This window comes from Tessaracoccus lapidicaptus, from assembly GCF_001693815.1.
Classification (GTDB): domain Bacteria; phylum Actinomycetota; class Actinomycetes; order Propionibacteriales; family Propionibacteriaceae; genus Arachnia; species Arachnia lapidicapta.
Window position 1 is genome coordinate 1 of the sequence record NZ_MBQD01000005.1, and the last position, 57,509, is coordinate 57,509.

Consider the following 57,509-nt stretch of genomic DNA (forward strand, 5'->3'; position numbering starts at 1 on the left):
GGTCATCGTGGCGATGTCCTTTCGAGAGAGCTTTGCAAGGGTGAACTCGAAGGATCCCACGGTGACCGCGCTGACGTCCCTGACGGTCACGGCCACCGAGGGCTACACCACTATGAGGGACTTAACTCGCCGGCGATCGCCACCGAGTGCTAGCGAGCCTCCGAGAAGTAGGTCGGGGTTCACAACACACCACCGACCAAGGCGGTCACGCTCACCGTCGGCCATATGGAACCTGGCCCGGATCGGCGTGCCCAACAACAGCACCCACATCTGCCAATCCACCCCCGCCGGCTACACCGACTATTGGTTCGGCGTGCCGATCACGCAGACGAGCCCCCACGCAATGACGCTCGAGTCCGTGAACCCCTACTCGACGATCAGCACGAACCTGCGCCTGAGCCCAGTCCACGGACCCCCGGACCGGACCCAACAGTGGCACCCAGAGGTGACCAAGTCTCGGCCGAGTGTCTGACCCGACCGGCAGACTCCCCCTCATGTCGAGTCGCACACGGTCAGGGTTTGGAAACCTCGGCGAGCGACTGCGTAAACCCACGACCCCGTTCTGCCTTGTCGACAATCAACATCCCGGTCTGATCATCGAATGGGTCCTCCGCGAGGAGTGGCATGCGCGCGTCGCCTGGCTCGACCGATCCGAACTACGGGTCGGCGAACTCCCCGCCAGCCGGCTCACCCCCCAGACCGTCGCCGGAAAGTAGCCCCGTTCAGCCGCAGCGGCCGCCTCAACGGCAACCTCGAGATGTTCCACTTCTGGCAACGACGAGCACAGGGATCGGCAGACCCCGTGAGGCACTCAACTCGTGACATCAGACCGCAATGTGGCAGTAACGCCGTCAGTAGGCGCCGGCAATAGCGTGGCGGCTGTCAGCGAACCAAGAGTGAAGGGGAAGGATCATGAACACCATTGGGCAAGAGGCGGCAGGGGTTCTGGAGCGTGGGCTGGGTCGTCGCGGACTCTTCACGGCCGCAGCCGCGATGTCGGCGACAGCTGGTTTGTCTGCGCTCCCCGCGCAGGCGGCCCCCTCGTCCGGCGGCGGGGAGGCGTTCTACCGCGGGGTTCTGCAGCCGGGCCAAGGCCGGATTCTCGGAGACCACTACCTCTCGTCACGCACCGAGGAGATCCTGTGGGGCTACGTGCCCACCGTCCACGCCGCACCGGTCCTGACTGTTAAGTCAGGCCGGACGGTCACGATCGATTCCCTGTCGCACGAGGGCATCCTCGAGGACCAGGGCCGTGACCCGGTGGCTTGGCTAGGCGAGCAGGGCGTGCGCAGGGACAAGGTCCTCGACGACGCGATCGACGTGGCCGCCTCATACGACCGTACTACCCGGAACTTCGACGTGGACGGTCCGCATGTCGTGACCGGCCCCGTGGCCGTCGAAGGCGCCGAGCCAGGTGACGTCCTGAAGATCGAGACTTTGGACTTGCGCGCCCGCGTCCCCTACGGCGTCGTGTCCAGCCGCCACGGCAAGGGCGCGCTGGGGATCACGCCCGCCGGGGCCGCCCCCGCCGGCATCACCATGGACGAGGTCATGCCCCCTCACAGCACCGACGGGCGCAGCACCGGCAACCCGACCCAGTACGGCAACGTGTCGGTGTTCGCTTCGGTGTCGGGATCCTTCGGCGTGATGCGCGCCGGCAAGCACACGCTGAACTTCCCGCTGCGGCCGTTCTTCGGCATGATGGGCGTCGCCCACAGCGAAGCCCAGGGCCTGACCGATCCTTCGGCGAACTCGGTGCCGCCCACCCTCGGCGGCGGAAACATCGACATCCGCCACCTCGGGGAGGGCTCCACGTTCTACCTCCCCGTCAAGGCCGACGGGGCACTGTTCTACGTGGGCGACCCACACATGGCGATGGGAGACGGCGAAGCCGCCCTGACCGCCATGGAAGGATCCATCCGCGGCACCTTCCGCCTCACGGTCTGCAAGGCCGGATCCGGCGACGCCCCCAGCGTCGCCTACACCTACCCCTTCGCGGAGACGAAGGAGAACTGGATCGCGATCGGCCTATCCGACCCCAACGGCTCCGTCGACGGCCAGATCAGTGACCTCAACGTGGCAATGAGACGCGCCGTGGTCAATGCCCTCGACTTCCTCGAACACGACAAGGGCCTCGACCGGGCCGTGGCCTACGCCTACCTGTCCGCCGCCGCGGACTTCTGCGTCTCCCAGTTCGTCGACAAGACGCTCGGCGTCCACGGACTAATCCGCAAGAGCGACCTACTCAAATGACGCGCTGAACCGACAAGTCGACACAGAGCAGAAGCGCCTCCTGCCAGGCTCTCTCGGAGCCTGACAGGAGGCGCAGACCCCCCATCCCGACTTCAAACATATGGGGAGCTCTGACCCCCCAAGGCGGCTTGGCCGCACGGTGGCGGGTGAGTCACCCGGTCCGGGAGGCTGACAGCGGCATGTCCGGATATCCCCCCGCTGGGTACGGTCTATCGCATGGGACGCGGGAACAGTGACGAGGTCACGTCCTGGCACTGGTCGAACTGTGCTAGACGAGATCAGGTGGCGCCAGCATCGTTTGATTGACTGCCCGGTGACCCGGAAAGACCGGTCGGCAAGTGAGCTGCAGGTCGACGGCTACTGGCCCAGAGCGAACCTGGTTGTGAAGTACCGAGTGCAGCACTTTCGACCCCTGCCACTTCTCGATGAACCGGAATCCCTCACTGTGAGTGGAGTACATTCGGGTATCCAGCGTGTGCATTTGCACGATGCCCTCACCCAAGGGCGCTTCGCGTTTTTCCGCCCAGCCGAACATCATCGGAGAGGGACGTGCCCGGCTGCTGGCTCACCGCCCACCCTGCGACTTTGATTTCGAGTAGCGCCGTGAGCGCCGCCACGAGAGCCAGCCACGAGCGAAGCCCACCACGGTCGCGGCAACCTGCAGCACCAGCGACAGAGCCCCCAGGGCAGCGATCCCAAACGCGAACAGCGTCGCCCAATTGACAGCGGTCCGCCAGCCGGCCGTCCAATCCCCCGACGGTCCGAAAGTTGCTATCGCGACTGCTTGTAGAACGCCCAGCGCCAGGATGCCTCCGAAGAGCATCATACTGGCTTGCGAGAAGAGCTTGTCCCTGTCGCGCGCCTCCCATCGCTCCAGTCGTCTCTTGAGCGCTTCCGTCGCCAAGACGAACTCCTCGCTCACGCCAGTAAGCGAATACAACCGTTCAATGATCTCCAATTCCCTTAAGGCGTCTGTACGCTCGTCGCGCCGAGTGACATACGTCGCTGCAGCGCCAATGACGGCGACGAGGACGGTCGCGAGAGGCGCTGCGTATGCGAGATCCACATTCCGCACCCTACCGTCCGTCAAGATCGCTTCCGGCGCTATTAACGCATGTGAGCCAGGTTCCACGCACCGAGGGTTGCGCGATTCGTGAGGCCGCCATGGAGGGCCGCGAGCTGGGAGAGTCTCCGCGGGCCACGGCGCAAGAGGTCTTGTCGTGCGTAGCTTGGACGGACCGCCTCAGTTCCCATGCGCCGGGACTGCTGCACGAGTAGGTGACATCTCATCTGTGACGCCGTGGGGCGTCGCTGGGAGGATGTGTACCGTCCCTAAGCCCTACCCCCAGGAGTTCCGCGACGATGTCGTCAACGTCGCTCGCCGACGTGAGGCCGGTCAGACGATCAAGCAGATCGCGGCCGACTTCGGGATCGCCGAGTCATGTCTGCGCAACTGGATGCGCGCCGCTGACGTCGACGACGGGTTCAAGCCCGGCACCACGGCGACGGAGAACGCCGAGCTGCGAGACGCGAAGAAACGGATCCGGCTGCTGGAGCAGGAGAACGAGGTCTTGCGCTGGGCAGCGGCGTATCTGTCGCAGGCGAACCTGCCGGGAAAATGATGTACCCGCTCGTGCGTGAGCTCGCCGCCGACGGGATCCCCGTCGCGGTGACGTGCCGGGTCCTCAAGCTCGCCCGCCAGCCCTACTACCGCTGGCTCACCCATCCGATCGGCGAGCGAGAACTCGTCGCCGCGTATCGGGCCAACGCATTGTTCGACGCTCACCGTGACGACCCGGAGTTCGGGCACCGTCTGCTGGCCGACGAGGCCCACGACGCCGGTCAGGCGATGGCGGACCGCACCGCCTGGCGGATCACCTCTGCCAATCGCTGCTGGAGCGCGTTCGGGAAGAAACGAGGCGCCAACGGGAAGAAGCCGGGACCACCCGCCCACGACGACCTCGTCGAACGCGACTTCACCGCCAAGGGACCGAACCAGGTGTGGCTGACCGACATCACCGAACACCCCACCGGCGAGGGCAAGCTCTACCTGTGCGCGGTCAAGGACCTCTGGTCCGGCCGGATCGTCGGCTACTCCATCGATGCCCGCATGAAGTCCCGCCTGGCCGTGCAGGCGCTGAACAACGCGGTCACCGCCCGCGCAGCGCTAGGCGTCGACGTCGCCGGCTGCATCGTGCATTCCGACCGCGGGTCGCAGGGCGGATTCAACTGGTCGTCGCAACGCGTTGTTGTGTGAGTGATTCTAGATGTTGGTTCCAGACTTCGGCGGGTGTGCGCCAGCCGAGTCTCTTGCGGGGGCGTGTGTTGAGAGCGTGGGCGACGGCGGTGAGGTCCTCTGGTCCCCACCTAGCCAGGTCGGTTCCTTTGGGGAAGTACTGGCGCAAGAGCCCGTTGGTGTTCTCGTTCGTGCCTCGTTGCCAGGGGCTTCGGGGGTCGGCGAAGTAGACCTTGAGGCCGGTGTCGATGGTGAACTGGGCATGGGCCGACATCTCCTTGCCGCGGTCCCAGGTCAGCGACCGTTTGAGCTCGTCGGGCATGGATGCCAGCGCCGCCGCGAGCGCCTTGTTCATCGAGGTGGCCCCGTAGCCTGACAGAGCGGCCCCGTTCTTGACGATTGGCTGTTCGCGCCATCCGTCTTCTCGCGGGAGATGGACCAGGGTCGTGAAGCCCGTGGTGCGCTCGACGACGGTGCCGATCGCTGACCTGTTGGTCCCGATGATCAGATCCCCCTCATGGTGGCCTGGGATCGCCCGGTCCTCGGCCTCTGCAGGGCGCTCGCTGATCAAGACTTCCTGGGTTACGTGGGCCCAGGCCACACGTTTCGATCTGGCCCGGGGCATCCGCAGGGCCCGCCCGGTGCGCAGGCAGAGGATGAGTTCCCGGTTCAGCGCGCCCCTGGCCTGGATGAACAAGGCCTGGTAGATCGCCTCGTGGCTGATCCGCATGGACTCATCATCGGGGAAGTCGACCTTGAGCCGGTTGGAGATCTGCTCGGGGCTCCACGCTCTGACCCATCGACGATCTTCACGGTGTGGCTTGTTCAAGCCCTTCCATTCCCGCTCCGTGGGGCCAGCGACGGTCACGCCGCTCGGCAAGCGGATCTGACCGGAGAGCCGATCTTCGACGTAGCGAAGCAGCCGCTGATTGCTCACGAGTTTCGCGGTCTTGGGCCGGCGGGCGTACAGCTCCGCCTTCCACTGAGCCACCGAGGCCCGGTACTCGAGCTTCCCGCTTCTGGTCGCCGCGTTCCGGCGCAACTCCCTTGAGATCGTCGACGGACTCCTCCTGAGCGTGGCGGCGATCTCGCGGACGCCTTTGCCGAGCGCTCTCAGGATCGCGATCTCCTCTCGCTCCGCGAACGACAGGTACCTGCCTGACGGGGCAGGCCAGGAGTACGGCGTCATCCCGCCAGCATGACGGAACCACCGCTGCCCCACGGCCTGAGCCACGCCCACCGCCTCGGCGGCCTCCCGCGGCAACTTCCCCGTGGCCACCTCGTCCCAGAACTCACGCTCCTTCGCGCGGTGGTGACCCGGATGCCCCGGTGACCGCATCGGCCCACGCTTGGCAACCTCCGTCTCCCACATCGACGGTCGACCCACGACACCCTCCTGACCTCAGGTGTTGCGACGACCGGTTGAACCTGCGCAGTTTCGGGCACGTAAGTACCTCGCCGCGCTACGGCACCACAGGCTCGTCGGCTCCATGGGGCAGGTCGGGACCAGCGCCGACAACGCGGCCATGGAGTCCTTCTTCGCCCTCCTACAGAAGAATGTCCTGGACCGCCGTCGCTGGGCCACCCGACAGGACCTGCGGATCCAGATCGTGACCTGGATCGAACGCACCTACCACCGCCGACGACGACAGACCCGACTCGGCCGCTTGACCCCCATCGAATACGAGACGATCATGACCACACCGGCCCTCCAGGCCGCCTAACCCAACCTGTCACCAAGACGTGCAGCAGTCCCCTTGCCGAACCCGCTGAACCCGATGCAACGACCCCACTGCCCATCGCGTCATAACCCAGCCACCAAGGTATTGACACAGAGGGGCGCCATGAGCGGACGTCGCTCGCTTCGTCGCAACCCTCGGACGCCCTACTCCATCGGGGGCCTGTCGGCTTCCGTGGCGTCGTCATGCGACGCGATTCGGTCAAGAACCGCGCGCCATTCGTCAATATCAGTGCCTCCTTCCATGAGTCCGTAGCCGCCGCTGTGGCGATCAGCGCGGGTCAGGTAGAAGGCCCAGCCGCGGAGTAGGTCGACGCCGCACCATTCCGGAACCTGGTGGGTGCGGCGGTACTCCCGTACGGCTGGCCCCAGGAGCGCAAGGCGTTCCGGCGTGCGTCCCAGCCTCGCGTAGCCGTGGTAGCGGTGGGTCCACTCGATCTGCTTGCCCATCAACCGCTCAAAGTCATGAACCATGCGCCTGCCCCCTGCACCACACGAGCTGGCTCTGATCATGTGGCAACATTCGCATGGTGTCGAGCCGCCTTGCCGCCGTGGAATTCTGGGACAGAGAGATCGGTCGCTGGGTGACGGGCGACCACCGCCTCCACCCGGACCTGGAACGGTGGCGTGCCACCTACTCCGGCCGTGGAGCTGGCGCCGTCGACATGACCATGATGCCCGAGCCGTACATCGGGCCATTGGGCGGCAACAACACTCCAGCCCTCGTCATGCTAGGGCTCAACCCCGGGGCCCCCGCCCCAGCGTTCCAGAGCATGGAAGGGATCTACACCGAGCGGGTCCGTGAAACCTCCTACGGCGACTGGGCCAGCAGCGGCCCCTACACCGACGACGCCTGGGAGACGGCGCATGGGCGCAACCGCTACCACCAGAACCGGCTCTCTTTCGCTCGCCGACTACATGGCGACGACTCCATCCAGAACCACGACCTGCTCTACATCGAGCTCTATCCCTTCCACTCCAAAGCCGTCACCGCCGCGATAGCTCCGCCCTCCGACCTCCTCTCCCGGTTCGTTCTCGATCCCATCAGTGAACTCGAGACCCCATTCGTCTTCGCCTTCGGAAAGCCCTGGCTGAAGGCCGCCACACGGCTCGGGCTCGGCGACGGGCACCAACTTCTAGTCAGTTGGGCCACTGCCAGCCGCTCGGCCCGGATCTTCCCGTTGACCCGCAACCAACGACTAGTGGTTGTCACCCAGCTCGGGTACGCCGGTCCGCCCGGCGCCAGCGATACCGACGCGCTCATCGGAGCGCTCCACAGCCGAGCCTGAACAGCCAAAGCACCCCAGCATCGAGACCACCCACGCGACGAATCGGGGCAGTCAGCCTCGGGGCCGGCAGCCCTGCCGCAGCGCCCCAGGCCGCAGCATGACCCCTTCCCGTACACGATGGTCGGCCGCTGTCGGCTGTGCGCCTACCTATCCAGTCACCCGGATCACACGGGCCTGGGGCTGAGCAGCCCAAGCTCCCCAAGGTTCCAAGATCACCCTCACCGGGCGTCGCAGCTGGCTAGAACGTAATGGTCGGTGGCCCACTGCCACGCAGGCGGGCTCCGAGGAGCGTGCGCAGAACAGCACCGATGAACGCGCTGCGGTAGCCCACCTCGCTCGGATGGATGACGACGGACCCGGTGGCTTGGAGCGTGTCGAGGGCTACTTGCACCATCTGGAGCGGGACAGACTTTCCCTCGGGGGACTTACTGGTCGCGACAAGGATGGATTCACTGTCGATGCTCAGAACGGTGTTGATCCGCCCCGAGGGAGTCCGCAGCTGCGTCCCGATGAGACTGCCCACAAGTGAGCGCGCGCTCGGAACTTGACGTGTCATGCCGGCCAACTCCTCCGCGACTGCCGAGCAAGGTCAAGAGTCCTCCTCGGCGAAACCGCGCCTGAGGAGGGTACGGCCTCGTTGCGGCAGATCCGGGTGCTGACCAGCCTGGAGGCCGGCGTCCCACTGGCTCCTCGGCAGCCGAGTAAGACAGCATGTCCCGGGGGTTGCTTAGCGGCCCCGGACCGAGTTGATCGCGAGCTCATCGTCTGGCCGCTAGGGTGCTGGAGCGCCAAGCACGGCGGCAGCCGCAACCAGTATCGGGAGTGTAATGGAACAGCACCTAGTGTCCGACTTGGCCGACGCGCCGGTACGTTCGCGACTCGTTGGCGTACGAAGCAGCGCTGGCCCGCTGAAGAATGTCTCGTTCAGACTGGGCGATGGCGTTACTGCACTGTATGGCAGGAACGGCGCGGGGAAGTCCTGGTGTCTACGGAGCCTTAGGGACGCGCTGGCGGGGAATGGAGATACTCGCGCGCAATTGATCGTCTCGGTTGACCCGACGTCAATGGATTGGCTCTTCCCGGAACTTGCTGAGTACTGGGAGGCGCCGACGAGTGCAGCGGTGAAGGAGTCACGCCTGCGTGAGTGGTTGACACAGCGCCCAGTGGCTCGGGGCGAGTCGGTGATGTCGTTCGAGCCGTCCACGGCACTCGTGGATGCCTTGGATCGCTCGCAGTACGTCGCCTTGACTCCCATCGGCACGAACGAAGGGCGCTGGGAGGTCTGGCTCTGCGTAAGTCCGCAGGAAAGCCCAGCACTGAGTGCTGAAGTCGAGCACGTGACGCGGATCATGGATGCTGTGGCTGCCTTGAGAGGGGCGAGCGCATCGGTAGCGGACGCCGTGGGCTTAGCCGAACTTCATCATGGCGCTGCTCTGAGACCGGAATCCGTGCGAGCACTCGATGAGTACCGCAGAGAGCTGCTCGACCTCATATCGATCGTCGAGACTGAGGAACTGCCATCCATGGTGCGGTATCTCTTGGAGAGATGGGAGGGCCTCGAACCCGACGGAAAGTACAACAGCATCGGGGCCCCGGGCGACCTTATCGAGACCTACGAGCTCTACCCGCTGTGGGCGCGGCATGCTGTCTGCGCCTGGTCGCGGGGGCAGGCCACTTTCGACGAGGACTGGGTTCCCCTCGAGCAGAACCTTCGCGCGTGGTTCCAGGATGGTCTGCCAGTCCCGGTGGCCCGCATCGGCGAGGTCTCCAAGATCCCTTGGGTCAGCCACGGTGAGGAGAGTGCGGCCGACGCCGAGCGTGTCACGCTCGATCAACTGGGGCACCAGATCTGGGGTCAGTGGAAGAGCTGGCACCCGACTGAGGCCGACATGGAGTCCTCACGCTCATGGGCCTCGCGGGCCGAAACCAGAGCGAATGCCATCTATCACGACCTGCTCCAGGACGCACCGAAGCTGCGTCTGGTTCTCTATGGCGTTCGCGATTGGCCCGCAGGCCCCCTGGACTGGGGAGCGGCATCCGACGAGTCGGAGGCCAAGATCATCCCAGTGAGCCAGCTTTCCACAGCTGAGGCACGCTGGGCGCAGCTGGCGATCACACTCGCTGTCGTGGACCCCGATATCTCAGACCCTGACGCTTTCTCTTCACGCGCTGAGTGGCCCGAGAATCTATCGGCTAGACAGTTGCTCAGCGCCCGCAACGCAGCGCTGGACGACTGTGGACGCCTTACTCGCTCGGGGCCATCGCATAGAAGTGAGTCGGCCGAGATGCAGGTCGTGATTTTGGACGAGCCCGAGTCGGCCTTGCACCGCTCGGCTGAACGCTACATGGCCCGTGGACTCGACGCTCTCACGATGAGTGGCCGTCAAGTAGTTGTTGCCACGCACTCCCCTGAGATTCTGAACCGCCCCGAGATAGCTCTTGTACATGTCAGCCGAGAGGGACGCGGCACGACGACAGTTCGCCAGATGGCCCACCGAGACCTCACTCGAGCCACCACTGAACTGGGCCTTGCGCCATCCGATCTGATCGGTCTCCATCGCGTGTTCTTGCTGGTAGAGGGCGAGCACGACGAGATCGTCGTGGAAACTCTGCTCGCCGACGTTCTCGACGGGGCCCGCGTGAAGATCGTCGCCATGAGGGGCGGGTCGAAGCTCCCCACCACCGTCGAAAGCCAATTGATGTTTGACATGTCGACCGCTCACGTAGTCGCACTCCTTGACAACGTCGACCGTAGGCATCTCGATGCGGTCTGGGATGAAGCTCAACAGCGCTTCCTCACCACCGGACCCGATGACGCAATTGCCTTCCTCACCGCAGCGACGCGCCACCTCAAGGGTGAGGAGTTCAAGTGGATCACTCAATGGCTGGCACGCGCCATTAAGAAGGGAACCAGCGGACGGCTCGTTCCCTTCGGGCTCTCAGCCGCTGACATCATCGAGTACCTCCCGGTTCAAGTGATCGCACCCATGGCCGGTAAGGAATGGCCGGCGTTGCGCGCGGAACACGAGGACGCCAAGGCAAGCCTCGACAAGGCCAAGGGCCTACACGACTTCAAAGCATGGCTGCAACGCACCTACGGAGCCGACCTATCACCAGTTAACATCCGCGCCGCCAGCCAAGCGCTCCATCACGTACCAGAAGAGCTAAGGACACTCGGCTACAGGCTACGGGAGATCGCGAGTCGATGACGGGAGTCGACCCCGGGGTCTTTGTGCCACGCGTTGCCGGTGTGTTCGCCAGATGAGGTTGCGGCGGTCAGCCGGAAGGCCCTCATCCCCGGCGCGGCAGATGAGTGTGTCCAGGGCAGGTACGTGCCTCCATGGAAGGTGGCACGACGGCAGCCGTCTTGGGCACTCGTCGACGAGTCACCCTGTCGAAGCGTGCCGGCCAGGGAGCTCCTCCATTTATAGTGCGCGGCGCGCCAGCGCCCACCGCATTGCTGGACGTCACTGTCCAAGCAGTAGATCGCGAACTCGTTTGTGCACGTTTGCCGTCCGCCCGACGCGCCATGGAAGGAACGGGCCCGGGTACCGGCGTCATTGAGGTACCGTTCCAGCCAGAAGCCCCACACGAGGGTTCGTCCCCATTTGCCCACGGACTGGACGCGCTTGCGTAGCATGCACATATGACGTCACGCTACCGGACCCGCCCCCAAGTGCACTTTGAGGCGTTTCGAATCCTCGAGCAGAGGCGAGTGGAAGCGGGGAATGCGATCTGGGCAATCTTGGCAGGATCGAGGATGGCGTCGAACACCCTGAATCTGACGGAGGGCTCCACAAGGACCCTCGCGGAGATTTTTCCAACGGTCGAGCATATTGACCGGTTCAACCTCCGCTCGGACACTGCAAGGGAACTGCTGGCCCAAGCGGAGGCTGAGCTTTGCACAATGGGTATGTCATACGCAATCGCGCTTCACGAAGATTTCGTGAAGACCTGCCTCTCATGGCTCCTGCCCTTAGGTTTGGTGACGCGGTCGCAAGTGAGAGAGGCCAAGACCTTCAACATCCATGAAAAGATTGAGACCGCCTCTGGGGTGTCCATGGATATCGACTCTCTTCAACTCTTTCACCTCACTCGATTGATGCGCAATTGCCACATTCATGCGGGAGGGCAGGGAAGCCGTGAGCTGGAGAGGCATGGAAATGGATTGACCTCTCGCCAAGTCGCCGTTTGGGAGAGCCTCACGAAGGAGCCGTTCACGCCGATACGACAAGGGGCATATGTCGCAGTCGGCGTCGGTGGCCTGATTGCGACACTAGCCATTGGTAAGCGACTTTCTTACGACGTGAATCTCTGCCTGCAGTCAGCTATTCCACGAGACAAGTGGGCAGATATGGCTGCCGCCGAGTATTTCTCCCTCGGCGCGAAGAAGCCGAGCCATCCTAAGGCGCTGAGATCAGTGCGCGGGTATGCCCGGGGCAGGTACGACGCTTTGAGCCTGACCGACCGCGAACTCACGGACGCCATAGACCGGATAATGGGTCAAAGCGCGATCTAGGTGCGAGACGATGTAAAAGATGGGATGCTCTTCCACTGAGCTACGGCTAGCCGCCAGGAATCGAACCTGGGTCTCCCATTTCTGTGCAATGCCCCGACTGTGAGCCGGCAGGCCGAACGCCCGCATCGCCACGAGCATCATAGCAGAGATCCAGGAGGGTGACGCCCACCGTCAGGCAACTTGCGATGCGGGTCGTCGGGAGACTCTCCCTGATGACCGGTCATCGGCATGAGCGACCCTCATCAACCGTGCGGCTTGTTGTCATGGCGCCGTCTTCATCCGGTTCGGAGCCAGCGCGGAGTCATTGGCCTTGCACACGTCGACACTGTCCCTCCGTCGCACGTTTGCCGCATGAAACGATCCAGATCGAAGCCGATTCAGCGTACTTCTTAGTCAAACGGATTTCGAAGGAGGTTCAAGTCCTCTCTCGGACACACTTTGAAGCCCCCAGTCATATCGGCAAAAGCCGCTGTGACTGGGGGCTTTGTTACTCGTCGGCCACGTCGAGGAGCTCAAGTCCCACCGGAAACGTCAGTCCCCGTTCGTCATCGCCATGGCGGCGGTCGTCGTGCATTTCGTCGCGGTCGCTGACCACTTGCTGGGCTGCCTTCGAGCCGAACCGCGATGACTGGATCCTCCATCGATCCACGGCAACGTGCAAGCACGTGCGGGTCAAGTGCCCGGGTGGGCCGGTCGCAGGCTGGATGGGCATGTGCTTCCCGATCGTGCAGACCGGGTCGCGCGACCGGCCGACGTCATGGGCTCCAGCGGATGGCTCCAGTTCCGCAGAAGCTGGTGCGGACTGCCGGGCCCTCGAGACAGGCGGCGTCGACCAGGGCGCGATCGCCGATGGGCTCGTGGAGGGAAACGGTCATCTGGACGCTGTCGTTGCCCTGGCAGTTCTGGGGCTCGTTGCCAGGGAGCGGTTCGGCGTCGACCCGGATGATGATGTCGTCGATACCGAGTGAGACAGCTGGCTGGGCGATCGCCCCGGTCACCCCGCTGGAGCACTCTGCGCGAGTGACCTCGATAGTGACGGTCGTCGACGTGGCGGTCACGCGCCCGGGGTCGGCGAGAGTCCAGGTCGCGGCCGCGCCCACCTGGGGCGGGATCGTGGCGGTGACATCGGGGATCGCCGGGTTCGAATCTGGCAGGGCGGTCCGGGTCGCCTCGTCAAGCAGCGGGCGGACGGCGTCGTACACCCGGTTGTAGAAGCCGCTGCCGGGGTCGTTGACGCGCCCGGGGGTGCCCGACTCGTCCAGATAGACGGCCGTCGGCAGGATCCGCAGCACCGGGAGGTTCGCGTCGGCGGGGGTGACGACGAAGCCGCGGAAGCCGAGCCCGGGATCCGGCGGGTCGGCAGGGATCACCTCCCCGGCAGCCGCACTATCGCTGATCATCAGGTACAACTCCTCGGCAACGTCAGGGTCGAGCGGGATCTGCGGGTTCTCCCGTCCCGAGTAAAGGTCGACCATCACGGTGGCCCGGCCGGGCGGGGCCGCGGGCGCGTCGGGTACTGGCGTGCTGCAGCCCGAGGCGGCCAGTCCGATGCCGGCCACCACGACGAGGCCAACGGCTGTCGCCAGCGAGCGCCGTACTGCATGGGCGGCAGGTTGGGGGCCCGGTCGGGCGGCGCGGCGGACCGGACCGAGCGGGACCGCTGAAACAGGCATGGGCGACGCTCGGCGGAGACTCTCCCAGATCCGGGAGCCGAAATGACTCATGTCAGAAGTACACACCCGCCCGTGCCGTGCCGAGTTATCTACACGGTCCGGTTTGCGCCGGAGGCGGCAGATCACCGCCCCGGATGCGGGTCGGCGGACGAGCGCAGAGTTCAGATCTGGTCAAGGTCTCCTCAAGAAGCGCCGCAGAACGGCCTGATCGAGGGCTCCGCGGCTTCGGCGTCGGCCACGATGGGGCGTCACCCCACCGAGGAGTCTCCATGCGCCGCCCTTCGAGCGTGCTTCCTGCCGCCGTCCTTATCGCGATGGTCGGTCTGTCCCCCACGGCTGCGGCCCTCGAGCACGCGCCGGCCGACGGCACGCACCAGGAGGGTCACGCCCACCAGGACGCACCGGCATCCCCCACCGCCATGGCGTCCACAGCACCGCCGACGACACGACCGCCGACGACAGCACCCGCGCCGCCGGCGCCGGAGCCGACCGGTGACGACCCCGAGGGCGACGGGCACAGCGCGGAGGGCGACGGGCACAGCGCGGAGGGCGGGGGACACGGCGACGCCGGGGACTCCGTCGACCGACCCCGCGCCCTGGTGTTCGGAGGTTTCGGCCTCGTCAACGGCGCCGTCATGCTGTATGCGGGATTGCTCCGCCGTCGCACGGCTCCTGACCACAGCCGCCGCCGAGCGGCGCGAGCCGCCGCGCTCGCCGCGGCCACGCCCAAGGGGGACGTCCGATGAGCACCCCCACGCGACTCCGGCCTGAGAAGGAGCCGGGCACCGTCGTCGCCGATCTCGACGAGGCACCCGACCTGACCCCTCCCCCCGCCGGCCGGAACCTCATGCAGGTCCCCTGGGTGGCGCGCCTGCTACGGAGTCGGCTCTATCCCGGCGTCATCCAGGTGCCCGTCGCCGCAGTCTTCGGCCTGGTGGCCTACCAACTGCTCGTCGGCCCCGACTCGGCCCACGACAACGCCGGAACGGCGCTGATGTGGGTCCTGTGGTGGCCCCTCATCCCCATCGTCTTCGTGGCGCTGGGAAGATTCTGGTGCGCGGTGTGCCCCTTCGGGTGGCTCTCGGATCAGGTCCAGAAACTGGTGGGCGCCAACCAGCCGGTCCCCGCTTTCCTGAAGCGCTATGGCATCTGGATCATCGACGCCTCCTTCCTGCTCATCACCTGGGCCGACCACGTCTGGGGCGTCGTGGAGTCCCCCTGGGGATCCGGTGTCCTGCTCCTGCTGCTCACCACGGCGGTCATCGCCTCCGGGGCGCTCTTCCAACGCCGCACCTTCTGCCGCTACCTGTGCTTCCTCGGCGGCCTGTCCGGCAACTACGCGCGCACCGGCATGGTCGAACTCCGGGCCGACCCGGCGATCTGCCGCACCTGCACGGCGCGCGCCGCCTGCTACAACGGCACCGACAAGGTCGCGGGCTGTCCCTTGTTCACGTTCCCGCGCACGATGGACACCAACGCCAACTGCAACATGTGCGCCAACTGCATCAAGGCGTGCCCCAACGACGCGATCCAGGTTCGCCTCCGGAAGCCCACGAGCGAGCTGTGGTTCATCACCAAGCCGTCGACGGAGGAGTCGTTCCTCGCCATGGCGATCATGGGCATCGTCATCGTCCAGAACGTCACGATGCTTGAGGTGTGGGACTCCGCGCTCGCATGGCTCGAGGCCACGACCGGCATCACGAACTACGCACTCATCTTCACCGTGGCCTTCGCTGCGGCGGTCAGCCTCCCGGTAGGCCTCCTGGCCTTGGCCTCACGCCTCGCGGCCGGCCGCAACCTGGAGAGCACCATGAAGAATTTCGCACGCTTCGGCTACGCGCTCATTCCGCTGGACGTGGCGGGTCACATCGCCCACAACCTGTTCCACCTCCTCGCCGAAGGCGGGTCAGTCCTCACCACCGTCGCGGCGCTCGTCGGCATCACCTATGGCGACGGTTCCCCGGCGCTGGCCGGCGACACCACCATCCGGATCCTGCAGTTCGCCCTCCTGGCGCTCGGCATCGCCGGGTCCCTCTACACCGCCCGCCGGATCACGCATCGCCGATACCAGTCGATCACGCGACGCACAGGCACCTTCGTACCGATGGCCGTCCTGATCGCCTTCCTGGGGGCGCTGAACATCTACCTCTTCCTGCTGCCGATGGCCCACCGCATGTAGGGGGCGCCGTCCAGGCCCGCCAGGGCACCTGAGACGATCTCACCCAACCCCACACCCCCGGAGGACTCATGACCCGTGGCCCCAGCAGCGCCTGCGTCGACGGCAACGAGGCGGCGGCCCGCGTCGCCCACAGGCTGTCCGACGTCGTCGCGATCTACCCGATCACGCCGGCATCCACGATGGGTGAGCTGGCCGACGCCTGGTCCGCCCGCGGCCGCACCAACCTGTGGGGCGCGGTCCCTGAAGTGGTCCAGATGCAGTCGGAGGCGGGCGCGGCCGGGGCGCTGCACGGCGCGGTGATGAAGGGGACGCTGGCGACCACGTTCACCGCCAGCCAGGGTCTCCTCCTCATGCTTCCCAACATGTACAAGATCGCCGGCGAGCTGACACCGGCCGTGATCCACGTCGCGGCACGGACGCTCGCCACCCACGCGCTGTCGATCTTCGGGGACCACAGCGACGTCATGGCCGCACGCGGCACCGGCTGGGCCATGTTGTGCGCGTCGTCGGTCCAGGAGGCCCACGACTTCGCGGCCGTCGCCCACGCCGCGACCCTGACCTCCCGGGTGCCCTTCCTGCACTTCTTCGACGGCTTTCGCACCTCCCACCAGATCGAGCGCATCCAGGTTCTGGGTGACGAGGACCTGCGCAGCCTGGTGGACGAGGCTGCAGTGTCGGATCACCGCGGTCGCGGCCTGAGCCCGGACGCCCCCACCCTCCGCGGGACAGCGCAGAACCCCGACGTGTTCTTCCAGGCCCGCGAGGCCGCCAACCGCTTCCACGACGCCGTGCCCGACACCGTCCAGGAGCTCTTCGATGACTTCGCCGCACGCACCGGGCGGCGCTACCGGCTCGTCGACTACGTCGGGGCACCGGACGCCGAGGAGATCATCGTGCTCATGGGCTCCGGCGCCGGCGCGGTGGCGGAGACCGTCGAGGAGTTGGTGGGCCGCGGCCGGAAGGTGGGTCTCTGCACGATCCGGCTGTACCGGCCCTTCCCCGCCGCCCAGCTGGCCGAGGCGCTGCCTCCGACCGTCCGGCGGCTCATGGTCCTCGACCGCACGAAGGAACCGGGTTCCGTCGGCGAGCCGCTCTACACCGACGTCCTGGCCGCGCTGGCGGAAGAGGGACGGGCCGACATCCGGGTCTCCGGCGGCCGCTACGGCCTAGGCGGCAAGGAGTTCAGCGCTGCGATGGTGAAGGGGCTGTTCGACGAGTTGGCGCTGCCTGCGCCGCGGCGGCACGTCACCGTCGGCATTTCCGACGACGTGACCGGCCTGTCCGTCGCCCCCGATCCGGCGTTCTCGGCGGCGCGGGCGCAATTGCAGGCCGTCTTCTACGGCCTCGGCTCCGACGGGACGGTCGGTGCCAACAAGGCGGCGGTCAAGCTCGTCGCGGACCACACGGACCTCCACGTCCAGGGGTACTTCGTCTACGACTCCAAGAAGGCGGGGTCGGTCACCGTCTCCCACCTGCGCTTCGACGCCGACCCCATCCGCTCTACCTATCTCATCGACCGTGCCGACGTCGTGGCCGTCCACCAGTTCCCGCTCCTGACGCGGCTGCGTGTGCTCGACACCGCCCGTCCGGGCGCCACCGTCCTGCTCAACTCGCCCTACCCGGCGGACGCGGTCTGGGCTCACCTGCCACGCGAGGTCCAGCAGGACATCCTCGACAAGGATCTCCGGGTGCACGTCGTCGACGCCTACCGCATCGCGCGCGAGAACCGTCTCGCCGGCCACATCAACACGGTCATGCAGACCTGCTTCTTCGCGCTCGTCGATCTCCTCCCAGCGGAGGAGACTGAGGAGATCCTCATCGCGTCGGCCCGCCGGTCCTACGCGGCCAAGGGCGAGGACGTCGTCGCGCGCAACGTCGCGGCCATCCGCGCCGCCCTGGGTGGCTTGGAGCCGGTGCGGATCCCCGGCGAGGTCGAGGGCGACGTCCGGCGGCAGAGCGGGCTGCCGGCGCACGCCCCACGGTTCGTCCGCGACGTCACGGCGCCGCTCCTCAACGGGGACGGGGACCTCCTCCCGGTCAGCGCCCTGCCCGTCGACGGCGTGTTCCCCACCAACACCGCGCGGTGGGAGAAGCGCGGCCTGGCCGCCGAGGCCCCCGTCTGGGACGCGGACCTCTGCACCGGCTGCGGGAAGTGCACCATCCTGTGTCCGCATGCGGCCATCCGCATGGCCGTGTTCGATCCCTCCTCGGAGGGGGCCCTCCCAGCTGAGTTCCCGACGACGAAGTTCAGCTCCCGGGAGTTGCCGGGATACCGGCTGACGCTCGCGGTCTCCCCCCTCGACTGCACCGCGTGCGGCCTGTGCGTGGAGGCCTGCCCCGTCGCCGACAAGGTGGACCCGGCCCACAAGGCCCTGCTCATGGCACCGATCGGAGACCGGCTGGCCGCCGACCAGGAGCACTTCGCGGCGGTCGAGGACCTCCCCCAGCCGCCGCGCAGCGCCCTGAGGGTCGACACCGTCAAGGGGTCGCAGCTGCTGGAACCCCTCTTCACGTTCTCCGGAGCCTGCTCCGGGTGCGGCGAGACGCCGTATCTCAAACTGCTGAGCCAACTCTCCGGCGACCGCCTCCTCCTGGCCAACGCCACCGGCTGCTCCTCGATCTTCGGCGGGAACCTGCCGACCACCCCGTGGTCCACCGACGCTTGCGGCCGGGGGCCCGCGTGGGCCAACTCGCTGTTCGAGGACAACGCCGAGTTCGGCCTGGGCATCCGGATCGCGGCCGACCACCAGCATCGACAGGCCCGCGACCTGGTGGCGCGCCACGCCACGGACATCGGAGCCGAGCTCGCGTCCAGCATCCTCGACGAACCCGCGGCCGCCGACGACCTCACGGTCATGCGCCGGCACATCCGCCGCCTCAAGGCGAGGCTCATCGAGCTGGCCCCGCCGACCGGCTCAGAGCTGGTGCGGCTCCTCACCCTCGCCGACGAACTGGCTCCGCGCACGGTCTGGATCATCGGCGGGGACGGATGGGCGCACGATATCGGCTTCGGGGGCCTGGACCACGTCCTGGCGTCGGGCCAGAACGTCAACATCCTGGTCCTCGACACCGAGGTCTACTCCAACACCGGCGGCCAGGCTTCCAAGGCGACGCCCCGGGCCGCCACGGCGAAGTTCGCGTCGGCCGGCAAGGGGAGCGCCAAGAAGGATCTGGGCCGCCTGGCGCTGGCCTACCGCGACGTCTACGTCGCCCAGGTGGCGCTCGGCGGCAACGAGATGCAGACCGTCCGCGCGCTGCGGGAGGCGCAGCAGTGGCCCGGCGTCTCCCTGGTGATCGCGTACGCCGGTTGCATCGAACACGGCATTGAGATGGTCCAGTCGCTGCAGCACCAGAAGGCGGCCGTCGCCAGTGGTCACTGGCCGCTCTACCGCTACCGTCCGGCCACGGACGAGCGGGACGCTGACTTCTCACTCGACTCGAAGACTCCATCCCTGCCGGTGCGCGAGTTCGCCCTGGGCCAGCGCCGTTTCGCCCATCTCCACCGCACCGACCCTGAACGGAGCGAGAGCCTGCTGGCCGGCATGCAGCAGGACGCCGACGAGCGATGGGCCCACTACGTGAACGTCGCCGCCGACACGCGGCCGACCTGACCCCTGGCCGCGACCCTCGGGGGTGCTTAGGTGGTCCCATGACCTTCCTGGCCCCGGTGACGCTCACAGGCCGCCTCGTCAGCCTCGAACCCCTGGCGGTCCATCACGCCGACGGGCTGGAGGAGGCCGTGCAGGACGGCGCGATCGACCGCCTGTGGTACACGTCGGCTCCCCCGCCTGACCGGATGGCCGATGACATCGCGGGCAAGCTCGCCCAGGCCGCCCGCGGTGCGATGCTGCCCTTCGCCATCCGTCGCCTGGCAGACGGCCGGCTGATCGGCGTCACCACCTTCTGCAACCCGTTGCCCGCGGTCCCCGCCACCGAGATCGGCTACACGTGGCAGGCGGCTTCCGCGCATCGCACGGGCACCAACACGGAGGCGAAGGCGCTGATGCTCGCCCACGCGTTCGATCACTGGGGCTGCCGCCGTGTGGCATTCCGAGCGACCTGGTTCAACCACCAGTCGCGGCGCGCGATCGAGCGGCTGGGCGCGGTCTACGAGGGCCGCATCCGCCAGGATCGCGTGCTCCGCACGGGCGAGGTGGCCGACACTGCCCAGTACTCGATCACCGACGGCGACTGGCCCGCGGTCCGACGCCACCTGGAGGCCCTGCTCGCCCGGTGACCACGCGGCACAACCCGGGTATCACGGCAGTCGGACGCCGCGGACCGGGGGTCGCTACCCTCGCCACGAGACCCAGAGTGCGAGAATGGCCCCGGGCGCGAGACAGGAGGGCCGATGGACACACACTCGACCTCGACGGGTGACGATCCCATCGGGAGAGCTTCTGCGGACGTGAGCGAACGCTCCGTCCTGGTCATCGGCGACCTGTGTCTCGACGACAACGAGGTGGACGGGCGCGACCTCGCCCCGTCGTGGGGATCGCCCGCGCTGTTCATCGCCCGACACCTTCGGCTGGAGTACGGGATCACCCCTGTGGTGTCGGGCGCCTACGGCGAAGACCTGCTCCCTCTGATCACCGAGTTCTCGCTCGACCGGGGCCCCACATGCGCCCGGTCCCTGTCGTACCGCAACATCGTCGAACCCGTCCACCCCCACGACAGCGGAAGCGCCCACGCGCGGGTGCAGTACTGGCGGCCGGCCACCTGCGAGCCCTATGCCCTCAGTGGTGCGGACATCCCCGCCGATGCGGAGCTGGTGTACTTCTGCCCGTTGACTCCGGACCTCGACCGGGTCGCCGACATCCGGACGATTGCCTCCGCCGCCGCGGCGACTACCGCGGTGAAGGTCCTGCTCGCGCAGGGGCTGATGAGGGTCAGCGGTCAGACGAACGGAACGGCCTACCGCCGCGTCGAGCGACGCGACATCACCGACTCCGAGGCCCTGACCTGGGCATGTTTCGACATCGTGGTCTTCTCCGACGAGGACCTGCAGGACGCCATCGCCAAGGCCACGCGCTGGTCCGCGGCCCCCGGCGCTCACGAGACCGGCTTCATCGTCACGGAGGGCGAGCTGGGCGCCACGGTCTGCTTCCGCGGGGACGCGACGCGAGTCCCCACCCGGCCGGTGGCACATGAGACCAGCCCCGTCGGAGCGGGCGACGTGTTCGGGGCCACCGTCGGGCTCGAGTTCCGCGACGCCGTGCGCGATGGGCTCGACCGCCACGACGCCCTGCTGCGTGCTGTCGCCGCCGCGACCGCGGCCGCCTCCCGGCACGTCGCGAACGCCTGAACCCGTTCGGTTCGCAGTCGCCGCACACGGGAGAGAACTGCCGCCTAGACTTTCCTTTCGAGTGGAAGGAAGTGCCATGCCCGGACCCAGCACCGTCCCCCGCGACCCCGACTGGTGGAAATCCGCCGTGGTCTACCAGATCTACCCGCGCTCGTTCCAGGACAGCGACGGCGACGGTATCGGCGACCTGCGTGGCATCATCGAGCGCCTCGACCACCTGGGCGAACTCGGTGTCGACGTGGTGTGGCTGTCGCCCATCTACCCCTCGCCTCAGGCGGACAACGGCTACGACATCAGCGACTACGAGGACGTCGACCCCATGTTCGGCTCCCTGGCGGATCTGCACGAACTCATCGAGGGCCTCCACGCGCGGGGGATGAAGCTGGTCATGGACCTCGTGGTCAACCACACCAGCGACGAGCATCCCTGGTTCCGTGAGTCCCGCTCCAGCCGCGACAACCCGAAACGCGACTGGTACTGGTGGCGCGACCCCCGCCCCGGCCACGAGCCAGGCACCCCGGGCGCGGAGCCGTCGAACTGGGAGGCGTCGTTCTCCGGTCCCGCCTGGACATTCGACGAGGCCACCGGGCAGTACTACCTGCACCTCTTCTCCCCCGCCCAACCCGACCTCAACTGGGAGAACCCGGAGGTCCGCGCGGCGGTGCACGCCATGATGGAGCGCTGGATCGAGCGTGGCGTCGACGGCTTCCGGATGGACGTCATCAACATGATCTCGAAGGACGTGGCGGCCGATGGCAGCCTCCCCGACGTCCCGGTCTCCGGCGGCAGCGCGCTCGGCGACCCGTCGCCCCACACGGTCAACGGACCGCGCATCCACGAGTTCCTGCACGAGATGCACGAGCGGGTTCTGGCCGGGCGGAGGCTCCTGACCGTCGCGGAGGCGCCCGGCGCGACGGTGACGGACGCGCGTCTGTACACCGACCCGGCCCGCCGCGAGGTCGACATGGTCTTCACGTTCGAGCACGTCAACCTCGACATCGCACCCGGCGGCTCGAAGTGGGACCTGGCGCCGCTGCGTCTGACTGATCTCAAGGCCAACCTGTCCGCGTGGCAGGAGGGCCTGGCGGAGGCCGGCTGGAACTCCCTGTACTGGAACAACCACGACCAGCCGCGGATCGTGTCGCGGTGGGGCAGCGAGGGCCGGCACCGCGTCGAGTCGGCCAAGTCATTGGCCACCGTCCTGCACCTGATGCGCGGCACGCCGTACGTCTACCAGGGCGAGGAGGTGGGCATGACCAACGCCCACTTCACCCAGGTCGGGCAGTACCGCGACATCGAGTCCGTCAACTGGGCCGCCGAGGCACTCGAGCGCGGCATCCCCGAGGAGATGGTCGTTCGGTCGCTGGCCGTCAAGTCCCGCGACAACGCCCGCACTCCCGTCCAGTGGGATGCCTCCCCGCAGGCCGGCTTCACCACGGGCACCCCGTGGCTGGCCGTCAACCCCAACCACGACACCATCAACGCCGAGGCCGCCCGCCGCGACCCCGGTTCGGTGTTCCACCATTACCGGCGCCTCATCGAGCTCCGCCACGGCCTCGACGTCGTCGTGCACGGCGACTACCGCCTGCTGCTGCCCGACGACGAGCAGGTGTTCGCCTACGTGCGCGCGGCCGACGGGGCGAGGCTCCTCGTGGTGGCCAACCTCTCCGACGAGGAGGCCGTCGTGGATCTGGGTCCCGACGGCGCGCTCCTCGACGGCGACCTACTGCTCACCACGCACCCCGACGCCGAGCGCGGATCCGGGCCCGAGGTTCGGCTGGCACCGTGGGAGTCCCGGGTCCACCTGACCGACGCCGGCTGACGGTCAGGTGACGGAGGCCGCGTAGACCTCCGCGATCGAGCGGTCCAGCGCCTCGTCGAACTCGGCGTCGCTCTGGGTGATCAGCAGCCCCTCCATCAGCGCGCGGGCGAAGCTCGCGGCCACGCCGTGCTGCCGGGCCAGCCTGGCCGTCGCCTCGGCGCGGGTGTAGCCGCCCGACAGCGCGAACACGCGTAGCACGCGCGGGTGCGCGACAAGGTCGGCGTACAGGTCGTCCTGGTCGGGGAGGGTCAGCTTCAGCATGACGGTCTCGCTGTCCGGGAGCCGGTCGAGCCCCTCGATCAGGGCGTCATGAACCTGCCGCTCGGCCTCCGCCTTGCCCGGGCTCTTGATGTCGACCTCTGGCTCCAGGATGGGCACCAGCCCGGCCGCGAAGATCTGGCGGCCGACGTCGAACTGTTGCTCCACGACCTCCCGCACCGCCGCGCCCGGCAGGGACACGAGCGAGCGCATCTTCGTCCCGAAGACCCCCATGTCCCTGGCCCTGGCGAGCAGCTCGTCGAGGCCCGGGATGGGCTTCATCAGCTGGCTGCCGTCGCGCTCCTCGGCGAGGCCCTTGTCCACTTTGAGGATCGGCACCACCTGCTTGACGTCCCAGAGATACCTCGGCGTGGGCAGGCCGGCGACCTCGCGGTCCATCGTGTCGACGAACAGGATCGTGCCGAGGATCCGGTCGCCGCCGAAACTCGGGCTCTGCATGATCCGCGACCGCATGCGATGCACCTGGTCGAACATGTCGGCGTCGTCGGCCCAGGACTCCACGCCGTAGCGCTGCAGGGTCCTGGGGGTACTGCCGCCGCTCTGGTCCAGTGCCGCGATGAACCCCTGTGCCTCGCGCATCTTCCGGAGCTGCTGCTCGTTCATGGTCCGCCTCCTCGCGTCCGAGCCGGCGGGCGTCCGGGCTCCGTCGCCCGCTCATCTCCAGTGTCCCACCGGGCCCCGCGACGTCAAGCGAAACGGACCCACCGGAGGGCCGACGGCGGTAACGTCGATCCCACCGACGTCTGAGGAGTCCCGATGAGCGACGACGCGTACGACCCTGAGGTTCATCCCAGCGAGGACGTACTGGAACCCGACACCGTCCCCGGCCACACCGTGCTGGACCCCGGCTCGGGGGCACACGCACACCATCCCATCGCGGATGAGCTGCCGCCGGACTCGCTCGGCCGACTGCCGAACGAGGAGAGCGAGAGCCGGTTCGACTGATCCCCGCCCGACGCACCCGGGGACCCCGCGCTAGGGTGTGCTGATCGACGACGAAGGGGGCACACATGGGACTGCTGAGCAGGCTGCTGGGGCGCGACGACGACGGTGAGGTCACGGTCTCGCCCTTCTCCCCCGACTCCGTCCGACCCCAGGTCAGCGACCTGATCGAAGCCCTCACCGCCCTGATCGAGGCCATGGAATCCGATGAGGCTCCCCTGTCCAACCCCGGATGGCGGGGCAGGCTCCGCGATCTGCACAACTCGCGCGGTGACCTGCGGCTGCTGGCCCGCCGGTCCACCTTCACCCGCGACGACCTGTTCGAGGTGCTCACCTGCGTGCGTCCCCTCTTCCGGGGGGCGCCGCCGAAGGACTTCGCGCACCTGGAGGGCCTCAACCAGCGGGTGATCGACGCCATCGAGGACGTGCACCGGGCGGCCTCCGCCTGACGTCGCGCGGGGCTCACCACGGGGGCGTCATCCTAAAGGGCGCTGCCAGAGCGCTCGGGGGCACCCCCCGTTCGCTGGTCCGGGGCCCCTGTCCATAGTGGAGCATGGCGACTTTCGCGGACACTGCAGCAATCAACCTGCGCCTCGGCCTGCTCGGCCTGCCCCTGCCTGATGCGGGGGCGGCGGGCCGGGCCGTGGACCTGGTGCGCCCGATCCTTGCGCGGCAGCGGGAGCTGAACCGGCGCCTGGCGCACCGGCTCCCCGCCGTCGACGGCCGCATCCAGGGCTTCCTCGACAGCTACCTCGACGGCACCGGCACCACGCCCTGTCTCCCGCGCCAGACCCTGGTGCTCGACCAGCCCGGCCTCGCCCGCCAGATGTCCCTCCCCGTCGACGGCGACACCTTCTCCTCCGACCTGCTGACGAGCTACCGCCTCGTCAACGGCATCCTGCACAACCCGGCCAACGACCGGCGCACCACCAAGGGCGTCTTCCACGTCGCCGAGGGCGGCCTGCCGATCCAGGACGACAAGATCGCCGTCCCGCGCGACGTGTTCGGCCGCCTCCTCGAGCACGCGTTCCAGCCGCCGGCGGAGGCCATGGTCCTGCCCTACACCTCCGAGACCCCCGAGCGCCCGACGTGCTGGGTGTCGCTGCTCCTGCGCCCGATCGTCGTCCCCGAAGTGCCCGGCTTCACCGTCGAGCGCCGGATGGAGACCCGCTTCTTCGCGCCGGCCGCCCTCATGGCCAACCTCGACTTCGTCGAGGGCATCTTCGGCAACGGCGGCGACCCCTACCTGCCGGAGAACGACTCCTCGCTCGACCCGGAGCACTGGACGGGCCACACGGGCATGGTCGTCCTGGCCCCCCATCTCATCCACCTGACGAAGAAGGAGCTGGGGCTCCCCCACTACGACGACGCCACACCACGGCAGCGCCGCGACGGCATGTGCTGGCGCGACGAGACCGAGCGCTACAACGGCGGCACGGCCTTCAAGGCGTGCGCACGCGACGAGCGCGGCGTCATCGTCACGGTCATCGCCGACAACTACTTCGGCTACTGCAAGAAGGAGGTCAAGGCCCAGATCAGCTACGCGGCCAACCTGCTCGGCCTGGTCGAGGAGGAGCATGCCGGCGGCGCCATCACCTTCCCGCGCTACAACCTGGGCCAGACCTTCACCCACGGCGGCAGCAACGACCCGGAGCGCACCCTGGACGCCGTCATCGCCCGCGACCCCGAACGCTTCGTGCGGCGCGCCGAGGGGCACGCCGTCGACCGGGAGCAGCCACACATCGTGCTCGTCCCCGAGGGCGCCACCTACTCGCTGCGGGACAGCACCATCACGTGGGAATCCGACGGCGAACCGCGCGCCATCGCGCTGCGCGCCGACACCTACTACGTCAGCCCGGACGGGTACGTCGTAGAACTCGCCCACATCGCCGCCGACGGCGACCAGTGGACGCTGCTCGGCACCGCGCCGGCCGCGACGTCGTGCCACAAGCCGGCCACCGTGTCGGGGGGCGGCAAGTCGGAGATCTCGAAGTCCATCACCGACGCGTTCGTCTTCGGCAACGCGTACGTGGCGGACTTCGTCGAGGACATGGCGATGGTCGGGGCGATCGTCGACCACGACTTCTCCACCCGCTTCCGCGACCCGGCCGCGAGCGACCATCGCCCGCTGCTGTCCGACACCCGCAGCGTCGGCAGCGTCATCAAGCTACTCACCCCCAGCCCGGACTACACCGACGAGTACAACGCGTGGGTCGACGCCATCCCCCACCACATCAAGGAACTCGTCTTCGTCGTCAAGCGCTTCTACCGCCCCGAGTGGGGCGGCGACTGGGCCTCCCACTTCTCGGTGGGCCGGATCAACGGCCGTGCGGGCCACGCCCTGCGCCTGGACGGCGACAAGATCACCGTCAACATGCTGCGCGTCGGCTTCGCCCCCGACGGATCGTGGCGGCTGTTCGGGCTCCGGCACGACTACCATCCCGCGGCCAAGGTGCAGACGGAGGACGACATCACGGCCAGCATCGTGGTCCCGGCCGACGAGGCCGGACGGTCCGACGGGCTGTCGCGCAAGTTCGTCAGCAACTGCGAACAGCTGCTGTTCCAGCGCCCCGACGACGCCATCCACCGCGGCTACGACAAGCAGGCAGAGTACGACATCGCCTCCGGCGCGTTCCTCAGCAACTTCGAGCCGCTGACCACCAGCGACGCGAAGGGGTTGGTCAACGACGCCATCGCCTTCTCCCGGTTCTCCAAGCCGATCCAGAAGCTGGTCCGCAAGGTGGCGAAGGCCGACAAGCCGAGCCACGAGTACTTCGTCTCCTCGGCCCACCCCCGTCTCATCAACGGGGCCCGGTCGAAGAACCCGCGCTACCTGCAGGTGCGGCCGGACATCGCCCGCCCCAAGGAGACGGCCCTGGCCGAGCTGGTGTCGCGCATCCACCGCGGGCTGCCGATGTCCGCCCCGCTGCGCCTGCCCATCGACGTCGTCGCCGCGGGCCGCCGCAACAACGCCGCCGAGGACGGTGTGCCGCCGCTGTGCGCGTACGCCCCGCTCCACTACATGGAGCTGCCGGAACTGTTCATGGAGTTCATCTCGTCCATGACGGGCAAGTCGCCGTCGACGACGGGCGCCGGCTCCGAGGGCGCGATGACGAAGGGGCCCTTCAACGCGCTGCCGTCGGTCATCGACCTCAACGCGGCGTTCCTGTCCTTTGCGCTGACGGGCTACGACGGATGGCTGTCCAGCGCGGGCGTCATCGGCCCCAACGTGCGGGTCGATCATGACATCTCGCTGCTGGTGCCCGAGGTGTTCTCCCGCATGAGCCCCGGCGAGCGCGACGCCGCCGCCCTCATCGCCGAAGGCTCACTCGAGGCCGTCCCCGACGTCGAGCACGAGGGACGGCTGGTCGAGGCCAGCCGCCTCGGCTACCGTATGACGGCCAAGTTCCAGACCAAGTACTTCGGCCGCATCTTCATGCACCCCCACGTGGTGTTCTCGGAGAACATGCTGCAGCCGGAGCTGCAGGACATCGAGGCCTACGTGGCCTCCGTCGACACCATCGTCACCACGCACCAGCGCGTCGCCAGGGCGTACCTGGACGACGGCACCGCGGAGCTCGCCGTGCCGCCGATCAGGGCGTTGCTGGAGATCATGGCGACGGGCACCTGGAACGGACTCACGCTGCGCGACGAGACCTTCCGCCGCATGTTCGACCGGGATGAGGTGCTGGCCTCCGACTGGTACCGCGCGCGGGTGGCAGCGCTGCACGAATCAGAGCTGGCGCACCAGCGGCGGGCGCTGGCGGCCATGCGCAAGTTCGTCGACGAGCCAACCAACGCGGTGGCGGCTCAGCGGCTGGGCATCCCCGGCCGGATCGCCGCGATGGAGGCGCAGTTGGCGGACTCGGCGGCCGGCGGGTCGCACGACCGCCTGGTCGGCACCCTCGGGCGGCAGGTCAGCTGGCAGCTGGGGTGAGGCCGGCGACGAGCTCGTGTGTGAGCTCGTCGAGGGTCTCGATGACGGTCGTGCGGGCCAGGAGGTCCGCCGCCGGTGGGTGGAAGTGCGGCGGAACCGCGACGACCGCCATGCCCGCGGCCAGCGCCGACAGCAGTCCGTTGGGGGCGTCCTCGACGGCGACGCACTGGCGGGGGTCGGCCCCGAGCAGCTCGCACGCGCGCAGGTAGCCGTCCGGGGACGGCTTCCCGCGCTCCACCTCCTCGGTGGAGACGGTGGCGGAGAGCACATCAGCCAGGCCCATCACCTCGACGGCGGTATCGATCAGCAGGCGCGGCGAGGAGCTGGCGATGGCGACCGGGTAGCGCTCGGCCATGCGCCGGACCGCCGCCACCGCGCCCGGCAGCAGGTCGATGCCGCCGCGGTAGTGCGCGGCCATGGCCTCGACGGTGGCCCGCGCCGCCTCGGGCGCGGTGATCGGGAGGCCGACCACGTCGACGAGGTACGCGCTCCACTCCCCCGTGCTCATGCCCATCATGGCCTGGGTGGCGCCGTCGGGCCACGGAAGTCCCGCGTCCGCGGCGAGGCCGCGCCGGACGACGTCCCACGTCGCCTCGGTGTCGGTCAGCGTCCCGTCCATGTCGAAGACGACGGCCTGGGGCGGCATGGGCTTCACTCCTTCGGTCCGGGGATGCCCACAGCGTAGCGGTGGGGTATGGTGTCGCCGTCGGTGAGTTGAATCCGGTGAGATCCCGGAACTGTCGCGCAACCGTGATCCCTCGTGGGGAGTCGGACCTCTCGCCGCCGCAGAGGATGTTCACTTCCGTCGCGACCAGCGGAGACCCTTGGCCGACGGACCAACGGATAGAGGTCCACATGTCTTCCACCCTCCAGCGCCGCCTCGCGCTGTCCACCGCAGCGCTCGTCGCCCTGGGCGTCATCGCGGTCGCCCCCAGCGCACACGCCGACGGCACCGCCGCCGAATGTGTCGCCGCGGGCAACGTCTGGGTTCACGTCGAGTACGACGAGACGGTGACGGGAGCCTGCGCCACCGAGTTCGCCACGGGTGGCGAGGCCATGGTGAGCGCCGGACTGCTGGAGAGCGAGCCGAGCTGGGTCACCGAGCTGCTCGGCCGCACCGCCGAGGACCCCGAGTGGTGGAGCCTGTGGACCAAGGAGGCGGGCGAGGACGGCGCCTTCGGCGACTGGGCCTTCTCCATGGTCGGCATCGCTGACCTCGAGCCCAGCGCGGGCAGCGTCATCGGCTGGCGTCTGCTCCCCGACTGGAACCTCGACGCGGAGGCTCCGACGGTGGACCCCGTCGAGGGCGTCGACCTGTCGCCGGAGCCCGAGACCCCGGCCGCCGGCGACGGCACCACCGACCCGGACACCCCTGACCGCGACGATGACGGCTCGACCGATGGCGGCTCGACCGACGGCGGGGCAGCGCCGACCGGCGGCGAGGCGGCGCCGGCGTCCCCCGGGCTGCCCAGCACCGGCAACTGAGCGATGCGGGAGCGATTCCTCCGTCTGGTGGCCGCCATGTCCATCGCCCTCGTGGGCGGATGGCTCGGGGCGCCATCGGCGGAGGCGCGCGTCACCGACGGTGCGTGTGCGACCAGCACCGGAGTGACAGTGGCGGTGGACTATCAGGCACTGGGTGGCGGCACGGTCGTGCGCTGCGTCGAAGACGTAGAGCCCGGCACGAGCGGGCTGCAGGTCCTGCACGACGCGGGCTTCGCCCCGCAGGGCACCGTCACGGACGGCCCGACCTTCGTCTGCCGCATCGGAGGCCGGCCGGCCGCGGACGAGGGCCTCGCGGTCGAAGGCGAGGAGGGGTACCGGGAGAGCTGCGTCGAGACTCCGCCGGCCACCGCGTTCTGGTCGTACTGGTACGCCCCGAACGGCGGGTCCTGGACGTTCTCGAACTACGGCGCGTCGGCCCGCGAGGTCATCGTGGGCGGGTACGAGGGATGGTCGTTCGCCCTCAACACGAGCCAGTCCACCGCCCCGCGGCCTCGGGTGCTGCCGAGCCATGCGGTGGAGCCGACGATTTCGCCGACGCCCACCCGCACCAGCGCGCCGCCGACGGCCACGGCCGCGCCCGCCTCCTCGAGCCGACCCGCGTCGTCGTCCGCGCCCGCGACCGCGGCGACGACCCGCGCCACGCGCACCCCCTCGCCCCGGGCGACCGCCGAATCCTCGGCGCCGCCGGTCGTCTCCACCCCTCCTGCCCTCTCATCTGCCGCACCCTCGGTGGCGCCCTCGACGCCGGCGCCCAAGGCCTCCCCCGCATCGACAACCCCCCAGCCGCCGGCATCGTCGGCTGCGGCACCCTCCGCGAGCACGCTGGTCGCGAGCCGGGCGCCGGCGCCCCCCGTGGAGGCCACCCCTCCGGGCATCCCGGCGGGCACCCTCGTCGGTGTCGGCGCGGTGGCTGCCCTCGGCGTCGGGGGCGGCATCGCCTGGTGGCGGCGTCGCGGTTTGTGATGCTGCGCTCCGCCCTGCCCCGCCCGCTGCATCCGTTCGCCTGGTGGGGCTACGCCATCGGGTTGGCGGTCGCCGCTTCGTCGACGACCAACCCACTCCTGCTGGCGGGGCTGATCGGCGCCGCGATCGTGGTCGCGATGTCGCGCCGGGGAAGCAACCCGTGGGCGAATTCGTTCGCGCTCTACCTGTGGCTGGCGGTGTTCATCGTCGTGCTGCGGGTCGGGTTCCGGATCCTCTTCGGCGGGGGCGACGGCCCCACCGTCCTCCTGACCCTGCCCGAGATGCCGCTCCCGTCCTGGGTGCGCGGCATCCGGCTCCTCGGCCCGGTGTCGCTCGAAGCCGTCCTGGCGGGCCTGTACGACGGGCTCCGGCTCGCGACCATCGTCGTGTGCATCGGCGCCGCCAACTCGTTGGCGAACCCCAAGAAGCTGCTGGCCAGCCTGCCCGCGGCCCTGTACGAGCTCGGCACCATCATGGTGGTGGCGGTCAGCGCCCTCCCTCAGCTCGGCGAATCACTGCAGCGCGTCGTCCGCGCGCGTCGACTCCGCCGTGGATCTGCGGCGCGCTCGCGGCGGGACCGCCTCAGGGCCGTGGAGACGATCATCGTGCCGGTCCTCTCGGACGCGCTCGAGCGCTCCCTCGCGCTGGCCGCATCGATGGATGTCCGCGGGTACGGCCGCTCGGGATCCGGGGGGCGACGGCGGACGCTCGCGCTGGGGCTCGGCGCCATCGGCCTGCTGACCGTGTGGGCCTTCCGCTTCCTGGCCGGATCCCCGGACGTCAGGCTCGCGGGGGTGCCCATCGTCTCGGTCGCCCTCGCCGCCGCGGGGCTCGGCTGCGGGGTTGCGGCGCTGCGGGTCGCCGGCCGCAGCGTGCGGCGCACCCAATACCGCCCCATCCGCTGGCGGTGGCCGGAGACCCTCACCGTGCTCTGCGGGGCGACCGCGGTGCTGCTCGTGACGGCCGTCGCCGAGCCGACGGTCGTCTTCCCGGCGATCAGCCCCTTCGCATGGCCCAGCCTCACCGGCCCCCTGCTGCTCGCGCTCGCGGCCGCGGTCCTCCCCGCCACTCTCACGCCCCCACCCTCCATGCCGAAGGTCGCCCCATGATCCGGTTCGACGGCGTGACCGTCCGCTACGCCTCCAGCGACGCCGTCCGCCTCCGCGACGCCACGTTCGAGATCCCTGAGGGCGAGCTGTGCCTCGTCGTCGGACCGACCGGCAGTGGGAAGTCCACCCTCCTCGGCTGCATCAACAACCTTGTGCCACGGTTCACCGGCGGCATCCGCACCGGCAGCATCCACATCGACGGCCGCGACACGACCCTGCTGCAGCCCCGCGAACTCGCGACGACTGTCGGCTACGTGGGACAGGACCCGCTGGCCGGGTTCGTCACCGACACCGTCGAGGAGGAGCTCGCGTACTCGATGGAGCAGCTCGGCTACGGCGCGGCCGAGATGCGGCGCCGGGTCGAGGAGACCCTCGACCTGTTGGGCATCGCCGACCTGCGTGACCGCGCGCTCCGCACGCTCTCCGGGGGACAGCAGCAGCGGGTCGCGATCGGCAGCGTGCTCGCTGTCTCCCCGCGGGTGCTGGTGCTGGACGAGCCCACCTCCGCCCTCGACCCCATCGCTGCCGAAGAGGTCCTCGCCACCGTCAGCCGGCTGGTGCGCGACCTCGGCACCACCGTCGTCATCGCGGAGCACCGGATGGAGCGGGTGATCGAGTTCGCCGACTCCGTCCTGCTGGTGGGCGAGGAGGTGCGGATCGGCCCCACCCGCGAGGTGCTGGCCGCCTCACCGGTCCGCCCCCCGATCGTCGACCTCGGGGTGCGGCTCGGCTGGCACCCGCTGCCGCTGACGATCCGCGAGGCACGCCGGGCGGCGGCGGAACAGCGCCGCGCCTGGCTCGAGTCCCCGCCCCCGCTGCCCGCCCCCGCCCCCGGTGGTCGGCCGGTGCTCACCGCCCAGGATGTCGTCGTGCGCTATCCCCAGAAGCTGGCGGTCGCGGGGGTGGACCTGGTCCTGCGGTCCGGTGGGGTCACGGCGCTCATGGGCCGCAACGGGTGCGGCAAGTCGAGCCTCCTGTGGGCGCTGCACGGGGCGGGCCGGCGCGACGGCGGGACGGTGCGGCCGGCCGACGGCGCCCGGATCGCGCTGGTCCCCCAGACCCCGGCCGACCTGCTGTACCTCGCCACCATCGCCGCCGAGTGCGCCGCCGGGGACGCCACCGCCGGCCTTGCCCCCGGCACGACCCTGTCGTTGCTGCGCCGCCTCGTGCCGCGCATCGAGCCGGCCGCCCACCCGCGGGACCTCTCCGAGGGGCAGAAGCTGGCCGTCGTCCTCGCGGTGGAGCTCGCGGGGGACCCCGACGTGGTCCTGTTGGATGAGCCGACCCGGGGGCTGGACTATTCGGCGAAGGCGGAGCTCCGCGACATCATCGCGGCGATGGCGGCCGAGGGCCGCTCGATCCTGCTGGCCACGCACGACGTCGAGCTGGTGGCCGACGCCTGCGACCGGGTCGTGGTGATGGCGGAGGGGGAGGTCGTCTCCGACGGCCCGACGCGCGACGTCCTGGCCGGCTCGGCACTCCTTGCCACCCAGGTGGCCAAGCTCACGAACCCCACGCCGGTGTTGACCGTCCGGGAGTACCTCGATGTCGCGCGCTGATCCGTTCCTCGACATCCCGGCGCCCGTGGTGGGCGTTCGGCTGGGGTGGCGCACGTGGGCGGTGATCGTGGCATCGACGGCGCTGGGGCTGTTCGCGCTCGGCTGGCCGCTCCTGTTCCCCGCGATCGGGGTCACCCCCCAGCACACGGCCGACGCCCCATTCGTGTTCGCCGCGCTCCTGCCGCTGGTGGTCGTGCTCGTCATCGCGCAGGTGACGGAGGGCGGGCTGGACGCCCGCTCCCTCGCCGTCCTGGGGGTGCTGTCGGCGGTGAACGCGGCCCTGCGGCCGGCCCTGGGCGCAGGGACCGCGGGGATCGAGTCCGTGTTCTTCCTCCTGATCCTCGCCGGCCGGGCCTTCGGCCCCGGATTCGGGTACCTGCTGGGATTCACCTCGATGTTCGCTTCCGCCCTCCTCACGGCCGGCGTCGGGCCATGGCTCCCGTTCCAGATGCTGTGCGCCGCCTGGGTCGGCCTCACCGCGGGCCTGCTGCCGCGACGGGTGTCGGGGCGGGCGGAGCTCGCCATGCTCGTCGCCATGGGCATCGCGTCCGCCTACGCGTACGGCGCGCTGATGAACCTCTGGTTCTGGCCCTTCATCGCCACTGGCATGGAGAGCGCCGCCGGCAGTCTCGATTACCTTCCCGGGGCCCCGGTGGCCGAGAACCTCACGCGGTTCGGCTGGTTCACGCTGCTGACGTCGACCGGGGGATGGGACACCGGCCGCGCGCTCACCACGAGCCTCGCGCTGGTCGTCCTCGGCCGCCCGGTCCTCGCGGTGCTCCGCCGAGCCTCCGGGATAGGCCGGGTCGCCACTGGCGACCAGGGCCGGAGAGGGTCCCACCTGATAGGCTCGCCGCACGGATCTTCGAACCCGGTGCAAGCCCGGGACTGACGCGCAACCGTAACCCGCCCCGCGGGGAGTCGGACCGGGATCCATACCCTCCACGGGATCTCCGCCAGTCCGGCGGACCGACGCGAAAGGATCCACCGTGCGACTCCGCTCCACCATCATGGCGTTCGTCCTCGCCCTCACCCTCCTGCCGGCGCTGCCCGCGCGCGCCGACGACTCCGACCTGGCCAAGGCCACGGCCGCCATCTCGTGGCTGACAGCGCAGACGAACTCTGCCGGCATGCTCGAGTCATCGGCCGGCTATGGGGACGTCGGACTGACCCTCGACGCCGTGCTCGCCGGCGCCGCCGCCGGGGCACCGACGACCACCCTCAACCGGTGGCTCGACGGCGCCGCCACCGTGTTCCGGGAGCGCGTCATCTACTCCACGGGCGGGCGCGACACCGGCACGATCGCCAAGGCCGTCGTGGCGCTGCACCTCGCGGGCCGCAGCACGACCTCCTACGCAGGCGTCAACCCGCTCGCGCTCACGTCGGAGTCCTTATCGCTGGGCGCCGCGGCCGGGTGGGCCGGCGAGCCGGGCAAGCCCACCAACGTCAACGCGTTCGGCCAGGCATACGTCATGCTCGCGCTGGCGCGCACCGGCACCGTCCCGGCGGCGACGGTCTCGTTCCTCGCGAGCCGTCAGTGCAGCGACGGCGGGTTCCCGATGTACTTCACCCAGACCTCGTGCACGACCTCCGACCCGGATGGCACGGCCATGCTCGTCATGGCGCTGCGTGGCGCCCTGGCCGACGGGGTACCCGGGGCGAAGGCCCCCCTGGACCGTGCGACCGCCTACCTGGTGGCCGCCCAGCACAGCAACGGCTCGTATGCGGCAACGATGCCGGACGGGACGCGGCCGGAGAACGCCAACACGTCCGGGCTGGCGGCCGCCGCCCTGGCCGACGTGGCCCCGTCCTCGGTCGCCAAGGTCCGCAGCTGGATGGCCACCATGCAGCTGACCGGCGGAGCCGACACCGGCGCCGTCGCCTACAACGCCGCCGACCGCGCCCGTGGCCTCGTCTCCACCACGACGCGCCCGCGGTGGGTTCGCGCGACCACGCAGGGCCTGCTCGCCTTCGCGCCGGTGAGCTTCCACTCCATGCTCGGGTTCAGCGTCTACTCGCGCGAGGGCGTGCACACCGTCAACGGCCGGCAGTGGCGGACCCGCTGCGAGCCGTACTCGCAGACCACCCGCTGCTTCACCGACATCTGGGCGACCAAGGTCACGGAGCAGGACGGGCGCTTCGTCGTCCAGACCGGGTGGGTGTTCAACAATCTCAGCTACCTCCCCTCTCCACGCTCGCTCTGGGTCACCAACCCACTCGGAGGCAAGGGCCAGGTGAAAGCGGCGTTCAGCTGGACCGCGGCCGACGGCCGAAAGTGGCGCGTGGAATGCGACTCCGCCGTGACGGGGTGGGGCGGCTGCCGCTCCTACATCTGGGCGCGCGTGATCGTCAACACCGCGTCCGCCGGGCAGCCGGCCCGCTACACGTGGGACCAGGACTGGGTGTTCAACAACCTCGTCTACTTCTCCTGACCCTGGGCCGTCGGCCTGCCCGGCAGCCGGACCGTGCCGTCGGGTTCCTCCTGGACCCAGCCCCGTTCGATCAGCTCGGCCAGGTTCGCCAATACATCGACCATGCTCTGCCCCGTGCGGGCGGCCAGTTCCGCCACCGACACCGACTCCCGGGCACGGATGGACTCGCGCAGCTCCCGCGGGCCCGAGGGGAGTGCATCGATCGGGCGCGATTCGCCGCGCCCGTCGGGCTCCTCTCGCGTTCCCAGGGGCGCGAGCAGGCTCAGGACGTCGTCGGCCGACCCGACCAGCACCGCCTCGCCCTCCCGGATCAACCGGTGGGGCGTCGCCGTCAGGGAAGAGGTCACCGGACCGGGTACCGCCATGACGGGACGGCCCAAGGCCGACGCCCAGGAAGCGGTGTTCTTGGCGCCCGACCGCGCGGACGCCTCGACGACCACGACACCGGCCGACAGCGCGGCGATCAGCCGGTTCCGGGCGAGGAAGGCGTACCGGGTGGGCCGATACCCGGGCGGCATCTCCGAGACCAGCGCGCCCTGCCCGATCACCGCGTCCGCCAGCCGCGCGTTCGCCGAGGGATACGGCTGATCGAGGCCGCTGGCCACGACGCCGAGCGTCAGACCGCGTGACCCGAGGGCTCCCCGGTGGGCGGCGGCGTCGATGCCGAACGCCAGGCCCGAGACGACCGGACGCCCCGCCGCGGCCACGTCGGCCGCCAGCGTCGCCGCCACCTGCTCCCCGTACGTAGTGCAGGCGCGCGCCCCCACCACCGCCACGCCGCCGGTCAAGGCGGACAGCTCAGTGCCCCGCACCCAGAGGCCCATCGGAGGGCCGGCCTGGCCCCCCACCGACACCCCGGCCAGGAGGTCGACCTCGGCGGGCCACTCTGAGTCGCCCGGGATGAGGAACCGGCTCCCGCATGCCGCCGTTGCGCGCGCGATCACGTCCGGGTCCACCGCCGCCGCCCGACGGCCCATCGCCGACGATGCCATCTCCGCGCGCAGCCCCTCCCAGACCGCTTCGGCTCCGACCGCCGCCACGGCTTCGGCCACCGCCGGCGAGCCCATGGCCCCCAACCCGCACAGCCCCATCCGGGCGCGGCGCTCCCCCACACTCACGCTGCCCCCCTCATGTCGCCCTGCCTGAGCTGCAATGCGGCCCTGACCTCCCGCTCGCCGACCCGGTCCCGCCCCGACAGATCCGCGAGTGTCCAGGCGAGCCTCAGGACCTTGTCGACGCCGCGGGCGCTGAGTGTGCCCCGTTGCAGCGCTGTGTTGAGGACCCCGAGGTCCGACGGCAGTGGCAACTGCTGACGCAGGTACGACCCCGCCACTTCTCCGTTGGTGGTCCACGGGGTGCCGGCAAGGCGCCGCCGCTGCCGGTCGCGCGCCGCCACGACGCGCTGCAGCACCGCGGAGCTCGGTTCCGCGGCCTCCGAGCCCACCTCCATGAGCACCCGGTTGACCGACGACATCTGATGCTTGATGTCGATGCGGTCCAGGATGGGTCCGCTCAACCTCTCCTGGTAGCGGCGAACCTTCAGGGGGTCGCACGTGCAGTCCATGCCCGCCAGTCCATGGCGGCCGCAGGGGCACGGGTTCGCGGCCAGGACGAGCTGGAACCGAGCGGGGAACGTGGCGGAGTGCCGGGCGCGGCTCACCGTGATCGTGCCCTTCTCCAGGGGCGTGCGCAGGGCATCGAGCTTGGTGCCGAAGTCCGGGCACTCGTCCAGGAACAGCACCCCTCGGTGAGCCAACGAGATGGCCCCCGGCCGAAGCTCGCCGGTGCCGCCGCCCACCAGCGCCACCGGGGTGACGGAGTGGTGCGGGTCCGCGTAGGGGGGCCGCACGATCAGGCCGGTGAGCTGCCGCCCGGCCAGCGAGTGCACCGCGGAGACCTCCACGGCCTCCTCCTCGTCGAGATCCGGCAGGATCGACGGCAGCCGGGCCGCCAGCATGGTCTTGCCCACGCCGGGCGCGCCGTGCAGGAACAGGTGGTGGCGGCCGGCGGCGGCCACCTCCAGGGCGAACTTCCCGTCCTCGTGGCCGATGACCTCGGACAGGTCGGGGGCGAAACCGTCCGGCCCGTCGAAGGGCGGGGACGAGGCGTCGGCCGCCTCGGTGGGGTTCGTCACCGGCTTCCCCGTCAGCAGGTCGATCACCTCCGCGAGGCGACCCGCGCCCCACACCGTGACCCCGGGAACGAGGGCGGCCTCGTCCTGCTGCCCGGCGGGAACGATGGCGCGCTCGAATCCCGCTTTCGCGGCCGCCAGCATGGCCGGCAGGACGCCGCGCACCTTGCGGATGCGCCCGTCCAGGCTCAGCTCCCCGATGAGCACGGTCCGAACCGAGGACACCAGTTCGACCTCCCGCTGGGCGATGAGGGCCGCGACGGCGACCGCCACGTCGTAGTGAGTGCCGCCCTTCGGGAGGCTCGCGGGCGACAGGTTGATCGTCACCAGGCCCGGCGGCCACTCGAGCCCCGTTGCCAGCACGGCCGCCCGGACCCGTGCCTTCGCCTCACTGAGGGCCGCGTCCGGCAGGCCCACGAGCTGCACCCTCGGCAGGCCGCCGCCGGTGGCGGCCTCCACCTCCACCGGGAAGCCGTCGATCCCCGACAGCGCCACCGACCAGACCCGTGGCCTCACCATTCGTCGATCCCCCGGGCGTAGCTCAGTTCGCACTCCCCGTCCCGCGGCCACAGCACCCCGACGGCGTCCACCCTGATCCGCGGGGGCCGCAGCCGTCGCTCGCGCACGAACAGGGTGCCCAGCCGCCGGAGCCGGCACGCCTTGGCGTAGGTGATGGTCTCCAGCGGAGCCCCGTAGCCGGTGCCCGAGCGGCTCTTGACCTCGACCACGACGAGCGTCCGGCCATCGGGCTCCACCGCCACGATGTCGATCTCGCCCTCGCGGCAGCGCCAGTTCCTGGCGATCACTCGCCAGCCGCGCTCCTCGAGAAACTCGGCTGCCCGTTCCTCACCACGGCGCCCCAGCGCCTGCGTCGGTCTTTCCATCGTCGACCACCTCCGGACCCGTGATCGGCGGACGTGGCGTCCGTTTCCCGTTATCCACAGGAAACGGTGGGTGTCACTTGTTGTCGGGCACCTGGAGCTCGGAGTGGGCGATCTCCTCGATGGACACGTCGCGGAAGGTCAGGACCTTGGCCGACTTCACGAACCGTGCCGGGCGGTACATGTCCCAGACCCAGGCATCGCCCATGGACACCTCGTAGTAGACGTCACCGCCCTCGGTGCGCACCTTGAGATCCACCGCATTGCAGAGGTAGAAGCGCCGCTCGGTCTCCACCGCGTAGGTGAAGATGCCGACCACGTCCTTGTATTCGCGATACAGGTCGAGCTCGAGCCGGCTCTCATACTGTTCAAGGTCTTCGGCGCTCATGGTCTTCTCACTCTAGCCGCTCGCACCACGTTGTCGAAGCACCAGCGGTGGATGTCGGACGGGCCGTGCAGGTCCAGCGCGGCCTGATGGACGGAGGTGCAGTACCCCTTGTGGACGGCGAAGCCGTACTCCGGGTAGGTGGCGTCGTGCGCCACCATGATGCGGTCCCGGGTGACCTTCGCGACGATCGACGCGGCGCTCACACAGGCCGCCACCTTGTCGCCCTTCCACATCGCCAGCCCCGGCACCCCGAGCCCGTCGACGGCGAATCCGTCGGTGAGGACGAAGTTGGGGGCCACATCCAGCCGGCCGACCGCGCGGCGCAGCCCCTGCAGATCCGCCTGGTGCATGCCCAGGGCGTCGCACTCACCCGCCTCCACGACCGCCACGGCCACGGCGACCGCCCGCGACATGATCTGACCGTGCAGCCGTTCGCGCGCCTCCGCGCTCAACACCTTGGAGTCGTCCAACCCCTCGATGGGCCGCCCCGGGTCAAGGATCACCGCGGCGGCCACCAGCGGCCCCGCGCACGCCCCACGGCCCGCCTCGTCGGCGCCGGCCACCGGCCCCAGCCCCGCCCGGACCAGCGCGCGCTCATAGCCGTACGGCCCGCGTCCCAGCCGGATCATCAGCAGCCGGGCTCCACGTGGATCAGCTCGGGCTCGGCGGGCGGCTCGCCCGTGGCCGCCGGTACCGCCGTGAAGGTCTCCGGCAGCGAGAACGTCGCGAGCCGGTCCAGCGGTGCCACGATGGCCACGGCAGCGCCCACCACGTTGTCGACGGGCACGAAGGCGCTCGCCCCGGGGTTGCGCGACACGTCAGCCAGGCGACACCGCGAGTCCGCCGACGCGTTGCGATGGTCGCCCATCACGAAGATCCGGTCAGCCGGCACGATGATCTCGAAGGGGACGCTGACGGCGGCGACCTGCACGCCGTTCTCGCTGTAGAGATACGGCGTCTCGTCGAGGACGGCGCCGTTGACCTCGATCCGCCCGTCGTCGGTGGTGCGCACCCGGTCCCCTGGCATCCCGATCACGCGCTTGATGAGGTGTTCGGTCCCCGAGTTGGGGAGCACACCGACGAACTCGAGGGCGATCTTGACCGGATTGGTCGTCGGCTCCGTCGCCCCCAACCAGTCGCCCGGATCCTCGAACACGACGACGTCACCACGCTGGAAGCCGCCGAACTTGGCCACCAGCACCCGGTCGTTGACCTGCAGCGTGTTCTCCATCGACCCCGAGGGGATCACGAACATCTGCCCGACGAAGCTGCGCAGGAGGGTGGCGATGACGACGGCGCCCACGAGGATGAGCACACCCTCGGTCACCCAGGAGAGAAGCCGACGCCCGACACTCGGACGCCCGGGCTCAGGCGGCCGCACGTCATCGGGGCGATCAGTGGTCGGTTCCACGAATGTTCAGTCCTTCGGCGGGGCGGCAACGCTGCCCCAGCATACCGCCCGAGCCCCGGCCCCGAACGCAGCGGACCGCCGGTGACGATGTCACCGGCGGTCCCACGACGCGGAGCGTGCGCTCAGTCGCGCTTCTCCTTGATCTTGGCGGCCTTACCGCGCAGCCCGCGCAGGTAGTACAGCTTGGCGCGACGGACGTCACCGCGGCGCTCGACCTCGATCTTCTCGATGATCGGGCTGTGCAGCGGGAACGTGCGCTCGACGCCGACACCGAAGCTCACCTTGCGGACCGTGAAGGCCTCCTGCACGCCACCGGCGGTGCGGGAGATGACGACGCCGGCGAACACCTGGACGCGCGAGCGGGTACCTTCGACGACCTTCACGTGCACCTTGACCGAGTCGCCGGGGCGGAAGTCGGGCAGGTCGTCGCGGAGAGCGGCCTTGTCGATCTCGAGGATCAGTTTGTTGGTCATGATCAGCCTTCCGTCAGTGCCACAGGTCACCGCGGGTAGTTCCTACCTGGGTCCGGCGCAGGCGTTCCCCCCATGGCAGGAGCTGCGTGGATCAGGGCTGCCCGGTTGCGGGCAACGACTTGTCATTATGGCAGACACCGGCCCGCGCATGAAATGCGGAGTGGGCTCCCGGGAACAGTCCCCGAGAGCCCACCCGTCAGATTTCGATGCGGACTCGCCTGGCGGCTCGTCCTGTACTCAATCTGAGTTCTCTCCGACTACTGCCGGAGCGAACTCACTTCCCGTCGGCCTTGAACATCGCCGCGATGAGATCGCGGTTCAGCTTCGAGATCGACTCGAGCGGGATGCCCTTGGGGCACACCGCCGCGCACTCGCCGATGTTGGTGCAGTTGCCGAAGCCCTCTTCGTCGTGCTGCGCCACCATCGACTTCACGCGGCGGTAGCGCTCGGGCTGGCCCTGCGGCAGCATCGCCAGGTGCGTGATCTTCGCCGCCGTGAACAGCATCGCGGAGCTGTTCGGGCACGCCGCGACGCAGGCGCCGCAGCCGATGCACGTGGCGTTGTCGAACGCTTCGTCGGCCTCCCGCTTGGGGGCGGGGGTCGCGTGCGCGTCCGGCGCCGAGCCCGTGTTCGAGGAGATGAAGCCACCCGCCTGGATGATCCGGTCGAACGACGTGCGATCCACCGCGAGGTCCTTGATCACCGGGAACGCACCCGCACGCCAGGGCTCGATGTCGACGGTCGCGCCGTCGGCGAAGGAGCGCATGTGGAGCTGGCACGTCGTGGTGCGCACACCCTCCGGCGCGCCATGGGCGACACCGTTGATGACCACGCCACACATGCCGCAGATGCCCTCGCGGCAGTCGTGGTCGAACGCCACCGGCTCCTCGTTGCGGTTGGTGAGATTCTCGTTGAGAAGGTCAAGCATCTCCAGGAAGGACATGTCCTCGGACACGCCGTCCAGGTCGTACTCGACCATCCGGCCGGCAACCTCCGGGCCGGCCTGACGCCAGATACGTAGCTTGAGCTTCACTTGTAACTCCGTTGCTTCAGTTCGATTGCCTTGTAGTTCAGCGGCTCTCGGTGCAGCACGGGCTTGCCGCCCTCGCCGCCCCACTCCCAGGCCCCCACGTAGAGGAACTCGTCGTCGTGACGCAGCGCCTCGCCGTCCTCGGTCTGGGACTCACCGCGGAAGTGACCGCCACAGGACTCGCGGCGGTGCAGGGCGTCGATGCACATGAGCTCGCCCAGCTCGAAGAAGTCCGCGACGCGGCCGGCCCGCTCCAGCGCCTGGTTGAAGTCCTCGTTCACGCCGGTGACCCGGACGTTGGACCAGAACTCCTGCTTGAGCGCACGGATGAGACCGATGGCCTTCTTCAGACCCTCATCGGTGCGGTACATGCCGCAGTACTCCCACATGATGTTGCCGAGTTCCTTGTGGAACGAGTCCACCGAGCGGGTGCCCTGGATGCTCAGCAGCTTGTCGATGCGGGCCTGTGCCGACTCCCGGGCCTCGACGACCGCGGGGTGGTCCTGACCGACCTTGTCGAACGGTGCGTCCGCGAGGTAGTCGTTGATCGTGTTCGGCAGGACGAAGTAGCCGTCCGCCAGGCCCTGCATCAGCGCGGAGGCGCCGAGGCGGTTCGCGCCGTGATCGGAGAAGTTGGCCTCGCCGGTCACGTACAGGCCGGTGATCGACGACTGCAGGTCGTAGTCCACCCACAGGCCACCCATGGTGTAGTGCACCGCCGGGTAGATGCGCATCGGCACCTCGTACGGGTTCTCACCGGTGATCTGCTGGTACATGTCGAAGAGGTTGCCGTACTTGGCTTCGACGGCCTTCTGGCCGAGACGCTTGATGGCGTCCGAGAAGTCGAGGTACACGCCGCGGCGGACCTGACGCTCGACACCGTGCTCGTCGCGCTCCGTGACGGCCGGGCCGACGCCGCGGCCCTCGTCGCACATGTTCTTCGCCTGCCGCGACGCGATGTCGCGCGGGACCAGGTTGCCGAAGGACGGATAAATCCGCTCCAGGTAGTAGTCGCGGTCCTCCTCGGCGATCTGCCGCGGATCCTTCGCGCAGTCCTCGGCCCGCTTCGGGACCCAGATGCGGCCGTCGTTGCGGAGCGACTCGGACATCAGCGTGAGCTTCGACTGCGTGTCGCCGTGCACCGGGATGCAGGTCGGGTGGATCTGCGTGTAGCAGGGGTTGCCGAAGTAGGCACCCTTGCGGTGCGCCCGCCAGGTGGCGGTCACGTTGCAGCCCATGGCGTTGGTGGACAGGAAGAAGACGTTGCCGTAGCCGCCGGTGGCGAGCACGACGGCGTCCGCGGTCCAGGTCTCGACCTTGCCGTTGACCATGTTGCGGGTCACGATGCCGCGGGCACGCCCGTCGACCAGGATCAGCTCCACCATCTCGTGGCGGGCGTACATCTTGACCGTTCCGGCCGCGATCTGACGCTCGAGCTGCTGGTAGACGCCGATCAGCAGCTGCTGACCCGTCTGGCCGCGCGCGTAGAAGGTGCGCTGCACCTGCACGCCGCCGAAGGACCGGGTGTCGAGCAGGCCGCCGTACTCGCGGGCGAAGGGGACGCCCTGCGCGACGCACTGGTCGATGATGTTGGCCGACACCTCGGCGAGCCGGTAGACGTTGGTCTCCCGGGCGCGGTAGTCGCCGCCCTTCACCGTGTCGTAGAACAGGCGGTGCGTGGAGTCGTTGTCGTTGCGGTAGTTCTTCGCCGCGTTGATGCCGCCCTGGGCCGCGATGGAGTGGGCCCGGCGCGGGCTGTCCTGGTAGCAGAAGTTGAGGACGTTGTAGCCGGCCTCACCCAGCGTCGCGGCCGCGGCGCCACCGGCCAGGCCGGTGCCGACGACGATGATGCTGAGCTTGCGGCGGTTCGCCGGGTTGACCAGGCGGGCCTGGAACTGTCGGGTCTGCCACACCTTGTCGATCGGCACACCCTGGGGGGCCTTGGTGTCGGCGATGTCCTGGCCGTCGACCCAGTAGTCGTTGACGGCCGCGGGGGTCGTGGTGGGTGCAGTCATCAGATACCAACTCCGAACAGAACGGCCAGCGGCATGATCATGAAGCCGACGAACAGGACGACCGCCACGATGATGGCCAGCACGTTGAGGATGCGGGCCGAGCGGCCGCTCGTGTTGCCGCCGAGGGTGACGAAGGCGCTCCAGAATCCGTGCCGGATGTGCATGCAGATGAGCACCATGCAGACGGCGTAGAGGAGCACCATCCACCAGAGGCTGAACGCGGCCAGCACCAGCGTGTGCGGCTCGTCCGCGTCCCCGCCGCTGACCGAACCGGGCACGATCGTGAACTGGATGAGGTGGAAGATCAGGAAGGCCGCGATGATGATGCCGCCCCAGCGCATGGTGCGCGAGGAGTACGTCTGCGCCTTCTTGCGGCTCGTCACGTACTTGTCACCGCGGTTCTTCAGCGTCCCGGCCGACAGCGACGCCGCGGCCCAGATGTGGAGGATGACGGACAGGACGAGGGCGAACCGGAAGATCCAGATGAACCACCCGGCCGGGAGGATCGGGTACAGGATCCCGCCGTCCTCGGTGGTCCCCTTGAGCCAGTGAGCGTAGTGATCGAAGGCCTCGGGACCCAGGAACATCTTCAGGTTGCCGTACATGTGCATGAGCAGGAACGCGATCATGATGAGTCCGGTCACCGCCATGATGACCTTCTTCACCACCGTCGAACGCAGCGCACGTTGATGAAGGGTGAGTGTTGTTGCCACGGGCGTCACTCTAGCCAACTGGACCCGCGAGAGGGCGGTGGGGTGACTTATCGAACCCGCGTTTCGCTAGGCTATTTACGTGCGTTTCTCGTCGCGAATATCGTCGCCAAGCAGGTCCGGGCGGCGGGTACGGGTGCGTTCCAGCGCCTGTTCCGACCGCCACTGCGCCACCCGGCCGTGGTGGCCGCTGAGGAGGACCTCGGGTACCTCACGGCCCCGCCAGACGGGCGGCTTGGTGTAGTTGGGGTACTCCAGCAACTGGTCGTGCCCCGCGGAGTGCGACTCCTCCACCAGCGATTCCGGGTTGCCCAGGACCCCCGGCAGCAGCCTGACGACCGCCTCGATGATGGCCAGTGCCGCCACCTCCCCGCCGTTGAGGACGTAGTCGCCCAGCGACACCTCGACCAGTTCGTAGGCGTCTGCGCAGTGGTCGATGACCCGCTGGTCGATGCCCTCGTAGCGGCCGCACGCGAAGACGAGACGGGGGCGACCCGCCAGCCCGTAGGCCAGCTCCTGCGTGAACGGCCGGCCGGCCGGGGTGGGCACGACGACGGTCATGGGCAGCGGCGACGCCTGCTCCAGCGCGTCGAACGCCTCGCCCCACGGTTCGGGCTTCATGACCATGCCCGCGCCGCCGCCGTACGGGGTGTCGTCGACGGTGCGGTGGCGGTCGTGCGTCCAGTCCCGCAGGTCGTGGACCGCGACGTCGACGGTGCCGGCGTTGATGGCCTTACCGACGAGGCTGAGCCCGAGGGGCGCGAAGTAGTCGGGGAAGATCGTGACGATGTCTAGCCTCATTCGTCGATGTCCTCCAGCAGTCCCCCGACGTCGGCCAACCTGACCACCCCTGCCGCGAGGTCGACCTCAGGCACGAGAGCCGCCACGAATGGGACGAGCCGCTCCTCACCCGACGCCGTCGCGATCTGCAGCACGTCCTGCGCGGGCAGGTGCAGGACGTCCTCGACCCGACCGACCTCACGCCCCACATGGTCCAGGACCAGCAGCCCCACGAGCTGCCGGTCGAAGTACTCCTCCGGCTCGCTCGGCGACTCGTCGGCCGGCACGCGAGCGGTGAGGAGCGCCCCGGTGAGCGCCTCGACGGCGGTGCGGTCCGGATAGCCGACGAGCCCGACGACCAGCCGGCCGCGGTTCCACCGCACCCGCGAGACCTCAATCCGTCGGCCGTCGATGAAGAGCTCGGCCCCCTCGTGGAACCGGCGCCCGGGCTCGTCGGTGAGCACGTCGACGGCGATGTCGCCCTTGATGCCGTGGGCGCGCCCCAACCGCCCGACGGTGACCTCGATGAGCTCGCTCATCCCTTGACCTACCTCTCGTGGGGCGGAGCGCCCCGTGACGCGCGACGCCCCGGGCTCCGCAGGGGAACCCGGGGCGTCCGCGCGATGTTCAGCGCCGGCGCGGACGATCGACGTCCACGAAGTCGACGCGGATGCTCTCCTTGCCGGCGAGCGCCGTGATGACGGTCCGCAGGGCCTGCGCGGTGCGGCCCTGGCGCCCGATCACCTTGCCGACGTCGTCGGGGTGGACGCGGACCTCGAGGAGTCGACCTCGCCGCAGATCCTTGTCCTTGACGGTCACGTCGTCCGGATTCGACACGATTCCGGCGACGAGGTGCTCCAGCGCCTCGGCCAGCACGATCAGGCCTCTTCGGCCGGCGCCTCGGCGTCGTCGGCCGCGGGGGCCTCAGCCGCAGGAGCCTTCTCCGCCTCGGAGGCCTTCTTCTTGGCCTTCGAGATGGCCGGCGCGGTGGCGTCGGAGTCCTCGGCGAGAGCCTTCGCGAACTCGGCCTCACGGTCGCGGCGCGGGGGCTGCGGGTCGATGCCCGCCGGCGTGGTGTCGCCGGTGAACTTCTGCCAGTCACCGCTGCGCTTGAGGATCGCGACGACAGCCTCGGTGGGCTGCGCGCCCACGGACAGCCAGTACTGGGCGCGCTCCGAGTCCACGCGGATCACCGAGGGATCGTTCTTCGGGTGGTAGATGCCGATCTCTTCGATGGCCTTGCCGTCACGCTTGGCGCGCGAATCGATCACGATGATGCGGTAGTGGGGCGAGCGAATCTTGCCGAGTCGCTTCAGGCGAATCTTGGTTGCCACTGGTGTGGGATCTCCTGTACTGAGAGTCTGGTGCAGACGTTGAGCGGTGGACATGCGCAGGCGCGTGGGGCACGCTGCACGTGAACCTGGGTCCCCTGCGTCCGGTTGAGAGGGCCCGGGCACAGAGATGCATCCGACATTGTGCCAGATGCCGCACCGGCGCCCAAACGCCGGCGCGGCCCGTCGCCTAGGATCACGGCGTGGACATCAGCGAGGCGGCGTTCGAGTCGCTGGTCGAGGAGGCGTTGGGGCAGCTGCCCGAGCAACTCACCGTCGGCCTGGACAACCTCATCTTCGTCATCGAGGACGAGCCGGAGGACGGCTCGGACTCGCTCGGCTGGTACGAGGGGACGGCGCTGACCGAGCGTGACCAATACGGCTACGGTCAGCTACCGGATCGCATCGTGCTGTTCCGAGGCCCCCTGACGCGCATGTGCCGCCACGAGGACCAGCTGTTCGAGGAGATCTGGGTCACGCTGCTGCACGAGCTCGGCCACTACCACGGCATCGAGGAGGACGCCCTCCACGAGCTGGGTTGGGGCTGAGTCAGCCGCAGACGGCCGGCAGCTGGCCCGCGAAGGCGAGCGGCTGTCCCCCACCGCAGAACGCGCCGCTGACCGCCGGGCGCACGCCTTCGCGGGCGTCGACGGCGGGCGACTGGCCGAACGCGCGCTCGACACCCAGCCACGCCTCCCACATGTCCGGCGGCTGCACCGCCTCGACGCGCGTGTCGTCGGGATCCAGCCCGGCAGCCTCGGCGGCGTGCCGGAAGAAGTCCTCCCGGCCCATCACACCGTCGATCAGGCCGAGCTCCTGCGCACGGCGCGAGTCGTAGAGGTGCGCCCCGAGGGTGTCGCGGATGGCGTCCTCGGCGATGCCCCGGTGCTCCGCGACGTGGGAGACGAAGGCGTCGTACTCGTTGGCCAGCCCCTGCTGGTACACCGCCCGCTCCTCGTCGGTCATCGGACGGTACGGGTTGCCGAAGTCCTTGCCCTCGCCCGCGGTCAGGTACTCGGTGGTGATGCCGCCGGTGGTCGTCACGCCGCTCTCGAGCAGGCTGCCGCTGGTGGCGATCACGCCGTCGTAGTACACGAAGGGGCCGAAGATGACCCCGATGGATCCGACCATCGCCCCGTGGTCGGCGAGGATCTCGTCGGCGGGCGCGGTGGCGTACACGCCGCCGGAGGCGGACGTCGAGCTCACGTGCACCAGGACCGGGTTCCCGGTGCGCTCGCGGTAACGGACGATCGCGTCGCTGATCGCCCGCGACCCCGCGATGCTGCCACCCGGGGTGTTGACGAGCAGCACGACGCCCGAGGCGTCGTCGTCGCCGAGCGAGTCGATCTCGGAGGCCACCTCGTAGCCGTACGTGCCGGAGACAAGTAGCGAGCCGTCGGACGCGTCGGCCAGGATCGGTCCCGACACCGGGACCGCCCGCAGCGTCTGGGACCCGTCGCCCCAGATGGTCGCCAGGCGCGTGGTGGCGGAGCCCGCGGCGGTGCCGACCAGCGTCAGCGAGCTCGCGATCAGGAGCGCGCCCAGCGCCAGCGAGCTGACCAGGATCGCCACGCCGAGCCCGAGGCCGATGCCGGTGCCCAGGCCGAAGCCGTGTCCGAAGCCTCCTGCGGGCCGGGCCGCCGCGGGCGCCGGCGCGGAGACCGGATCCATCCTGCCGGGGCCGGGCGCGGGCAGGTCGGGCGAGCGCTCGCCGACGGACGGGGGCGGGAAGGCGGGCTGCTGATCGGTCATCGGGTCCTCCTGCTGGTCGACGCGCCCACCCTAGCCGGAGGCGGGTCCGCCGCCGGAGGTCAGCAGATGACGCGGCCGCGGAGCACCAGGGCCCGCGGGCGGCGCAGCGTGCTGAGGTCCTGGCGCGGGTCGGCGTCGAGGACGATGAGGTCGGCGCTCGCCCCGGGGGTCAGGGAGTCGGCACCGAGCCAGGTCCGCGCGCGCCAGCTCGCCGCGCCCAAGGCGTAGTCGGTGCCGGCGATCGCGGCCAGTTCGTCGATCTCGTCGCGGATCCGGCCGTGCTCGACGACCGTGCCGGCGTCAGTACCGGCGTAGACGGGCACACCCGCCTCGATGGCGGCCCCGATGGTGCGGTGGCGGCGCGCGTAGAGGTCCATCATGTGCGTGAAGTAGCGGGGGAACTTCTCCTGCGCCGGGGCGGCGTAGGCGGGGAAGTTGTCCAGGTTGATCAGCGTCGGCACCAGCGCGGTGCCGCGGGCGGCCATGTCGGCGATGCCCTCGTCCGACAATCCTGTGCCGTGTTCGATGCAGTCGATGCCGGCGGCGACGAGTTCGTGCACCGCCTGCTCCCCGAAGCAGTGCGCCGTGACCCGGGCGCCCTCCTCGTGCGCTACGGCGATCGCCTGCGCCGCGACGTCGGCGGGCCACAGCGGAGCCAGGTCACCAACGCCCCGGTCGATCCAGTCCCCCACCAGCTTGACCCAGCCGTCGCCGGACCGCGCCTCGTGGCGCACCTGGTCGACGAGCTGCTCCGGCTCCACCTCGGCGCCCAGGTGACGGATGTACCGCTTGGGCCGGGCGACGTGCCGGCCGGCGCGGAGGAGCCGCGGCAGCGCCGCGTCCTGCTGCACCCACCGGGTGTCCGACGGCGATCCGGCGTCGCGGATCAGCATCGTGCCCGCGGCGAGGTCGGCTCGGGCCTGCTGCAGGGTGCGGTCGTGGCTGACCCCGCCCTCCGGCCCCAGGCCGATGTGGCAGTGGGCGTCGACGAGCCCCGGCAGGACCCAGCACCCCTCCGCGAGGGTCTCCGCGCCGGACACGGGTTCGTCGGTCAGGAGCCCGCCGTCGATCCAGAGCTCCCGCGGCTCGTCGTCGGGCAGGAACACTCCAGCGATGCGCAGGGCCATGGATGTCTCCTGGTCAGAACTTGGGCTTGTTGGCGTCGAACATCTTCTGCAGCTCCGGGGGCAGCTGGAACTCGTCCAGTGACTGCGGGGCGGGGGCGGCCGGCCGGGCCGACGGCTGGCTGCGCACGCCCTTGGGCCCCTTGCGCTGCTGCTTCTTCGGCTGCTTCTTCTGCGGCGCGCGCCGTCCGCCCATGCCCGGCATCCCCGGCATGCCGGGCATGCCCCCGCCGGCCATGGCCTCCATCATCTTGCGGGCCTCGACGAACCGGGTGACGAGCTTGTTGACCTCCGACACCTGGACGCCGGCACCCTTGGCGATGCGAGCGCGGCGGGAACCGTTGAGGACCGACACGTCGTCGCGCTCGGCCGGGGTCATGGAGTAGATGATCGCCTCGATCCGGTCGATCTCCTTCTCGTCGATCTCGTTGATGGCGTCCTTGAACTGGCCGGCACCGGGCAGCATGCCGAGGATCTTGGACATGGGCCCCATCTTGCGCAGCTGCTGCATCTGCGACAGGAAATCCTGCAGGCCGAACTTGCCGCGCCCCATGAGCTTCTCGGCGGCCGCGCGCGACTGCTCGGCGTCGAAGGTCTTCTCGGCCTGCTCGATCAGGGTGAGCACGTCGCCCATGCCAAGGATGCGTGACGCCATCCGGTCCGGGTGGAAGCGGTCGAAGTCGCCCAGCGCCTCGCCGCTCGAGGCGAACATGATGGGCTTGCCCAGAACGCGCGCGATGGAGAGCGCCGCGCCGCCGCGGGCGTCGCCGTCGAGCTTGGTGAGCACGACCCCGTCGACCCCGACCCCCTCGTCGAAGGCCTTGGCGGTGTTGACGGCGTCCTGGCCGATCATGGCGTCGACGACGAACAGCGTCTCGTGCGGGCGGACCGCGGCCTTGATGTCCGCGGCCTGCTGCATGAGCTCCTCGTCGATGCCCAGACGGCCCGCGGTGTCGACGATGACGACGTCGTACAGCTTGGCCGACGCGTGGGCGATGGCACGGCGGGCCACGTCGACCGGGTCACCCACGCCGTTGCCGGGTTCGGGGGCGAAGACGTGCACACCGGCGCGCTCGCCGACGATCTGCAGCTGGTTGACGGCGTTGGGCCGCTGCAGGTCCGCAGCCACCAGCAGGGGCGCGTGCTTCTCGGCCTTCAGCCAGCGCGCCAGCTTGCCGGCCAGGGTCGTCTTGCCCGCGCCCTGGAGGCCGGCGAGCATGATGACCGTGGGCGGCTGCTTGGCGAAGCGGACCGCGCGCGCCTCACCGCCGAGGATCGAGATGAGTTCCTCGTGGACGAACTTGATGACCTGCTGCGACGGGTTGAGCGCCTTGGAGAGCTCGGCCTCCATCGCCCGGCCCTTCACGGCCGCGACGAACTCCTTGACCACACCAAGGTTGACGTCGGCCTCGAGCAGCGCGATGCGGATCTCCCGCATGGTGGCGTCGATGTCCGCCTCGGTGAGGCGGCCCTTGGCCCGCAGGCCCTTGAACACCGACGACAACCGGTCCTGCAGCGTGTCGAACACTGTTTGAGCCCTTCACCAGACGACTGAACCGCACCAGGATACCGGGGATCGGACCCGCCTCCGCCCCGGCGGCACGGCTACCGATAGGCTCCTGACACACTCGCCCGATGACTGCGAAAGGAACCGCCCGCATGAGGATCGGCATCCCCGACGAGGCGCCCGAGACCCGGGCTGCGGCCACACCGGCCACCGTGACGGCTTTGTTGACCCTCGGCTACGACGTCGTCGTCCAGGCCGGCGCCGGGGCGCGGTCCTCGTTCCCCGACCACGCGTATCGCGACGCGGGAGCCGCGATCGGTACCGCCGACGACGTGTGGTCCAGCGATGTCGTGGCGATGGTCGGCGAGCCCTCACCTGCCCAGCAGGCGCTCATGCGCCCCGGTCAGGTCCTCATCGGGTTCCTGCACCCGCGGTCGGACCCCGCGCTCATCGAGGCGTTGGCGGCGCGGGGCGTCACGGCGCTGTCGATGGACATGGTGCCGCGCATCTCCCGCGCCCAGTCACTCGACGCACTCAGCTCCATGGCCAACATCGCCGGCTACCGCGCCGTCATCGAGGCCGGGCACGCCTTCGGGCGGTTCTTCACGGGCCAGGTGACCGCGGCCGGCAAGGTGCCGCCCGCCAAGGTGTTCGTCATCGGCACCGGCGTCGCGGGGCTCGCCGCCATCGGCGCCGCCGGCGGGCTCGGCGCCGAGGTGACCGCCACCGACGTCCGCCCCGAGACCGCCGAGCAGGTGGAGTCGATGGGTGCGAAGTTCGTCAAGGTCGCCGAGGTCGAGGAGGTGCGCTCCTCCGACGGCTACGCGCGCGACACGTCCGCGGACTACGCGGCCAAGGCCGCGGAGCTCTACGCCAGGCAGGCGGCCACCGTCGACATCATCATCACCACGGCCGCGATCCCGGGCCGCCCGTCGCCCAAGCTCATCACGGCGGAGATGGTCGAGTCCATGAGGCCCGGCAGCGTCATCGTCGACCTGGCCGCGGCGGGCGGCGGCAACTGCGTCCTCACGCGGCCGGGTGAGACCTACACCACCGACGGCGGCGTCACGATCGTCGGCTACACGGATCTCGCGAGCCGACTGCCCGGCCAGGCCTCCCAGCTGTACGGCACCAACATCGTCAACCTGCTCAAACTGCTCACCCCCGACAAGGACGGCGAGCTGCGACTCGACTTCGACGACGTCGTGCACCGCCAGATGACCGTCGTGCGCGACGGAGAGGTGACGTTCCCGCCGCCCCCCATCGAGGTGTCCGTGGCGCCCGCTGCCGCAGCCGCCCCGGCCCCCGTCGCCATCCCCACCGCCGCCGCGCCACCGGACCAGTGGGCGCGCTTCCGGATGGTGTTGATGCTGGTGGCCGGTTGGCTGCTGCTGTCGCTGCTGCTGCCCGGCGGTTTCCTGTCCAGCATCCTGGTCTTCGGACTGGCGATGGTCGTGGGCTACTACGTCATCTGGGGCGTCGAGCCCGCCCTCTACACGCCGCTGATGAGCGTGTCCAACGCGGTGTCCGGCATCACGATCGTCGGCGCCATCACCCAGCTCACGTCTCCCCTGCTGTCCGTGCAGATCATCGCCTTCGTCGCCATCGTCCTGGCCGGCATCAACTGCGTGGGCGGCTTCGCCATCACCAACCGCATGCTCGCCATGTTCAAGAGGAGCTGAACCCATGCTCGACAACATCGTGTTCGGCGGCTACATCGCGGCCGCGCTCCTGTTCATCCTCAGCATCGTCGGGCTCGGCAAGCAGGAGACGGCCCGCAGCGGCAACGCCTTCGGTATCGCCGGCATGACGCTCGCGGTGCTCGCCACGGTCATCCACACCTTCACGCGCGAGTGGAACACGGTCGGCTTCGTCCTGCTCCTGGTCGCGCTCGCCATCGCCTTCACCGTCGGGCTCCTGTACTCCACGCGGGTCGCCATGACCGGTCTGCCCGGGCTCGTGGCGCTGTTCAACGCGTTCGGCGGCCAGGCGTCCGCCGCGGTGGGCATCAACTCCGCGCTGCAGGTCGAGAGCTACCCGGTCCTCAGCGACCAGATCGTCCACGGCGTGACGGTGTGGGCCGCGGTGGTCGTGGGCGCCCTGACGTTCTCCGGCTCCATCGTCGCGTTCGGCAAGCTGGGCGGGCGGATCACGTCGCGCCCCGTCGTCCTGAGCGCCCGCTGGCTGGTGATGGGACTCCTCGGCGTGGGCCTGGTCGGCTCGCTCGCGTGGTACCTGGCCGCCCCGAACATCTGGCCACTGGTCATCGCGCACGTCCTCGGCTACTTGTTCGGCATCCTCATGGTCCTCGCGATCGGCGGCGCTGACATGCCCGTGGTCGTCAGCTTCCTCAACTCCTTCTCGGGCTGGGCGGGTGCGCTGTCCGGCTTCGCGATCGGCTCGGACCTCCTCGTCGTGGCCGGCACGATCGTCGGCATGTCCGGCATCATCCTGTCGATCGTCATGGCGCGCGGCATGAACCGCTCGATCGCCAACGTGCTGCTCGGCGGATTCGGCACGGCCGACTCGACCGGCGCCGCGGTCGCGATGCTCGACGCGGACGGCAACCCGCTGCAGGCGGTCAGCGCCGGCGCCGACGAGGTGGCGGGCTGGCTGCGGGAAGCCGACTCCGTCATCATCGCGCCCGGCTACGGCATGGCCGTGGCGCAGGCGCAGCACCCGGTCGCGGAGCTCACCCGACGCCTCATCGCGCAGGGCAAGACCGTGCGGTTCGCGATCCACCCGGTGGCGGGTCGGCTGCCCGGCCACATGAACGTCCTGCTGGCCGAGGCCCGGGTGCCCTACGACATCGTCCTGGAGATGGACGAGATCAACGACGACTTCCCCCGCACCGACGTCGTGCTCGTCATCGGCGCCAACGACACCGTCAACCCGGCCGCGATGGAGGCGGGCTCGCCCATCTCGGGCATGCCGGTCCTCCACGTGTGGGAGTCGCGGCAGGTGGTGGTGTTCAAGCGTTCCATGGCGGCCGGCTACTCGGGTGTCGAGAACCCGCTGTTCGTCCGCGAGAACACCGCGATGCTGTTCGGCGACGCCAAGGCCAGCGCCGAGGCGCTCGTCCACGCCGTCGGCGCGCCGGCGGCCGTCTGAGCGCTCAGCGGCCGGCCGGCAGCGCCACGCGCAGCACCCACTCGCCGTCGTCGGGGCCGACGGCGAAGCGCCCGCCCAGCAGGTCGACGCGCTCGCGGATCCCCGCCAGGCCGTAGCCGAGGGACAGTCGCGACAGGCGACGCCGCGCGGGGATCGCGCTGCTCATGCGCAGGATGACCTCGTCGCCCAACACCTCGACGGTGATGGCGCACGCGCCGTCGCGGCTGGCGTAGCGCAGGACGTTGGTGACGCCCTCCTGCATGACCCGGGTGAGGGTGCGCAGCGTGGGCGCCGGTAGCCCGTCGGCGGCCGCATCAACAGAAACCGACGCCGTGAACCCGTTGTCGCGGAGGGTCTGACTCAGGACGTCGACGACCGTCGTGGGCGTGACCAGCGCGGCGCCGTCGGCCCCGCCCTCTCCCCCGGCCATGATGCGGCCGAGAAGTTCCATCTCCTCCTCCGCCCCGGTGATGGACCGGCGCATCCGGTCCAGCGCTGTGCGCAGCTCGACCGGGTCGTCACTGTCGCCGAAGGCCATGCACTGGAGGGTGGCGACGGAGAGATGGTGCGCGACCACGTCGTGCAGCTCGCGCGCCAGCAGGTTGCGTTCCTCGGTGCGGATGCGTTCCGCCGTGGCCTGCAGCGCCCTCATCTCCGTCAGGTGCCGGCGGCGCGACATCAGGAAGTGCCGGGCGGCCACCATCGTCGGCAGCGCCACCAGGACGATCGCCGCGACCAGCGCCCGCTCCCGCACGGCCCCGACGTCGACGGCGGTCGCCATGAGCAGCGCGACGGAGGCCGCGGCGCCCAGGAGGCCCGCCGCCCAGCGCTTGGTGACCCTGGCAGCCTGCAGGCAGGCCACCAGGAGCAGCGCCAGAAGCGCCAGGTCGTCGGAGTGCGGCGTGAAGAGCATCCCCAGGGTCGCGGCCACCGCGGGAAGTGTGCCCACCACGGGCCACCAGAGCAGCAGCCCCGCCGCGGTGAAGCCGGCAAGTTCCCAGGCGAGGTCCCAGCGGATCTCGCCGGCCATCAACGCGCCGGGGAGTTGGGCGCCCGCCGTGAGGCCGCCCATGGTCAGCGCCATGGTCAGCACGCCGCGCAGCGTCGCCATCGACAGCCACTGCTGCCAGGCGGGTTCCGCGGCCGGTGTCTCGCGGTCCATGGCAGCGTCGAGGGCGGGCGGCAGCTCCATGCGCAGCGTCCGCTTGCCGGCGCGGATCTGGGTCCGCAGGATGCCGCCGAGGGCGTCGACGCGTTGGCCGAGCCGGTCCAGGCGCCGCTCCTGCTCCGGGTCCGGGACCAGCGCGGCCGGGTAGGCGGCGTCGAGCAGCACCCACCCGCGGCGGCGCTCAGCGGTGACGGTGACGGCTGTGCGCCCGTCGGTGGGCGGCTCCTCGGCCAGCGCGGCAAGGACGACCTCTTCCAAGGCCTTGACGACGGTGGCCTGCGTGACCCGGCTGAGTCCGTCGAGATCGGCCGGGAGGTCCATCGCGGTGGACATCCCGCGGGCCGCGAGGCGCTGCTCCGAGCGGCGCGCCATGTCCGACACGGTCGGCCCGGCGATGGACTCGTCGTGTCCGCTGGCGGTCGCGTCCTCGCGGAGCATCCCCACCAGCGCGCGGACCTCGCCCAATGCCCTCAGGCAGGCGTCGTTGATCGCCTTGATGGCGCCGCGGAGGGTCGCGGGATCCGTCACGGGCGCGGACTCCTCGAGCACCCGCCGGCTCTCGGCGAGCCCCACCGTGATGAGCGTGCGGAGTTCTCCCCCCAGCCGGGCGCGCTCCTCGGCTCGGATGCGCGACGTGTCGTCCTCCATGACGAGGATGCGCCCCTGGCCACGACGCCGGGCCAGCAGCATGCCCCGCAGCAGGCCCCCCGCCAGCAACCCGGGGATGAGCAGGACCAGGTATGAGGCCGTCATCTCCCACCAGGGAGGACTCTGCAGCCCGCGGAGGACCGCGTAGCTGAGGAAGAGCCCCACGGTCGCCGCAGCCTCCAACGGTCTGGCGACAGCCACAAAAGCGCCGGTGACAAAGACGGGCGCCAACACGTCAGCTTCCATGTTGCCGAATGTCAACGTCAGCATCATGGGAGTCAGTGCGACCACCAGGCTAAGTTTGGGACGCCAGAGCGCGATGACGCACGCTGCCGCCTCCAGCACCTGAGCCAGAGGCGAGACCGCCGTGTGCCATCCCGCCCGCTCCCACTCGATCAGATTGCCGAGTGCACCGAAGACCACCGTCGCCGCGAGGATGTAGCGGGAAGCGTTGAGCAGGTCCGTGGATCTAGTACGGACTGTCTTGGACGCAGTTCCGCCGGGACTGGCCTGTCTAGCCTCGTCCCGGCGGAGAGATGGGGTGCTGATGGTGCCGAAGCGATCAGCGCGGGTGGCACATGGCGAGCCACGGGAAGATCGGGCAGATGAAGTTCGTGTCCTCGGCCACCGTGACGGTGCCGCCCACGGGCTTCGGGGCAGCCGTCTTGGGGGCCGCGACAGCGGACGGGGCGATGGCGACGGCGAGGATGAGACCTGCGACGAGAGAGCGGACCTTCATGGCAATCCTTCGGGGAAGAAATTTGTGGTGTGCAGTACAACTAATACCGGCCCCCCCACGGCATCAGATACTCACTTTCGGCCGGACTTTTCCGAGAGCCCTGTAACTATACCGCCGTGAAACCCCGTTAGGGTACTCACATGAACAGTCCGTGCCGCCTCCTCGTGGTCGACGACGACCCGATGGTCCGCGAGGCCTATCGCATCTTCTTCGCCCGCAACGCCGGCTACCAGGTCGTCGGCGAGGCCAGGGACGGCAACGAGGCGGTGCAGGCCTGGCGGACGCACCGTCCCGACGTGACCCTCATGGACCTCCAGATGCCCGAGAAGTCCGGGGTCGACGCGACGCGTGAGATCTGCGGCCAGTGGCCCGAGGCCTGCGTCGTGGCGCTGACGACGTTCGGGACCCGTGAGTACATCGTCGCGGCGCTGCGCGCGGGGGCCTCGGGATACCTGCTCAAGGATGCGGGCGGTCCCGCGCTCATCGCCGGGATCCAGCAGGCGTTGGCCGGCGAGATGCCGCTGTCGGCGGCGGTGCGCCGCGAGTTGGTGTCGAACGTCCTGGACACA

At 69.4% G+C, this 57,509-nt stretch carries 50 protein-coding genes and 1 pseudogene (1 of these 51 running past the window's edge); 26 read left to right on the forward strand and 25 right to left on the reverse strand.

Translation table 11 applies throughout. The features are described 5' to 3' along the window. Positions 1-912: 912 nt before the first annotated feature. Positions 913-2,253 (forward strand): acetamidase/formamidase family protein, encoded by a 1,341-nt coding sequence (locus BCR15_RS02150; protein WP_068749990.1) that lies wholly within the window; start codon positions 913-915, stop codon positions 2,251-2,253. Positions 2,254-2,818: 565 nt separating this feature from the next. Here BCR15_RS02150 and BCR15_RS02155 read toward each other — a convergent pair. Continuing rightward, positions 2,819-3,319 carry a hypothetical protein gene (locus tag BCR15_RS02155; protein ID WP_068749992.1) on the reverse strand — a complete coding sequence of 167 codons (501 nt, stop codon included), beginning with the start codon at positions 3,317-3,319 and terminating at the stop codon, positions 2,819-2,821. 253 nt (positions 3,320-3,572) lie between these two features. Here BCR15_RS02155 and BCR15_RS15530 point away from each other — a divergent pair, with 253 nt between their 5' ends. Continuing rightward, positions 3,573-3,875: an IS3 family transposase gene (locus BCR15_RS15530; RefSeq protein ID WP_068749994.1), complete on the forward strand. Its 303-nt coding sequence runs from the start codon at positions 3,573-3,575 to the stop codon at positions 3,873-3,875. A gap of 11 nt (positions 3,876-3,886) precedes the next feature. Continuing rightward, a complete protein-coding gene (locus BCR15_RS15535) occupies positions 3,887-4,510 on the forward strand; it encodes a DDE-type integrase/transposase/recombinase (RefSeq protein WP_176715169.1) in 624 nt (207 codons plus the stop codon). On the opposite strand, the gene BCR15_RS02170 is transcribed toward BCR15_RS15535, so the two are convergent. Continuing rightward, on the reverse strand, positions 4,479-5,861 hold the full coding sequence (locus tag BCR15_RS02170) for an IS30 family transposase (protein WP_068749996.1): 1,383 nt from the start codon (positions 5,859-5,861) through the stop codon (positions 4,479-4,481). The two genes, BCR15_RS15535 and BCR15_RS02170, sit on opposite strands and share 32 nt — an antisense overlap. Before the next feature lie 58 nt (positions 5,862-5,919). On the opposite strand from BCR15_RS02170, the pseudogene BCR15_RS02175 reads away from it, so the two are divergent. Continuing rightward, a pseudogene (locus BCR15_RS02175) lies at positions 5,920-6,213 on the forward strand (integrase core domain-containing protein); the annotation flags it as partial. 161 nt (positions 6,214-6,374) lie between these two features. Here BCR15_RS02175 and BCR15_RS02180 read toward each other — a convergent pair. Further along, entirely contained in the window at positions 6,375-6,677 is a 303-nt protein-coding gene (locus BCR15_RS02180; protein ID WP_141679997.1) for a hypothetical protein, read from the reverse strand. A gap of 77 nt (positions 6,678-6,754) precedes the next feature. Here BCR15_RS02180 and brig1 point away from each other — a divergent pair, with 77 nt between their 5' ends. The 3 genes from brig1 (at position 6,755) to BCR15_RS02200 (ending at position 12,035) form a co-directional block, all read left to right on the forward strand. Beyond that, entirely contained in the window at positions 6,755-7,516 is a 762-nt protein-coding gene (brig1, locus tag BCR15_RS02185; protein WP_068750000.1) for an anti-phage DNA glycosylase Brig1, read from the forward strand. 827 nt (positions 7,517-8,343) lie between these two features. After that, complete coding sequence (locus tag BCR15_RS02195) at positions 8,344-10,725, forward strand: AAA family ATPase (protein WP_141679999.1); 2,382 nt, start codon at positions 8,344-8,346, stop codon at positions 10,723-10,725. Between the two features lie 437 nt (positions 10,726-11,162). Then, a complete protein-coding gene (locus BCR15_RS02200; RefSeq protein ID WP_141680000.1) occupies positions 11,163-12,035 on the forward strand; it encodes a hypothetical protein in 873 nt (290 codons plus the stop codon). A gap of 755 nt (positions 12,036-12,790) precedes the next feature. On the opposite strand, the gene BCR15_RS02210 is transcribed toward BCR15_RS02200, so the two are convergent. Beyond that, positions 12,791-13,594: a hypothetical protein gene (locus BCR15_RS02210; RefSeq protein ID WP_141680001.1), complete on the reverse strand. Its 804-nt coding sequence runs from the start codon at positions 13,592-13,594 to the stop codon at positions 12,791-12,793. 383 nt (positions 13,595-13,977) lie between these two features. Here BCR15_RS02210 and BCR15_RS02215 point away from each other — a divergent pair, with 383 nt between their 5' ends. The 6 genes from BCR15_RS02215 to BCR15_RS02240 all read left to right on the forward strand — a co-directional run bounded on the left by BCR15_RS02215 (position 13,978) and on the right by BCR15_RS02240 (position 23,014). Beyond that, positions 13,978-14,454 carry a hypothetical protein gene (locus BCR15_RS02215; RefSeq protein WP_078919668.1) on the forward strand — a complete coding sequence of 159 codons (477 nt, stop codon included), beginning with the start codon at positions 13,978-13,980 and terminating at the stop codon, positions 14,452-14,454. Beyond that, the gene (locus BCR15_RS02220; protein ID WP_078919669.1) at positions 14,451-15,887 is read left to right on the forward strand and encodes a 4Fe-4S binding protein; all 1,437 of its coding nucleotides are present in this window, start codon (positions 14,451-14,453) and stop codon (positions 15,885-15,887) included. The genes BCR15_RS02215 and BCR15_RS02220 overlap by 4 nt, the downstream gene beginning before the upstream one ends. Positions 15,888-15,955: 68 nt before the next feature. Then, positions 15,956-19,498, forward strand: a complete 3,543-nt coding sequence (gene nifJ / locus BCR15_RS02225; RefSeq protein WP_068750014.1) for a pyruvate:ferredoxin (flavodoxin) oxidoreductase — start codon at positions 15,956-15,958, stop codon at positions 19,496-19,498. Positions 19,499-19,536: 38 nt separating this feature from the next. Continuing rightward, positions 19,537-20,124 carry a GNAT family N-acetyltransferase gene (locus BCR15_RS02230; RefSeq protein WP_068750016.1) on the forward strand — a complete coding sequence of 196 codons (588 nt, stop codon included), beginning with the start codon at positions 19,537-19,539 and terminating at the stop codon, positions 20,122-20,124. A 171-nt stretch (positions 20,125-20,295) separates the two neighbouring features. Next, entirely contained in the window at positions 20,296-21,192 is an 897-nt protein-coding gene (locus tag BCR15_RS02235; RefSeq protein ID WP_176715170.1) for a carbohydrate kinase family protein, read from the forward strand. Positions 21,193-21,268: 76 nt separating this feature from the next. Continuing rightward, a complete protein-coding gene (locus tag BCR15_RS02240) occupies positions 21,269-23,014 on the forward strand; it encodes a glycoside hydrolase family 13 protein (protein ID WP_068750020.1) in 1,746 nt (581 codons plus the stop codon). Between the two features lie 3 nt (positions 23,015-23,017). Here the strand turns inward: BCR15_RS02240 and BCR15_RS02245 are convergent, their stop codons facing one another. Next, entirely contained in the window at positions 23,018-23,896 is an 879-nt protein-coding gene (locus tag BCR15_RS02245) for a fructose bisphosphate aldolase (RefSeq protein ID WP_068750021.1), read from the reverse strand. 153 nt (positions 23,897-24,049) lie between these two features. Here BCR15_RS02245 and BCR15_RS02250 point away from each other — a divergent pair, with 153 nt between their 5' ends. The 3 genes from BCR15_RS02250 to BCR15_RS02260 all read left to right on the forward strand — a co-directional run bounded on the left by BCR15_RS02250 (position 24,050) and on the right by BCR15_RS02260 (position 28,172). After that, on the forward strand, positions 24,050-24,238 hold the full coding sequence (locus BCR15_RS02250) for a hypothetical protein (protein WP_061614680.1): 189 nt from the start codon (positions 24,050-24,052) through the stop codon (positions 24,236-24,238). A 65-nt stretch (positions 24,239-24,303) separates the two neighbouring features. Further along, complete coding sequence (locus BCR15_RS02255; RefSeq protein WP_068750024.1) at positions 24,304-24,684, forward strand: hypothetical protein; 381 nt, start codon at positions 24,304-24,306, stop codon at positions 24,682-24,684. A gap of 104 nt (positions 24,685-24,788) precedes the next feature. After that, complete coding sequence (locus BCR15_RS02260; protein ID WP_068750026.1) at positions 24,789-28,172, forward strand: PPi-type phosphoenolpyruvate carboxykinase family protein; 3,384 nt, start codon at positions 24,789-24,791, stop codon at positions 28,170-28,172. Here BCR15_RS02260 and BCR15_RS02265 read toward each other — a convergent pair. Next, a complete protein-coding gene (locus BCR15_RS02265; RefSeq protein WP_068750028.1) occupies positions 28,153-28,818 on the reverse strand; it encodes an HAD family hydrolase in 666 nt (221 codons plus the stop codon). The two genes, BCR15_RS02260 and BCR15_RS02265, sit on opposite strands and share 20 nt — an antisense overlap. 209 nt (positions 28,819-29,027) lie before the next feature. Here BCR15_RS02265 and BCR15_RS02270 point away from each other — a divergent pair, with 209 nt between their 5' ends. The 6 genes from BCR15_RS02270 (at position 29,028) to BCR15_RS02295 (ending at position 35,741) form a co-directional block, all read left to right on the forward strand. Continuing rightward, the gene (locus BCR15_RS02270) at positions 29,028-29,657 is read left to right on the forward strand and encodes a hypothetical protein (protein WP_068750030.1); all 630 of its coding nucleotides are present in this window, start codon (positions 29,028-29,030) and stop codon (positions 29,655-29,657) included. A 36-nt stretch (positions 29,658-29,693) separates the two neighbouring features. Continuing rightward, positions 29,694-30,641 (forward strand): hypothetical protein, encoded by a 948-nt coding sequence (locus tag BCR15_RS02275; protein ID WP_068750099.1) that lies wholly within the window; start codon positions 29,694-29,696, stop codon positions 30,639-30,641. Continuing rightward, a complete protein-coding gene (locus tag BCR15_RS02280; protein ID WP_068750032.1) occupies positions 30,641-31,750 on the forward strand; it encodes a CbiQ family ECF transporter T component in 1,110 nt (369 codons plus the stop codon). Before BCR15_RS02275 ends, BCR15_RS02280 begins: the two co-directional genes overlap by 1 nt. Continuing rightward, entirely contained in the window at positions 31,747-33,309 is a 1,563-nt protein-coding gene (locus BCR15_RS02285) for an ABC transporter ATP-binding protein (protein ID WP_068750034.1), read from the forward strand. The genes BCR15_RS02280 and BCR15_RS02285 overlap by 4 nt, the downstream gene beginning before the upstream one ends. After that, positions 33,296-34,201 (forward strand): ECF transporter S component, encoded by a 906-nt coding sequence (locus BCR15_RS02290; RefSeq protein ID WP_068750036.1) that lies wholly within the window; start codon positions 33,296-33,298, stop codon positions 34,199-34,201. The genes BCR15_RS02285 and BCR15_RS02290 overlap by 14 nt, the downstream gene beginning before the upstream one ends. A gap of 97 nt (positions 34,202-34,298) precedes the next feature. Beyond that, a complete protein-coding gene (locus BCR15_RS02295; protein WP_068750038.1) occupies positions 34,299-35,741 on the forward strand; it encodes a prenyltransferase/squalene oxidase repeat-containing protein in 1,443 nt (480 codons plus the stop codon). Here the strand turns inward: BCR15_RS02295 and dprA are convergent. From dprA to rpsP, 14 genes are all read right to left on the reverse strand, one after another. Continuing rightward, positions 35,729-36,859 (reverse strand): DNA-processing protein DprA, encoded by a 1,131-nt coding sequence (dprA, locus tag BCR15_RS02300; RefSeq protein WP_141680002.1) that lies wholly within the window; start codon positions 36,857-36,859, stop codon positions 35,729-35,731. The genes BCR15_RS02295 and dprA overlap by 13 nt on opposite strands. Further along, positions 36,856-38,391: a YifB family Mg chelatase-like AAA ATPase gene (locus BCR15_RS02305; protein WP_068750041.1), complete on the reverse strand. Its 1,536-nt coding sequence runs from the start codon at positions 38,389-38,391 to the stop codon at positions 36,856-36,858. Before BCR15_RS02305 ends, dprA begins: the two co-directional genes overlap by 4 nt. Beyond that, a complete protein-coding gene (locus BCR15_RS02310; protein ID WP_068750043.1) occupies positions 38,385-38,756 on the reverse strand; it encodes a YraN family protein in 372 nt (123 codons plus the stop codon). The genes BCR15_RS02305 and BCR15_RS02310 overlap by 7 nt, the downstream gene beginning before the upstream one ends. Positions 38,757-38,829: 73 nt before the next feature. Continuing rightward, entirely contained in the window at positions 38,830-39,141 is a 312-nt protein-coding gene (locus BCR15_RS02315) for a DUF2469 domain-containing protein (protein WP_068750045.1), read from the reverse strand. Beyond that, positions 39,138-39,770: a ribonuclease HII gene (locus tag BCR15_RS02320; RefSeq protein ID WP_068750047.1), complete on the reverse strand. Its 633-nt coding sequence runs from the start codon at positions 39,768-39,770 to the stop codon at positions 39,138-39,140. The genes BCR15_RS02315 and BCR15_RS02320 overlap by 4 nt, the downstream gene beginning before the upstream one ends. After that, positions 39,770-40,468: a signal peptidase I gene (lepB, locus tag BCR15_RS02325; protein WP_078919672.1), complete on the reverse strand. Its 699-nt coding sequence runs from the start codon at positions 40,466-40,468 to the stop codon at positions 39,770-39,772. Before lepB ends, BCR15_RS02320 begins: the two co-directional genes overlap by 1 nt. 206 nt (positions 40,469-40,674) lie before the next feature. After that, positions 40,675-41,025 carry a 50S ribosomal protein L19 gene (gene rplS, locus BCR15_RS02330; RefSeq protein ID WP_068750049.1) on the reverse strand — a complete coding sequence of 117 codons (351 nt, stop codon included), beginning with the start codon at positions 41,023-41,025 and terminating at the stop codon, positions 40,675-40,677. Between the two features lie 274 nt (positions 41,026-41,299). Beyond that, a complete protein-coding gene (locus BCR15_RS02335; protein WP_068750051.1) occupies positions 41,300-42,058 on the reverse strand; it encodes a succinate dehydrogenase/fumarate reductase iron-sulfur subunit in 759 nt (252 codons plus the stop codon). Continuing rightward, positions 42,055-44,070: a fumarate reductase/succinate dehydrogenase flavoprotein subunit gene (locus BCR15_RS02340; protein WP_068750053.1), complete on the reverse strand. Its 2,016-nt coding sequence runs from the start codon at positions 44,068-44,070 to the stop codon at positions 42,055-42,057. The genes BCR15_RS02335 and BCR15_RS02340 overlap by 4 nt, the downstream gene beginning before the upstream one ends. Next, on the reverse strand, positions 44,070-44,720 hold the full coding sequence (locus BCR15_RS02345; protein ID WP_068750103.1) for a succinate dehydrogenase cytochrome b subunit: 651 nt from the start codon (positions 44,718-44,720) through the stop codon (positions 44,070-44,072). Before BCR15_RS02345 ends, BCR15_RS02340 begins: the two co-directional genes overlap by 1 nt. A 138-nt stretch (positions 44,721-44,858) precedes the next feature. Beyond that, positions 44,859-45,581, reverse strand: coding sequence for a tRNA (guanosine(37)-N1)-methyltransferase TrmD (trmD, locus tag BCR15_RS02350; RefSeq protein WP_068750055.1), 723 nt, complete (start codon positions 45,579-45,581; stop codon positions 44,859-44,861). Continuing rightward, complete coding sequence (rimM, locus tag BCR15_RS02355) at positions 45,578-46,099, reverse strand: ribosome maturation factor RimM (protein WP_068750057.1); 522 nt, start codon at positions 46,097-46,099, stop codon at positions 45,578-45,580. The genes trmD and rimM overlap by 4 nt, the downstream gene beginning before the upstream one ends. An 88-nt stretch (positions 46,100-46,187) precedes the next feature. Next, entirely contained in the window at positions 46,188-46,436 is a 249-nt protein-coding gene (locus BCR15_RS02360) for an RNA-binding protein (protein ID WP_068750059.1), read from the reverse strand. A gap of 2 nt (positions 46,437-46,438) precedes the next feature. Next, on the reverse strand, positions 46,439-46,894 hold the full coding sequence (gene rpsP / locus BCR15_RS02365; RefSeq protein WP_068750061.1) for a 30S ribosomal protein S16: 456 nt from the start codon (positions 46,892-46,894) through the stop codon (positions 46,439-46,441). A 200-nt stretch (positions 46,895-47,094) separates the two neighbouring features. Here rpsP and BCR15_RS02370 point away from each other — a divergent pair, with 200 nt between their 5' ends. Beyond that, entirely contained in the window at positions 47,095-47,439 is a 345-nt protein-coding gene (locus BCR15_RS02370) for a metallopeptidase family protein (RefSeq protein ID WP_068750063.1), read from the forward strand. A gap of 1 nt (position 47,440) precedes the next feature. Here the strand turns inward: BCR15_RS02370 and BCR15_RS02375 are convergent, their stop codons facing one another. The 3 genes from BCR15_RS02375 to ffh are packed head-to-tail and all read right to left on the reverse strand — an operon-like array spanning position 47,441 to position 51,295. Continuing rightward, positions 47,441-48,643, reverse strand: a complete 1,203-nt coding sequence (locus tag BCR15_RS02375) for a S49 family peptidase (protein ID WP_068750065.1) — start codon at positions 48,641-48,643, stop codon at positions 47,441-47,443. 59 nt (positions 48,644-48,702) lie between these two features. After that, positions 48,703-49,770: an amidohydrolase family protein gene (locus BCR15_RS02380; protein ID WP_068750067.1), complete on the reverse strand. Its 1,068-nt coding sequence runs from the start codon at positions 49,768-49,770 to the stop codon at positions 48,703-48,705. 13 nt (positions 49,771-49,783) lie between these two features. After that, positions 49,784-51,295: a signal recognition particle protein gene (gene ffh / locus BCR15_RS02385; protein WP_068750069.1), complete on the reverse strand. Its 1,512-nt coding sequence runs from the start codon at positions 51,293-51,295 to the stop codon at positions 49,784-49,786. Between the two features lie 131 nt (positions 51,296-51,426). On the opposite strand from ffh, the gene BCR15_RS02390 reads away from it, so the two are divergent. Together BCR15_RS02390 and BCR15_RS02395 are read left to right on the forward strand one after the other, a co-directional pair. Next, positions 51,427-52,956, forward strand: coding sequence for a Re/Si-specific NAD(P)(+) transhydrogenase subunit alpha (locus BCR15_RS02390; RefSeq protein WP_068750071.1), 1,530 nt, complete (start codon positions 51,427-51,429; stop codon positions 52,954-52,956). A 4-nt stretch (positions 52,957-52,960) separates the two neighbouring features. Further along, positions 52,961-54,385, forward strand: a complete 1,425-nt coding sequence (locus BCR15_RS02395) for an NAD(P)(+) transhydrogenase (Re/Si-specific) subunit beta (RefSeq protein WP_068750073.1) — start codon at positions 52,961-52,963, stop codon at positions 54,383-54,385. Between the two features lie 4 nt (positions 54,386-54,389). Here BCR15_RS02395 and BCR15_RS02400 read toward each other — a convergent pair whose 3' ends face one another. Further along, positions 54,390-56,492 (reverse strand): sensor histidine kinase, encoded by a 2,103-nt coding sequence (locus BCR15_RS02400; protein ID WP_141680003.1) that lies wholly within the window; start codon positions 56,490-56,492, stop codon positions 54,390-54,392. A 271-nt stretch (positions 56,493-56,763) separates the two neighbouring features. Continuing rightward, positions 56,764-56,940, reverse strand: a complete 177-nt coding sequence (locus BCR15_RS14865; RefSeq protein WP_153302372.1) for a hypothetical protein — start codon at positions 56,938-56,940, stop codon at positions 56,764-56,766. Positions 56,941-57,080: 140 nt separating this feature from the next. Here BCR15_RS14865 and BCR15_RS02405 point away from each other — a divergent pair, with 140 nt between their 5' ends. Continuing rightward, positions 57,081-57,509, forward strand: the 5' portion of a protein-coding gene (locus BCR15_RS02405; RefSeq protein ID WP_068750077.1) for a response regulator. 255 nt of this gene lie beyond the right edge of the window; the window shows 429 of its 684 coding nt (coding positions 1-429); its start codon is at positions 57,081-57,083; the stop codon falls past the right edge of the window.

What these genes read in the sequence shown, in the direction of transcription:
- BCR15_RS02240 (WP_068750020.1), top strand. Translation starts at nt 21,269, where the DNA reads ATGCCCGGACCCAGCACCGTCCCCCGCGACCCCGACTGGTGGAAATCC.
- BCR15_RS02305 (WP_068750041.1), bottom strand. Translation starts at nt 38,391, where the DNA reads ATGGTGAGGCCACGGGTCTGGTCGGTGGCGCTGTCGGGGATCGACGGC.
- BCR15_RS02215 (WP_078919668.1), top strand. Translation starts at nt 13,978, where the DNA reads ATGCGCCGCCCTTCGAGCGTGCTTCCTGCCGCCGTCCTTATCGCGATG.
- BCR15_RS02195 (WP_141679999.1), top strand. Translation starts at nt 8,344, where the DNA reads ATGGAACAGCACCTAGTGTCCGACTTGGCCGACGCGCCGGTACGTTCG.
- BCR15_RS02180 (WP_141679997.1), bottom strand. Translation starts at nt 6,677, where the DNA reads ATGGGCAAGCAGATCGAGTGGACCCACCGCTACCACGGCTACGCGAGG.
- BCR15_RS02230 (WP_068750016.1), top strand. Translation starts at nt 19,537, where the DNA reads ATGACCTTCCTGGCCCCGGTGACGCTCACAGGCCGCCTCGTCAGCCTC.
- BCR15_RS02265 (WP_068750028.1), bottom strand. Translation starts at nt 28,818, where the DNA reads ATGCCGCCCCAGGCCGTCGTCTTCGACATGGACGGGACGCTGACCGAC.
- BCR15_RS02285 (WP_068750034.1), top strand. Translation starts at nt 31,747, where the DNA reads ATGATCCGGTTCGACGGCGTGACCGTCCGCTACGCCTCCAGCGACGCC.
- nifJ (WP_068750014.1), top strand. Translation starts at nt 15,956, where the DNA reads ATGACCCGTGGCCCCAGCAGCGCCTGCGTCGACGGCAACGAGGCGGCG.
- BCR15_RS02345 (WP_068750103.1), bottom strand. Translation starts at nt 44,720, where the DNA reads ATGGCGGTGACCGGACTCATCATGATCGCGTTCCTGCTCATGCACATG.
- BCR15_RS02380 (WP_068750067.1), bottom strand. Translation starts at nt 49,770, where the DNA reads ATGGCCCTGCGCATCGCTGGAGTGTTCCTGCCCGACGACGAGCCGCGG.
- BCR15_RS02200 (WP_141680000.1), top strand. Translation starts at nt 11,163, where the DNA reads ATGACGTCACGCTACCGGACCCGCCCCCAAGTGCACTTTGAGGCGTTT.
- BCR15_RS02275 (WP_068750099.1), top strand. Translation starts at nt 29,694, where the DNA reads ATGTCCATCGCCCTCGTGGGCGGATGGCTCGGGGCGCCATCGGCGGAG.
- BCR15_RS02270 (WP_068750030.1), top strand. Translation starts at nt 29,028, where the DNA reads ATGTCTTCCACCCTCCAGCGCCGCCTCGCGCTGTCCACCGCAGCGCTC.
- BCR15_RS02150 (WP_068749990.1), top strand. Translation starts at nt 913, where the DNA reads ATGAACACCATTGGGCAAGAGGCGGCAGGGGTTCTGGAGCGTGGGCTG.
- BCR15_RS02260 (WP_068750026.1), top strand. Translation starts at nt 24,789, where the DNA reads ATGGCGACTTTCGCGGACACTGCAGCAATCAACCTGCGCCTCGGCCTG.
- BCR15_RS02390 (WP_068750071.1), top strand. Translation starts at nt 51,427, where the DNA reads ATGAGGATCGGCATCCCCGACGAGGCGCCCGAGACCCGGGCTGCGGCC.
- BCR15_RS02340 (WP_068750053.1), bottom strand. Translation starts at nt 44,070, where the DNA reads ATGACTGCACCCACCACGACCCCCGCGGCCGTCAACGACTACTGGGTC.
- BCR15_RS02280 (WP_068750032.1), top strand. Translation starts at nt 30,641, where the DNA reads ATGCTGCGCTCCGCCCTGCCCCGCCCGCTGCATCCGTTCGCCTGGTGG.
- rimM (WP_068750057.1), bottom strand. Translation starts at nt 46,099, where the DNA reads ATGAGCGAGCTCATCGAGGTCACCGTCGGGCGGTTGGGGCGCGCCCAC.
- BCR15_RS02255 (WP_068750024.1), top strand. Translation starts at nt 24,304, where the DNA reads ATGGGACTGCTGAGCAGGCTGCTGGGGCGCGACGACGACGGTGAGGTC.
- trmD (WP_068750055.1), bottom strand. Translation starts at nt 45,581, where the DNA reads ATGAGGCTAGACATCGTCACGATCTTCCCCGACTACTTCGCGCCCCTC.
- BCR15_RS02395 (WP_068750073.1), top strand. Translation starts at nt 52,961, where the DNA reads ATGCTCGACAACATCGTGTTCGGCGGCTACATCGCGGCCGCGCTCCTG.
- BCR15_RS02220 (WP_078919669.1), top strand. Translation starts at nt 14,451, where the DNA reads ATGAGCACCCCCACGCGACTCCGGCCTGAGAAGGAGCCGGGCACCGTC.
- BCR15_RS02320 (WP_068750047.1), bottom strand. Translation starts at nt 39,770, where the DNA reads ATGATCCGGCTGGGACGCGGGCCGTACGGCTATGAGCGCGCGCTGGTC.
- BCR15_RS02250 (WP_061614680.1), top strand. Translation starts at nt 24,050, where the DNA reads ATGAGCGACGACGCGTACGACCCTGAGGTTCATCCCAGCGAGGACGTA.
- rplS (WP_068750049.1), bottom strand. Translation starts at nt 41,025, where the DNA reads ATGACCAACAAACTGATCCTCGAGATCGACAAGGCCGCTCTCCGCGAC.
- BCR15_RS02245 (WP_068750021.1), bottom strand. Translation starts at nt 23,896, where the DNA reads ATGAACGAGCAGCAGCTCCGGAAGATGCGCGAGGCACAGGGGTTCATC.
- BCR15_RS15530 (WP_068749994.1), top strand. Translation starts at nt 3,573, where the DNA reads ATGTGTACCGTCCCTAAGCCCTACCCCCAGGAGTTCCGCGACGATGTC.
- brig1 (WP_068750000.1), top strand. Translation starts at nt 6,755, where the DNA reads ATGGTGTCGAGCCGCCTTGCCGCCGTGGAATTCTGGGACAGAGAGATC.
- BCR15_RS02170 (WP_068749996.1), bottom strand. Translation starts at nt 5,861, where the DNA reads ATGTGGGAGACGGAGGTTGCCAAGCGTGGGCCGATGCGGTCACCGGGG.
- BCR15_RS02290 (WP_068750036.1), top strand. Translation starts at nt 33,296, where the DNA reads ATGTCGCGCGCTGATCCGTTCCTCGACATCCCGGCGCCCGTGGTGGGC.
- BCR15_RS14865 (WP_153302372.1), bottom strand. Translation starts at nt 56,940, where the DNA reads ATGAAGGTCCGCTCTCTCGTCGCAGGTCTCATCCTCGCCGTCGCCATC.
- BCR15_RS02310 (WP_068750043.1), bottom strand. Translation starts at nt 38,756, where the DNA reads ATGGAAAGACCGACGCAGGCGCTGGGGCGCCGTGGTGAGGAACGGGCA.
- BCR15_RS02375 (WP_068750065.1), bottom strand. Translation starts at nt 48,643, where the DNA reads ATGACCGATCAGCAGCCCGCCTTCCCGCCCCCGTCCGTCGGCGAGCGC.
- BCR15_RS02315 (WP_068750045.1), bottom strand. Translation starts at nt 39,141, where the DNA reads ATGAGCGCCGAAGACCTTGAACAGTATGAGAGCCGGCTCGAGCTCGAC.